This window comes from Micromonospora haikouensis (assembly GCF_000876225.1).
Classification (GTDB): domain Bacteria; phylum Actinomycetota; class Actinomycetes; order Mycobacteriales; family Micromonosporaceae; genus Micromonospora; species Micromonospora haikouensis.
The window spans coordinates 3333142-3390812 of the sequence record NZ_JXSX01000001.1 but is presented as its reverse complement, the minus strand read 5'-3'; the positions used below and the strand labels follow the sequence as shown (position 1 = coordinate 3390812).

At 73.4% G+C, this 57671-nt stretch carries 46 protein-coding genes (2 of these 46 only partly in view); 16 read left to right on the top strand and 30 right to left on the bottom strand.

From position 1 onward, the window contains the following. The 3 genes in view from TK50_RS13905 to TK50_RS13895 are tightly spaced (at most 31 nt apart) and all read left to right on the top strand, a layout consistent with a single transcriptional unit that may run on beyond the window. Positions 1 to 458, top strand: partial view of a winged helix-turn-helix domain-containing protein gene (locus TK50_RS13905; protein ID WP_052503840.1) — the 3' portion only. 85 nt of this gene lie to the left of the window's left edge; 458 of the gene's 543 nt are visible here — the last part of the coding sequence; its start codon lies off the left edge, out of view; the stop codon is at positions 456 to 458. 31 nt (positions 459 to 489) lie between these two features. After that, the gene (locus tag TK50_RS13900; protein WP_043963129.1) at positions 490 to 3147 is read left to right on the top strand and encodes a helix-turn-helix transcriptional regulator; all 2658 of its coding nucleotides are present in this window, start codon (positions 490 to 492) and stop codon (positions 3145 to 3147) included. Between the two features lie 29 nt (positions 3148 to 3176). Further along, positions 3177 to 4130 carry an AfsR/SARP family transcriptional regulator gene (locus TK50_RS13895; RefSeq protein ID WP_043963127.1) on the top strand — a complete coding sequence of 318 codons (954 nt, stop codon included), beginning with the start codon at positions 3177 to 3179 and terminating at the stop codon, positions 4128 to 4130. On the opposite strand, the gene TK50_RS13890 is transcribed toward TK50_RS13895, so the two are convergent. Continuing rightward, a complete protein-coding gene (locus TK50_RS13890; RefSeq protein WP_043963126.1) occupies positions 4052 to 5332 on the bottom strand; it encodes a S1 family peptidase in 1281 nt (426 codons plus the stop codon). The genes TK50_RS13895 and TK50_RS13890 overlap by 79 nt on opposite strands. A 108-nt stretch (positions 5333 to 5440) precedes the next feature. Next, positions 5441 to 6079, bottom strand: coding sequence for a M23 family metallopeptidase (locus TK50_RS13885; RefSeq protein ID WP_043964505.1), 639 nt, complete (start codon positions 6077 to 6079; stop codon positions 5441 to 5443). 498 nt (positions 6080 to 6577) lie between these two features. Between TK50_RS13885 and TK50_RS13880 the strand changes: the two genes are divergently transcribed. Both TK50_RS13880 and TK50_RS13875 read left to right on the top strand, forming a co-directional pair. Further along, positions 6578 to 8272, top strand: a complete 1695-nt coding sequence (locus tag TK50_RS13880) for a family 43 glycosylhydrolase (protein ID WP_241774030.1) — start codon at positions 6578 to 6580, stop codon at positions 8270 to 8272. A gap of 40 nt (positions 8273 to 8312) precedes the next feature. Continuing rightward, a complete protein-coding gene (locus tag TK50_RS13875; protein WP_043963125.1) occupies positions 8313 to 9635 on the top strand; it encodes a CE1 family esterase in 1323 nt (440 codons plus the stop codon). 47 nt (positions 9636 to 9682) lie between these two features. Here the strand turns inward: TK50_RS13875 and TK50_RS13870 are convergent, their stop codons facing one another. The 4 genes from TK50_RS13870 to TK50_RS13855 all read right to left on the bottom strand — a co-directional run bounded on the left by TK50_RS13870 (position 9683) and on the right by TK50_RS13855 (position 13941). Further along, the gene (locus TK50_RS13870; RefSeq protein WP_228986508.1) at positions 9683 to 10672 is read right to left on the bottom strand and encodes a LacI family DNA-binding transcriptional regulator; all 990 of its coding nucleotides are present in this window, start codon (positions 10670 to 10672) and stop codon (positions 9683 to 9685) included. 98 nt (positions 10673 to 10770) lie between these two features. After that, a complete protein-coding gene (locus TK50_RS13865; RefSeq protein ID WP_043963122.1) occupies positions 10771 to 11610 on the bottom strand; it encodes a carbohydrate ABC transporter permease in 840 nt (279 codons plus the stop codon). Continuing rightward, the gene (locus tag TK50_RS13860; protein WP_043963120.1) at positions 11607 to 12599 is read right to left on the bottom strand and encodes a carbohydrate ABC transporter permease; all 993 of its coding nucleotides are present in this window, start codon (positions 12597 to 12599) and stop codon (positions 11607 to 11609) included. The genes TK50_RS13865 and TK50_RS13860 overlap by 4 nt, the downstream gene beginning before the upstream one ends. 46 nt (positions 12600 to 12645) lie before the next feature. Continuing rightward, positions 12646 to 13941, bottom strand: a complete 1296-nt coding sequence (locus tag TK50_RS13855) for an extracellular solute-binding protein (protein WP_043963119.1) — start codon at positions 13939 to 13941, stop codon at positions 12646 to 12648. Between the two features lie 246 nt (positions 13942 to 14187). Between TK50_RS13855 and TK50_RS13850 the strand changes: the two genes are divergently transcribed. Together TK50_RS13850 and TK50_RS13845 are read left to right on the top strand one after the other, a co-directional pair. Next, positions 14188 to 15813 (top strand): glycoside hydrolase family 43 protein, encoded by a 1626-nt coding sequence (locus TK50_RS13850; RefSeq protein WP_043963118.1) that lies wholly within the window; start codon positions 14188 to 14190, stop codon positions 15811 to 15813. 8 nt (positions 15814 to 15821) lie between these two features. Next, positions 15822 to 16460 carry a polysaccharide deacetylase family protein gene (locus TK50_RS13845; protein ID WP_043963117.1) on the top strand — a complete coding sequence of 213 codons (639 nt, stop codon included), beginning with the start codon at positions 15822 to 15824 and terminating at the stop codon, positions 16458 to 16460. Between the two features lie 36 nt (positions 16461 to 16496). Here the strand turns inward: TK50_RS13845 and TK50_RS13840 are convergent, their stop codons facing one another. After that, on the bottom strand, positions 16497 to 17492 hold the full coding sequence (locus tag TK50_RS13840; protein ID WP_241773989.1) for a zinc-binding alcohol dehydrogenase family protein: 996 nt from the start codon (positions 17490 to 17492) through the stop codon (positions 16497 to 16499). Positions 17493 to 17566: 74 nt separating this feature from the next. Between TK50_RS13840 and TK50_RS13835 the strand changes: the two genes are divergently transcribed. Further along, positions 17567 to 17941 (top strand): winged helix-turn-helix transcriptional regulator, encoded by a 375-nt coding sequence (locus tag TK50_RS13835; protein ID WP_043963116.1) that lies wholly within the window; start codon positions 17567 to 17569, stop codon positions 17939 to 17941. Here the strand turns inward: TK50_RS13835 and TK50_RS13830 are convergent. Next, positions 17935 to 18357, bottom strand: coding sequence for a DUF5709 domain-containing protein (locus tag TK50_RS13830; protein ID WP_043963115.1), 423 nt, complete (start codon positions 18355 to 18357; stop codon positions 17935 to 17937). The genes TK50_RS13835 and TK50_RS13830 overlap by 7 nt on opposite strands. A gap of 255 nt (positions 18358 to 18612) precedes the next feature. Then, the gene (locus TK50_RS32925) at positions 18613 to 20070 is read right to left on the bottom strand and encodes a glycoside hydrolase family 62 protein (RefSeq protein WP_241773988.1); all 1458 of its coding nucleotides are present in this window, start codon (positions 20068 to 20070) and stop codon (positions 18613 to 18615) included. 604 nt (positions 20071 to 20674) lie between these two features. Between TK50_RS32925 and TK50_RS13820 the strand changes: the two genes are divergently transcribed. Continuing rightward, entirely contained in the window at positions 20675 to 21727 is a 1053-nt protein-coding gene (locus TK50_RS13820; protein ID WP_043963113.1) for a S1 family peptidase, read from the top strand. A gap of 948 nt (positions 21728 to 22675) precedes the next feature. Continuing rightward, positions 22676 to 23980, top strand: a complete 1305-nt coding sequence (locus TK50_RS34150; RefSeq protein WP_052503753.1) for a hypothetical protein — start codon at positions 22676 to 22678, stop codon at positions 23978 to 23980. 428 nt (positions 23981 to 24408) lie between these two features. Here TK50_RS34150 and TK50_RS13800 read toward each other — a convergent pair whose 3' ends face one another. After that, positions 24409 to 25470, bottom strand: coding sequence for an ornithine cyclodeaminase family protein (locus TK50_RS13800; protein WP_043963109.1), 1062 nt, complete (start codon positions 25468 to 25470; stop codon positions 24409 to 24411). A gap of 558 nt (positions 25471 to 26028) precedes the next feature. Between TK50_RS13800 and TK50_RS13795 the strand changes: the two genes are divergently transcribed. From TK50_RS13795 to TK50_RS13780, 4 genes are all read left to right on the top strand, one after another. After that, on the top strand, positions 26029 to 27432 hold the full coding sequence (locus TK50_RS13795; protein WP_241774029.1) for a cellulase family glycosylhydrolase: 1404 nt from the start codon (positions 26029 to 26031) through the stop codon (positions 27430 to 27432). 412 nt (positions 27433 to 27844) lie between these two features. Then, on the top strand, positions 27845 to 29236 hold the full coding sequence (locus TK50_RS13790; RefSeq protein WP_082106300.1) for a nucleotide sugar dehydrogenase: 1392 nt from the start codon (positions 27845 to 27847) through the stop codon (positions 29234 to 29236). Between the two features lies 1 nt (position 29237). Beyond that, entirely contained in the window at positions 29238 to 30731 is a 1494-nt protein-coding gene (locus TK50_RS13785; protein WP_082106299.1) for a glycosyltransferase family 2 protein, read from the top strand. A 112-nt stretch (positions 30732 to 30843) separates the two neighbouring features. Continuing rightward, a complete protein-coding gene (locus TK50_RS13780; protein ID WP_052503752.1) occupies positions 30844 to 32376 on the top strand; it encodes a polysaccharide deacetylase family protein in 1533 nt (510 codons plus the stop codon). A gap of 75 nt (positions 32377 to 32451) precedes the next feature. On the opposite strand, the gene TK50_RS13775 is transcribed toward TK50_RS13780, so the two are convergent. The 5 genes from TK50_RS13775 to TK50_RS13755 all read right to left on the bottom strand — a co-directional run bounded on the left by TK50_RS13775 (position 32452) and on the right by TK50_RS13755 (position 39595). Further along, on the bottom strand, positions 32452 to 33708 hold the full coding sequence (locus TK50_RS13775) for an MFS transporter (RefSeq protein ID WP_043963107.1): 1257 nt from the start codon (positions 33706 to 33708) through the stop codon (positions 32452 to 32454). After that, positions 33701 to 34906, bottom strand: coding sequence for a cytochrome P450 family protein (locus tag TK50_RS13770; RefSeq protein WP_043963106.1), 1206 nt, complete (start codon positions 34904 to 34906; stop codon positions 33701 to 33703). Before TK50_RS13770 ends, TK50_RS13775 begins: the two co-directional genes overlap by 8 nt. Before the next feature lie 31 nt (positions 34907 to 34937). Beyond that, on the bottom strand, positions 34938 to 35597 hold the full coding sequence (locus TK50_RS13765) for a DUF5825 family protein (RefSeq protein ID WP_043963103.1): 660 nt from the start codon (positions 35595 to 35597) through the stop codon (positions 34938 to 34940). Further along, positions 35578 to 37560, bottom strand: coding sequence for a RiPP maturation radical SAM C-methyltransferase (locus TK50_RS13760; RefSeq protein ID WP_043963102.1), 1983 nt, complete (start codon positions 37558 to 37560; stop codon positions 35578 to 35580). The genes TK50_RS13765 and TK50_RS13760 overlap by 20 nt, the downstream gene beginning before the upstream one ends. A gap of 151 nt (positions 37561 to 37711) precedes the next feature. Then, the gene (locus TK50_RS13755) at positions 37712 to 39595 is read right to left on the bottom strand and encodes a S9 family peptidase (protein WP_052503751.1); all 1884 of its coding nucleotides are present in this window, start codon (positions 39593 to 39595) and stop codon (positions 37712 to 37714) included. Between the two features lie 304 nt (positions 39596 to 39899). On the opposite strand from TK50_RS13755, the gene TK50_RS13750 reads away from it, so the two are divergent. After that, positions 39900 to 40682: an ABC transporter ATP-binding protein gene (locus tag TK50_RS13750; protein WP_241773987.1), complete on the top strand. Its 783-nt coding sequence runs from the start codon at positions 39900 to 39902 to the stop codon at positions 40680 to 40682. Positions 40683 to 40698: 16 nt separating this feature from the next. On the opposite strand, the gene npdG is transcribed toward TK50_RS13750, so the two are convergent. From npdG to TK50_RS13695, 11 genes are all read right to left on the bottom strand, one after another. After that, on the bottom strand, positions 40699 to 41361 hold the full coding sequence (gene npdG / locus TK50_RS13745; protein WP_043963100.1) for an NADPH-dependent F420 reductase: 663 nt from the start codon (positions 41359 to 41361) through the stop codon (positions 40699 to 40701). Next, a complete protein-coding gene (locus TK50_RS13740) occupies positions 41358 to 41696 on the bottom strand; it encodes a VOC family protein (RefSeq protein ID WP_043963099.1) in 339 nt (112 codons plus the stop codon). The genes npdG and TK50_RS13740 overlap by 4 nt, the downstream gene beginning before the upstream one ends. Beyond that, entirely contained in the window at positions 41693 to 42676 is a 984-nt protein-coding gene (locus TK50_RS13735; RefSeq protein WP_043963098.1) for an LLM class flavin-dependent oxidoreductase, read from the bottom strand. The genes TK50_RS13740 and TK50_RS13735 overlap by 4 nt, the downstream gene beginning before the upstream one ends. 9 nt (positions 42677 to 42685) lie before the next feature. Next, on the bottom strand, positions 42686 to 43657 hold the full coding sequence (locus TK50_RS13730) for an enoyl-CoA hydratase/isomerase family protein (protein WP_043963097.1): 972 nt from the start codon (positions 43655 to 43657) through the stop codon (positions 42686 to 42688). A 9-nt stretch (positions 43658 to 43666) separates the two neighbouring features. Further along, entirely contained in the window at positions 43667 to 44665 is a 999-nt protein-coding gene (locus tag TK50_RS13725) for an LLM class flavin-dependent oxidoreductase (protein WP_052503750.1), read from the bottom strand. Then, the gene (locus TK50_RS13720) at positions 44665 to 46221 is read right to left on the bottom strand and encodes a class I adenylate-forming enzyme family protein (RefSeq protein WP_052503749.1); all 1557 of its coding nucleotides are present in this window, start codon (positions 46219 to 46221) and stop codon (positions 44665 to 44667) included. The genes TK50_RS13725 and TK50_RS13720 overlap by 1 nt, the downstream gene beginning before the upstream one ends. Further along, positions 46218 to 47225 carry an LLM class flavin-dependent oxidoreductase gene (locus TK50_RS32210; protein WP_052503748.1) on the bottom strand — a complete coding sequence of 336 codons (1008 nt, stop codon included), beginning with the start codon at positions 47223 to 47225 and terminating at the stop codon, positions 46218 to 46220. The genes TK50_RS13720 and TK50_RS32210 overlap by 4 nt, the downstream gene beginning before the upstream one ends. Continuing rightward, positions 47222 to 48307, bottom strand: coding sequence for an LLM class flavin-dependent oxidoreductase (locus TK50_RS13710; protein ID WP_277814342.1), 1086 nt, complete (start codon positions 48305 to 48307; stop codon positions 47222 to 47224). Before TK50_RS13710 ends, TK50_RS32210 begins: the two co-directional genes overlap by 4 nt. Positions 48308 to 48394: 87 nt before the next feature. Beyond that, complete coding sequence (locus TK50_RS32205; RefSeq protein WP_052503747.1) at positions 48395 to 49441, bottom strand: acyl-CoA dehydrogenase family protein; 1047 nt, start codon at positions 49439 to 49441, stop codon at positions 48395 to 48397. Between the two features lie 13 nt (positions 49442 to 49454). Beyond that, positions 49455 to 50606, bottom strand: coding sequence for an acyl-CoA dehydrogenase family protein (locus tag TK50_RS13700; protein WP_043963094.1), 1152 nt, complete (start codon positions 50604 to 50606; stop codon positions 49455 to 49457). Between the two features lie 33 nt (positions 50607 to 50639). Beyond that, a complete protein-coding gene (locus TK50_RS13695) occupies positions 50640 to 52187 on the bottom strand; it encodes an AMP-binding protein (protein WP_043963093.1) in 1548 nt (515 codons plus the stop codon). A gap of 80 nt (positions 52188 to 52267) precedes the next feature. Between TK50_RS13695 and TK50_RS13690 the strand changes: the two genes are divergently transcribed. Further along, complete coding sequence (locus TK50_RS13690; RefSeq protein WP_043963092.1) at positions 52268 to 53239, top strand: MBL fold metallo-hydrolase; 972 nt, start codon at positions 52268 to 52270, stop codon at positions 53237 to 53239. 18 nt (positions 53240 to 53257) lie between these two features. On the opposite strand, the gene TK50_RS13685 is transcribed toward TK50_RS13690, so the two are convergent. The 4 genes in view from TK50_RS13685 to TK50_RS13670 are tightly spaced (at most 38 nt apart) and all read right to left on the bottom strand, a layout consistent with a single transcriptional unit that may run on beyond the window. Further along, positions 53258 to 54859, bottom strand: coding sequence for a class I adenylate-forming enzyme family protein (locus TK50_RS13685; RefSeq protein WP_052503746.1), 1602 nt, complete (start codon positions 54857 to 54859; stop codon positions 53258 to 53260). After that, positions 54856 to 56382 carry a class I adenylate-forming enzyme family protein gene (locus TK50_RS13680; RefSeq protein ID WP_052503745.1) on the bottom strand — a complete coding sequence of 509 codons (1527 nt, stop codon included), beginning with the start codon at positions 56380 to 56382 and terminating at the stop codon, positions 54856 to 54858. The genes TK50_RS13685 and TK50_RS13680 overlap by 4 nt, the downstream gene beginning before the upstream one ends. After that, complete coding sequence (locus TK50_RS13675) at positions 56382 to 56879, bottom strand: VOC family protein (RefSeq protein WP_043963091.1); 498 nt, start codon at positions 56877 to 56879, stop codon at positions 56382 to 56384. The genes TK50_RS13680 and TK50_RS13675 overlap by 1 nt, the downstream gene beginning before the upstream one ends. Before the next feature lie 38 nt (positions 56880 to 56917). Next, on the bottom strand, positions 56918 to 57671 hold the 3' portion of the coding sequence (locus TK50_RS13670) for an SDR family NAD(P)-dependent oxidoreductase (protein WP_043963090.1). The gene runs 164 nt beyond the window's last position; 754 of the gene's 918 nt are visible here — the last part of the coding sequence; its start codon lies off the right edge, out of view; it ends in the stop codon at positions 56918 to 56920.

The window sequence follows — 57671 nt, the reverse complement described above, 5'->3', positions numbered from 1 at the left end:
CGCCGGCCGAGCGGATCCGGCTCGCCGAACGCCTCGACGGCATCGCGCCCCTGCTGCTGGTGGCCGACCTCGACGAGTTGCGCCGGATCATCGCGGTGCCGCAGGGGCCGCCCGCAGCGGGGCGGCCGACCCCCGAGGCGGGCCCGGACGACCTGCTGCGGATCGACCCGGCCCGGTCCACGGCCCGCTACGGCGAGCGCGAGGTCTTCCTCACCCGGCTCGAACGCGACCTGCTGACCCGCCTGACCAGCGAACCGGTCCGGGTCTGGAGCTACGCCGAGCTGCACCGGACGGTCTGGCACGACGAGGGGCGGCAGCGCCCGGCCGGCGTGCAGTCCCTGGTGAAGCGGCTGCGCCGCAAGCTCGACCAGCTCGGCACCGGCGTCACCGTCGTGGCGGTGCGGGGGGTCGGGTTCCGGCTGACCGACCACCGGCGGCCCCGGGTCGACGGCGGGTGAGGCCACGGCCGTGGCGTTGCAGGATGGGGGCATGGCCGGGCTTGTCGGGCGGGACGACCAGATCAGCCTGCTCGGGGATCTGCTCACCCACGCCACCGAGGGGCGGGGCGGCGCGCTGGTGTTGCGCGGCGAGGCGGGGATCGGCAAGTCGGCCCTGCTGGAGCACGTGGTCCGCGCCGGGCGCGGGCGCGGGGTGCGCGTACTGGGCGTGACCGGCGTGCAGGCCGAGGGGCAGATCCCGTACGCCGGGCTCGACCACCTGCTCCGCCCGCTGCGTGCCGCCGCGCTGACGGCGGACTCGCCGTACCGCCGGGCCGTCGAGGTGCTGCACCTGCTCGGCGAACCGGAGCAGCCCACGCTGCTCGCGGTCGAGGACGCGCACTGGCTGGACGCCGCGACCTGGGAGACCCTGACGTTCCTCTGTCGGCGGGTCGGGTCGGACCCGGTCGCCGTGGTCATGGCGGTACGCGACGGCGAAGACGTCGACCGGCGGCTCACCCGGGCCGGACTGCCCGAGCTGCGGCTGGAGCCCCTGCACCCGGCCGACGCCGGGACGTTGCTGGACCGGACCGCGCCCCGGTTGACCCGGCGGCTGCGGGACCGGGTGCTGGACGAGGCCGCCGGGAACCCGCTGGGCATCGTGGAGCTCGGCACCTCGGTCGCCCGGCTCGGCGACGGGGCGCTGTCGTCGTCGGCGCTGCCGCTGAGCACGCGGATGGAGCGGACCTTCGGCGGGCTGGTCGCCGACCTGCCGCCGCCGACCCGGACCCTGCTGCTGATCGCGGCGCTGAACGACGGGACCGGCCTGGACGAGATCCTGGCGGCCGCCGCGGTCCTGGTCGGCGCCGACGTGCCCGCCGAGGCGATCCAGCCGGCGGTGACCGCCCGCCTGGTCGCCGTCGACGAACGGTACGAGCTGCGGTTCCGGCACCCGCTGCTGCGCTCGGCGCTGCGTCAGCAGGCCGCGCCCGCGGACCGTCGCCGCGTGCACGCGGCGCTGGCCGAGGTGCTGTCCGCCAGCCCACAGCGCCAGCTCTGGCACCGGGCGTCGGCCGCGTCGGGCCCGGACGAGGCGCTGGCCCGGGAGCTCACCGACGTGGCGATCGCCGCCGCCTCGCGGCAGGCGCCGCTCGCGCTGGCCGCGCTCACCCGGGCCGTCCAGCTCAGCCGGGACCCGGCCGCGCGCGGCCACCGGCAGGTGTCGAGCTGTCTCGTGGCGCACGAGCAGGGCGACCCGCACGCCGTGCGGCGGCTGCTCGGCGAGATCGACGAGAGCGCCCTGCGGCGGGCCGACCGCGCCCGGCTGACCTGGCTGCGCGAGACGTACCTCCCGGTGGCCTGGTCCGGGCCGGAACGGCTGCTGGCCTACGCCGACCTGATCGACATGATGCGCCGCGACGGCGACCCCGAGCGCGCCCTCCAGGCGATGAGCGACCTGGCGCTCCGCGTCTACTACTCGAACGTGCCGGCGCCCGTCCGCGACCGGTTCACCGAGGTCACGCTCGCGCTCGGATCGATCGACGACGACCCGCGCGTGCCCGGGATCATGCTGCTGGTCGCACCGGTCGAGCACGGTGCCGCCGCGCTGCGGCGGCTGGAGCGGCTGGTGCACCGGATGGACCTGCCACCGGCCCTGCGCAGCGACCTGTCGATCGCCGCCTGGGCCGTCGGCGCGTTCGACCTGGCGGGGACGTTCGCGCTGTCCGCCGCGGCCGAGCTGCGCGCACAGGGCCGGATCGGCGTCCTCTCCCAGGCGCTCAACGCGGCCGCGTCGGCGTACGCGGCGCTGGGCGACACCCGGGCCGCCGTGCCGCTGGCCGCCGAGTGCATCAGCCTGGCGGAGGAGACCGGGCTGCCGATGTGGGCGCTGGGCGGCAGCCTCACCATGGGCCTGGCCGAGGCGCTGCGGGGCGACGTCGCCGCCGCCCACCGCCGGGCCGAGGCCGCCGAGCAGGTGCTCTCCGCCGGCCGGCGGCTGCCGATGCTGGCCCTCGTGCAGCGCATCCGGGGCGTCGCCGCGCTCGCCGAGGGCCACCCGGACGACGCGTTCCGGCAGCTCATGCGGATCTTCGACCCGGCGGACAGCGCCTACTTCCCGGGCCACCAGTTGCTCGTGCTCGGGCACCTGGCCGAGGCGGCCCTGCTCGGTGGCTTCCAGGACGAGCTGCGCTCGGTGGTCCGCGACCTGGAGCCGGTCGCCGTGCGAACCGGGTCGCCGTCGCTGCGGGTCGGCCTCGGCTACGCCCGCGCGGTGCTCGGCGGGGACTACCGGGCCGCGCTGGCCGAGGACCTGACCGGCTGGCCGTTCGACCGGGCTCGTCTCCAGCTCGCGTACGGCACGGCGCTGCGGCGGGCGCAGCGGGTCACGGAGAGCCGGCCGCCGCTGCGGGCCGCCGCGGCCACCTTCGACGCGCTCGGCGTCACCCCGTGGGCCGACCGGGCCCGGGCGGAGCTGCGGGCCACGGGCGAGAGCCGCCGTCGGCCGACGGACGCGCTGACCGCCCTCACCCCGCAGGAGCAGCAGATCGCCCGGCTGGCCGCGGAGGGGCTGAGCAACCGGGAGATCGGCGCGCACCTGTTCCTGTCCCCCCGGACGGTCAGCACCCACCTGTACCGCATCTACCCGAAGGTGCACGTCAAGTCGCGGGCGGAGCTGGCCCGCGTCATTACGTCATCCGACGTACGCTGAGCATCCACGCCGCTACCTATCGTCATGCCATGCCTGTTTCGCACAGTGTCGATCCGCGCCGCCCGGCGACGCACCTGCGGATCCTCGGCCCGCTACGGGTCCGGCGCGGCGACGCCGAGGTGGACGCCGGGCCGCCGCAGCAACGCTGCCTGCTGGCGCTCCTGCTCGCCCGCACCGGTCACCCCGTCGGCACGCCCGAGCTGGTCGACCTGCTCTGGGGGCCGGGCGCGCCGCCGAGCGCGGTGAACACCATCCACAAGTACGTCGGCGGGCTCCGCCGCCTGCTCGAACCCGGCCTGCCGCCGCGCGCCCCGGGCGCGTACCTGACCCGGCACGGCAACGGGTACCGCTTCACGGCCGGGCCGGAGGCGCTCGACCTCGTGCTGTTCCGGCGGACCGTCGCCGAGGCGAAGGCGTACGCGCGGAGTGGCAACCCCGACGCGGCACTCGACCGGTACGGCGCGGCGCTGCGACTCGGCCACGGCCCCGCCGGCGACGGCCTGGCCGGCACCCCGGGGGCCCGGGCCACGTTCGCGCGCCTCGACGGCGAGTTCACCGACGCCGTCCTCGACGCCGCCGGGGTCGCGGTCCGGCTGCGCCGCCCGGCGCCGGTGCTGGCGCCGCTGCGCCGCGCGGCCGAGTGGGACCCGCTCGACGAGCGCGTCCAGGCGGGCCTGGTGACGACGCTCGCCGCCGCGGGCCGCCAGGCCGAGGCCCTGGCGGCGTACCGGTCGATCCGCGAGCGGCTCGCCGACGAGCTGGGCATCGACCCGGGGCCGGACCTGCGGGAGGCGCACCGGCGGGTGCTGACCCAGGCCGGGCCGCTGCCCCGGCGCACGAGCAGGGCCGTAGCCAGGCGGCGGCGCTGGCTACGGCCCTCCCGCCGGTCGGCGGGGCCGGTCGGTCAGGCGGCCGAGTTCACGTTGAACGTGATCCCGGAGTACGAGCGCGCGGAGTCGAAGACCTTCGACAGCGGCGAGTAGTACGACCGCGTGGTGCAGTTGCCGACCTTGTCGGTGCCGCCGTGCAGGATGCCGTAGGCCATGTGGTCGGCCTCGCTGAAGAGCGGGCCGCCGCTGTCCCCGTTCTGCGTGCAGATGTCCGTCTTGATTCCGCCGTCCTTCGTGAGGACCGTGCCGCACCTGGTGTTGTTGGACGTCTGACCGGTGTGGCAGGCCACCCAGCCGACCCCGATCTGGGCGTAGCTGTACATCCCGTAGATCGGGAACTGCGCGCTCCCCCGCGAGTTGAACACCGTGTTGCGTGGATTCACCACCCAGTACGTGACGTACTCGAAGCCGTTCATCACCACGTACGGCATGATGACCCCGTCGTAGGGGTAGATCTGGCTGACGTAGGTCGGATAGTTGTAGCGGCCGACCCACAGGCCCGCGTGTTTGGAGTAGTAGGCCGTCCCGGCTTCGCTGCAGTGCCCGGCCGTGAGCGTGTACTGCCAGCCGTCCGAGCCGTGCACGTTGAATCCGTTGGTGCAGCTCCACTGGTAGTTCTTGTTGAAGTCGTACATCTCCAGCCGCAGTCCGCCGCGTATCGGCGCCTCACAGTTCTGGATCGTGCAGGCCTGCGGGGTGGGGGTCGGCGAGTCGACCACGGTGACGCCCAGGTCGTCGGCCAGCGCTCGCCGGCTGGCCGAGCCGCGCACGGCGTCCGCCGCGCCATGGTGCAGTTCCACCCGGTTACGCTGCGGGTTGATCACCGGCTCCTGCTGGGGCGTGAGCCCCAGCCGGGCGCTGACCTCTCTGGCCCTGGCCGCGAGTTCCCGGAGGGAGTGCCGCGCCCCGACGACGCGGATGTGCCGCCGGTCCGGGATCGCGCCCAGCGCGGGGGCCAGTTTTTCGGCGGCGGTGCTGGCGACGTAGAGCACGCCCCCGTTCTCCTGGTCGATCCAGGAGCCCGCGAAGGTGTCGCCGTGGTCGCGGGCCAGCACGTCCTGCAACGCGCCCGCGGTCCGCTGCAACTCCAGCCGGCGCACCGCCTCCCGCACGCTGACGCCGTAGGTCCTGGTGAGATAGTCGACCGAGCCGGCGACCTCGGCCGGTTGCACGGGGGCCGCCGGAGCCAGCCGGATGACGGGGGCGGCCGCCGCCGGCCCGGAAACCGTGAGGGATCCGGCGGCGACGACCAGGCTGAGCGCCGCGGCCAGCCTCCAGTTCGTTCCTTTTCGCACCTGAGTCGCGTCCCTTCGCCACGTGACGCCCTTCGCGTCTGTGGCGTAGACGCTGCCAGCCGGCTGTGGAAGCGATCTGGACGGTGACTGGAAGGCGGGCGCGGCCGGCTACGGCCGCGCGGCGGCGCAGTTGTTGCTCTTGCGGGTGACCGTGTATTCGACGTCGTCGTGGGTGATCCCCGACGGCTCGCCGTCGAACCAGGTCTCGACCTTCTCCCAGCCCCGGCGCTGCTCGTAGTGCAGGTGGGGCGCGCCGGAGTTGCCCGTGCTGCCGACCCGCCCGATCTGCTCGCCCTGGGCGACCCGCTGGCCCTCGCGGACCAGCGGCGGTTCGAGCAGGTGCAGGTACTGCGTCTCCCACCGGCCGCCGTGGTCGATCTTCACCCAGTACCCGCCTCCCCGGCCGCGCGGGCCGTCCGGGTTGTCGGGGGTACGGCCACCCAGCGACCCGTTGATCCCCGCCACGGTCACCGTTCCGGCGTACGAGGCGAGCACCGGCCGCCCCCACGCCTCGCCCCGCTTGGGGAACAGGTCGACGTCGTAGTCGTCGTGCCCGGGATAGGTGCCGAGCTGCCACGTCTCGCCGCAGGCGACGGGGAGCTGGAACAGCGGGCGCGGGCCCGGTGGCCGCAGGAACTGCCAGGCGACCCCGGCGACGGCGACGAGGGCGGCGACCGCCCCGAGCGCGAGGACGACGAGGGCGGCCCGGCGGCGCGGGCGGCGTGAAGTGGGGCGGCCGGTCGTCATCGTGCCGAGCATGGCAGACCCCGGCAACGCCCCGGGTGCCGGGTGGCCGGGCCGAGGGGTCGGCCCGGGTCGGCCCCGGGTGCCGGCGGGCGGCCCGCGCGGGGCGGCACCGCCACGACATCGATCCCCGTCTTGTCCGTGTTAACGGTAACAAGTATCCTGCCTCTCAGGAGCGAAGGGCACGCTCCGCCGCCGCCACCGAGATCGCCGATCCGGGGCGGCAGAGCCGGAGCAACAGCCGGGAGCTGAGCACGTCCGGCGTCCGCGTGGACGTCAGGGCCCGCTCCGACCCGTGATGTCGCAGCCCCTACCAGGGCCGACCGCGCCGCCGCACCCCCGGGCGGGTGCCGGTCGACCACCCACGCACTCACCCACCCCGGGCAGACACCTGTGCCAGGTGCGCTGCCCACGCCTCGGGAGGTACCTGTGAAGACCCTGACCGGCACGAGACTCAGGCGCGGCGTCGCCTGGGTCGCGACCCTGCTCTGCGTCGGGACGCTGTTCGCCGCCCCGGCGCGGGCGGACAACCCGATCGTGCAGACGATCTACACCGCGGACCCGGCGCCGTTGGTGCACAACGGTCGGGTGTATCTGTACACCGGTCATGACGAGGACGGGTCGACGTACTTCACGATGAAGGACTGGCGGGTGTTCTCGTCGGCGGACATGGTGAACTGGACTGATCATGGTTCGCCGATGAGTCTGGCGACGTTCTCGTGGGCGGAGTCGGATGCGTGGGCGGGTCATGTGGTGGCTCGGAACAACAAGTTCTACTGGTATGTGCCGGTGAAGCAGCGTGGCGGCGGCATGGTGATCGGCGTCGGGGTGGCCGACAGCCCGACCGGTCCGTTCCGCGACGCGATCGGTCGTCCCCTGGTCGGTAACGGTGAGATCGATCCGAACGTGATGATCGACGACGACGGGCAGGCGTACCTGTACTGGGGTAACCCGAACCTGTGGTACGTGAAGCTGAACCAGGACATGGTCTCCTACTCGGGCAGCCCGACGAAGATCCCGTTGACCACGGCCGGGTTCGGCACCCGTACCGGTAACGCGAGCCGTCCCACCTTGTATGAGGAGGGGCCGTGGGTGTACAAGCGCAACGGTCTGTACTACAACGTGTTCGCGGCGGAGTGTTGTGGTGAGTTCATCGCCTATTCGACGGCGCCGGGTCCGACGGGGCCGTGGACGTACCGGGGGACGGTGATGCCTCGGCAGGGCAGCAGTTTCACCAACCACCCGGGGATCGTCGACTTCAACGGTGGGTCGTACTTCTTCTACCACAACGGGGCGCTGCCCGGTGGTGGTGGTTTCACCCGGTCGGTGGCGGTGGAGAAGTTCACCTACAACAGCGACGGCACGATCCCGACCATGAACATGACCACGACCGGGGCGCCGCAGGTGGGCACGCTGAACCCGTACGTGCGGCAGGAGGCCGAGACCATCGCCTGGTCCGTCGGCGTCGAGACGGAGCCGGCGAGTGAGGGCGGCATGAACGCCAGCTTCCTCAGCAACGGTGACTACATCAAGGTCAAGGGGGTGGCGTTCGGGGCGGGCGCGTCGTCGTTCAGCGCGCGGGTGGCCTCGGCGGGCAGCGGCGGCACGATCGAGGTCCGGCTGGGCAGCCCCACGGGCACCCGGGTCGGCGCGTGCACGGTGCCGGTCACCGGCGGCTGGCAGACCTGGCAGACGGTGTCCTGCCCGGTGACCGGCGCGACCGGCACCCAGGACCTCTACCTCCGCTTCGTCGGCGGCAGCGGCAACCTGTTCAACCTCAACTGGTGGCAGTTCGGCACCGGCAGCAACCCGACGCCGACGCCCACCACCCCCGCTCCCACCACGCCCGCCCCCACCACGCCCGCCCCCACCGCCACGCCGCCGGCCGGGCAGGCGTGCGGCGTCACGTACACGCAGGTCGGGTCCTGGTCCGGCGGCTACGAGGGCAGGCTGACCATCACCAACACCGGGAGCGCCGCCATCAGCGGCTGGCGGGTGACCTTCTCGCTGCCCAGCGGGCAGTCCCTGTCCCAGGGCTGGAACGCGACCTTCGGCCAGCAGGGCAGCCAGGTCACCGTGACCAACGCCGCCTACAACGGACAGTTGACCGCCGGCGGCTCGACCACGGCCGGCTTCATCGCCTCCAGCACCGGCAGTGCCCAGGCGCCCACCAGCCTCACCTGCACGTCCTCCTGACCCACGACCCCACGTCCACCACCGATAGAGGAGTCAACAGATGACCAAGCACAGATCCTGGCTCGCGCCCGTCGCGGGCGCCGCCCTGCTCGCGCTGGCCCTGGTCGGCTCGACGCTCAGCGGCGGCCTCGGTGCCACGGCGTCGGCCGCCGAGATCGGCGCCGCCGCGGCGACCGCCGGGTGCGGCAAGGCCCCGACGCTGCGCAGCGGCACCCAGACGATCACCAGCAACGGCAAGAACCGCAGCTTCATCCTGCGCATCCCGGACAACTACAACAACAACAACCCGTACCGCCTGATCTTCGGGTTCCACTGGGTGGGCGGCACCGCCGTCGACGTGGACACCGGCCAGACCGTGCAGCGCGACGTCTGGTCCTACTACGGGCTCAAGCAGCTGGCGAACAACAGCGCCATCTTCGTCGCCCCACAGGGCATCAACAACGGCTGGGGCAACGCCGGCGGCGAGGACGTCACCTTCGTCGACGACATCATCCGCCGGATCGAGGCCGACCTGTGCGTCGACACGGCGCAGCGCTTCTCGGTGGGCTTCAGCTACGGCGGCGCCATGACGTACGCCCTCGCGTGCGCCCGGCCGAACGTCTTCCGGGCGGTGGCGGTCTACTCCGCCGGGGCGATCAGCGGGTGCAGCGGCGGCACGTCGCCGATCGCGTACCTCGGGGTGCACGGCATCCGGGACGGGGTGTTCCCCATCTCCACCGGGCGGTCGCTGCGCGACCGGTTCGTCCGCAACAACGGCTGCACCGCCCAGAACCCGGCCGAGCCCACCCAGGGCAGCCTGCGGCACATCACCACGAACTACTCGGGGTGCCAGGCCGGCTACCCGGTCACCTGGATCGCGTTCGACGAGGGGCACATCGCCGCCCCGCAGGACGGCGCGACCGGTGACAGCGGTTCGCGCACCTGGCTGCCCGGCGAGACCTGGCGGTTCTTCACCCAGTTCGGCGGCACCACGCCGACCCCGAACCCGACCACGCCGACCCCCGGGCCGACCACCCCCGGGCCGACCACCCCGCCGCCGGGCAACGCGGCCTGCCGCGTCACCGCGACCGTCAACGCCTGGAGCAACGGCCTGACCGAGGACCTCACCGTCACCAACACCGGCAGCAGCACCATCAACGGCTGGTCCCTGGTCTTCACGCTGCCCGGCGGCCAGAGCATCACCGGCGGCTGGAACGCCACCTACTCCCCCACCTCCGGGCAGGTGACCGCCAGGAACGTCTCCTACAACGGCACCATCGCCCCCAACGCCTCGGTGAGCATCGGCTTCCAGGCCAACCACACCGGCAACACCGCCAAGCCCAGTTCCTTCACCCTCAACGGCGCGACCTGCACGATCGCCTGACCGTCGGCGACGGTGACCGGGGGTGGGCCGACCAGGCCCGCCCCCGGTCAACGCGTGCGGGACGGGGGCGCGGTGCTGTCGCGGACGACGAGTTCGGTGGCGAGCTCGATCCGCGGGCTCTCGATCTTCTCGCCCCGGGCGAGCCGCAGCACGGTACGCGCCGCCAGCATGCCCATCTCCACGAGCGGCTGCCGGACGGTGGTCAGCGGCGGGGAGCACCACCGCACCTCGGGCAGGTCGTCGAAGCCGACCACGCTGACATCGTCGGGCACCCGCAGGCCGCGCTTGCGGACCGCCTCGTAGACGCCGAGCGCCATCTGGTCGCTGGAGGCGAAGATCGCGGTCGGCGGGTCGGGCAGGGCCAGCAGCTGGGTGCCGGCGGCGTAGCCCGACTCGTGGTAGAAGTTGCCCGGCCGGATGAGGGCGTCGTCGACGGCGACGCCGGCGGCGTCGAGCGCCGCCCGGTAGCCGTCCAGCCGGGCCCGGCTGCACATCAGCTGCGGCGGCCCGGCGATGAAGCCGACGCGGCGGTGGCCCAGGCCGAGCAGGTACTGGTTGGCCTCCAGGCTGCCCGCCCAGTTGGTGGCGCCGATGGTGGGCGCCTCCTGCGGGGCCACGCCGGCCGGGTCGACGATGACCACCGGCAGGTTGAGCCGGCGCAGCTCGGCCTGCAACGGCGGCGCCACCATCGAGGTCACGAAGATGACCCCCTCCGTGGACCGGCCACGCATGTTGTCGAGCCACTGCTTGGCCGAGGAGGTGCGCTGGTGGATGGCCGAGACGACGGTGCCCGCGCCGCTGCTGTGCGCGACGTCCTCCACCCCCCGGATGATCTCCACGGCCCAGGGGCTGTCCAGGTCGTTGAAGACCAGGTCGATCAGGGCCGAGCTGGTACGCCTGCTCGGCAGCCGGCGACGGTAGCCGTGCCGGGTCAGCAGCTCCTCGACGCGTTCCCGGGTCTGGGGGGCGACATCGGAGCGGCCGTTGATGACCCGGGAGACCGTGGGCACGGAAACGCCGGCCAGACGCGCGATCATCGCGATGGTGACGTTTCGGCTGCTGTCGGAACCCACGGCCCGCCCTTTCGTCTCACCTGGTGCCTACGGTCGCAGAAGGCTATCGCAGCGGTCGCCGGTCACCCCTTGACGCTGCCCGAGAGACCGCTGATGAGCTGGCGTTCGGCCACGGCGTAGAAGCCGAGCGCCGGCACCATGGACAGCACCACGTAGGCGAGCACCCGTGCGGTGTCGTCGGAGTACTGACCCTGGAACGCCTGGACCCCGACGGGCAGGGTCCACCAGCTCTGGTCAGTGAACACGACCAGCGGGAGCATGAAGTTGTTCCAGCTGGTCACGAGGGCCAGCACGGAGACGGTGGCCAGAGCGGGGCGGGCCATCGGCAGCAGGATCCGCCAGAAGAACCCGAACGGGCTGCACCCGTCGAGGATCGCGGCCTCCTCGACCTCGCCGGGGATGGTGCGGAAGAACTGCCGCAGGATGATGACGGTGATGGGCAGGCCGAACGCGGCCTGGGGCAGGATCACCCCGAGCGGGTTGTCCAGCAGGCCCAGGCCACGCAGCAGCACGAACAGCGGCAGGATGGCCACCGCGAACGGGAACATCAGCCCCACGCCGAACAGGGTGAACAGCAGCTCCCGCCCCCGGAACGCGAAGCGCGCGAAGACGAACGCGGCCATCGCCGCCGCGGCGACCATGATGAACGTGCCGGTCACCGCGATGAGGACGCTGTTGCCCAACTGCCGCCAGAACACCTCGGAGGCGAGGATGTCGGTGTAGTTGCTCGGCGCCCACGGGTCGGGCAAGCCGAGGGGATTGGTGGACAGCTGCCCGTTGTCCTTGAACCCGCCGAGCACCCCGAACAAGACCGGCACGACGATGACCGCGCCGACGGCGATGCAGACGAGGTGCAACACGAGGCGGCGGGCCCGCAGGGCGGGGTTCGCCGTGCTGGTCATCGGTTGTCTCCCTGGTTGGTGATCGCGCCCTCGGTGTCGCGGCGCAGCACGACGCGCTGGTAGACGAGGGCGAACACGAAGCTCAGCAGGAACATGACGATGCTGATCGCGCTGGCGTAGCCGACCTCGAAGCGGCGGAAGCCGTACTGGAACATCGTCACGGCCATGGTCTCGGAGGCGTGGATGGGGCCGCCGCCGGTGAGCACCCAGACCATGTCGAACAGCTGGATGGTGCCGATGACCGACAGGAAGACGCTGATCCGGATCGTCGGCCCGAGCAGGGGCAGGGTGACGTGCCGGAAGGCCTGCCAGGGGCCGGCGCCGTCGGTGGTGGCGGCCTCGTTCAGCTCCTTGGGGATGCCCTGCCGGGCGGCCAGGAAGAGCATCATGTAGAGCCCGAAGTACTTCCAGGACACGATCATGAAGACGGCGTACAGCACGGTGTCCGGGTCGGCGAAGATCGTGCCGGCGTCGGAGCCCAGCCACCGCGCGATCGAGTCGCCCAGCCCCCGGTTCGGCGAGAACACCAGGTTGAACAGGACGGCGGTGGTGACCTCGGAGAGCACGTACGGGGCGAAGAAGATCAGCCGGTAGACGCTGCGGCCCCGCAGGGGCTGGTTGAGCAGCATGGCCAGGCCCAGCGCGGCGGGCAGCTGGACGGTCAGCGACAGCACGATCAGCACGAGGGCGTGCCACAGGTCGCCGCGGAACGTCGGGTCGCCGAAGGCGCGCGTGTAGTTGTCCAGCCCGACGAAGTTCTCCGGCAGGCCGAAGCCGTTCCACTTGTAGAGGCTGGCGTAGCTGGCCACCACGATGGGGGCGATGACCAGCAGCAGGAACAGTGCCAGGGCCGGGGTCAGGAAGGCGGCGAGGACGCGGCGGCGGCCCGGCCGGGGCCGGGCGCCGCGCCGTCGCGCGGTGCCCGGCCCCGGCGGGTCGGTCGCCGGGCCGCCGCGCCTGGTGTCCGGCACGGTCGATGGCCTGGTCATACGTGTTCCACTCGATTCTCTCAGCGGGCCACGGGGCGGGCCACGGCTACTGGCTCTTCGCGACCGCGGTGATGTCCTTGAGGATCTGCGCGGACGTCTTGTTGCCGGCGATCAGTTCGGCGACGCTGTCGTTGACCTGCTGGCCGACGGCGGGCGGGTACGCCTGGTCGAGGTAGAGCTGGAAGCCGGTCGCGCTGGCCAGGGCCTGCGCGACGGTCTTGTTGTTGGGGTCGGAGATCGCGTCGGTCGCCTCCTTGACCGTCGGCAGCACCGCGCCGGTCTTGGCGGACTTGCGCTGGCTGTCGACGCTGAGCAGGGCCTTGAGGAAGTCGAGGGTCGCCGCGGGGGCGTCCTTGCCGACGGCGAAGCCGTTGCCGCCGCCGAACACCTCCGTGGCGGAGCCCTTGCCGCCGTCGACGGCCGGGAACGGGAAGAAGCCGAGCTTGTCGCCGATGCCCTTCTTGCTGGTGGAGCTGGACGCCTGCACGGACGGGGCCCACTGCCCCATCAGCTCCAGGGCGGCGCCGCCGTTGCCCATGGTGGCGGCCTGGCCGTCCGGGGAGCCGTACTCGGCGCCGAGGAAGCCCTTCTGGAACGGCTGCAGGTCGACCAGCTCCTTGAGCCGGTCGCCGGCGGCCACGAAGTCGGGGGTGTCGAAGTTCTTGTCCTTGGCGGCCTGCTGGAGGGCGCCGAGCCCACCGATGCGCATGGACAGGTAGGCCCAGTAGAAGTGGGCGGGCCACTTCTCCTTGCCGGCCAGCGCGATCGGGACGATGCCGGCGGCCTTGAGCTTGCGGACCGTGTCGAGCAGCGCGGCCCAGGTGGTCGGCGGCTCGGTGATCTGGGCCTTCGCGAAGAGGTCCTTGTTGTACCAGAAGCCGACCATGCCGATGTCGAACGGCACGCCGTAGATCTTGCCGTCGATGGTGTAGGGCTCCAGGGACAGGGGCAGCAGGCTCCCGATCCACGGCTTCACGTCGTCGGTGATGTCCTTGACCAGGCCGGCCTCCGCCTGCTGCCGGAGCACCCCGCCGCCCCACGACTGGAAGAGGTCGGGCGGGGATCCGGCCTGGGTGGCGGTGGTCAGCTTCGCCTTGAACGCCTCGTTCTCCAGCGGCTGAATCTCGATCTTGACGTTCGAGTGCGCCGTCTTGTACTCCTCGGCCGCCGCCGCCCACACCGGCAGCATCGGCTCGGTGTTCTGGATGTGCCACCAGTCGATGGTCTGCGGGGCGTTCGGGTCGCCGGATTCGTCGTCGCCGCTACAGCCGCTGAGCAGGTAGGCGCCGGCGCCGGCGCCGACGAGGCCGAGCAGCGTTCTGCGGGAGAGGTGCGCTGACATGGTCCATCCCTTCGGGGACTCACGAGGTGCTCGGATGCTGATCGAGCCGGCAGGACTCGACGTTATCTTCGGAAGTTCCAATGCTTCGCCGGTATTACCGATCGATGGCGGGCACGCTACGACGAAGCGTATGTCCGGGTCAAGGGGTCTGTCCTAAGGCGACGTCAACGGCTACCGTGGTCGGCACCTACCGATAATCCGGGCCGAGCGTCCGGAAGTTCCGAAAGCCGCACCAGAGGAGCCGACGTGTCGACCGAGACCGCTGACGTGGCGACCGCTGCCCGGTCGATCCGCAACCCCGTCCTTCCCGGGTTCCACCCGGACCCGTCGATCCTGCGGGTCGACGACGACTACTACCTGGCCACCTCCACGTTCGAGTGGTACCCGGGCGTCCGCGTGCACCACTCCCGCGACCTCGTGCACTGGCGCCCGCTCGGCGGGATCGTCACCGAGCGCCGCCTGCTCGACCTGCGCGGCTGCGGCGACTCCAACGGGGTGTGGGCACCGGACCTGACCTGGCACGACGGGCAGTTCTTCCTCGTCTACAGCGACGTGGCCAGCTTCGCCAGCGGCTACTGGGACCCGCAGAACTACCTCATCACCGCGCCCGACATCACCGGCCCCTGGTCGGATCCGGTGCAGCTGCACGGGCGCGGCTTCGACGCGTCGCTGTTCCACGACGACGACGGCAGCACCTGGATGCTGAGCATGCGCGCGGACTGGCGACCCGGGCGCGACCGCTTCGCCGGCATCGAGATCCAGCGCTACGACCGCGCCCAGCGCCGCCTCGTGGGCCGCCCCCAACTGCTGTTCACCGGCACCTCGGTCGGGCTCACCGAGGGCCCGCACATCTACCGTCACGACGGCTGGTACTGGCTGATCACCGCCGAGGGGGGCACCAGCTGGGAACACCAGGTCACCGTGGCCCGCTCCCGCGAGCTGCTGGGGCCGTACGAGGTGGACCCGGCGGGACCGCTGCTGACCTCGGTGGGCCGGCCCGACCTGCCGCTGCAGAAGGCCGGGCACGGCAGCCTGGTGCACACCCAGCACGGCGACTGGTACCTGGCGCACCTCGTCGGCCGCCCCTACACCCCGCTGGGCAACTGCGTGCTGGGGCGGGAGACCGCCATCCAGCGGGTCGACTGGCCCGCCGGTGGCTGGCCGAGCATCCCCGGCGGGGTGCCGGCGGACGAGGTGGCGGGGCCCGGCCTGCCCGCGCACCCGTGGCCCGACGAGCCCACCACCGACCACTTCGACGCCGGCGAGCTGGGCCCGTCCTGGTCGACGCTGCGCCGGCCCGCCACCGACGACTGGGTCGACCTGCGCAGCCGCCCCTCCCACCTGCGTGTCCACGGCGGACAGTCGCCGGTGGGCAAGCAGGCGCCCAGCCTGGTCGCGCGCCGCGTCGGCGCCACGCACTGCTCCCTGGAGACCGTCGTCGAGTTCGACCCGGTCGACCACTACCAGCTCGCCGGGGTGAGCGCCTACTACAACACCCTCAACTGGCACCACCTCTACCTCACCCGGGCCGACGACGGCCGACGGGTGCTGGAGCTGCTCAGCTCCGACAGCGGGCGACGCACCGCGTACCCCGAACTCACCGTCGACGCGCCCGGCACCGGCCCGGTGGGCCTGCGGGCCGAGTTCGACGGGCCCGTGGTGCGCTTCTGGTACGACCTCGGCGCGGGGTGGCGGCGGATCCCGGTGGAGCTGGACGCGACGATCCTGTCCGACGAGCACGCCGCGCTGATCATCGACGGCGAGCCGGCGGCGTGGGGTTTCACCGGGGCCCTGCTCGGGCTGTGGGTGCAGGACCTCGGCGGCGACGGCGCCCACGCGGACTTCGACCTGGCCACCTACCGGGAACACTGACGGCCCCGATGCGACCTGTCCCCGCGCCCCGCCCCGGGGTGAGCGCCGACATCGTCGACACCACCCGGGGTGGGGGGCGGGTGCTCGGCCTCACCTTCGACGACGGGCCGAACCCCGCCGACACGCCGCGTCTGCTCGACGTGCTGCGCCGGCACGGCATCACGGCCGTGTTCTGCCTGTGGGGCGAGCACGTCGACGCCCACCCCGACGTGGCGCGCCGGATCGTGGCCGACGGGCACACGCTGGGCAACCACAGCATGCGCCACGAGGACATGAGCTCCTGGTCCGCCGAGCGGATCGAGGCGGACCTGCGGGAGGCCGACGCGGCCATCCGCCGTGCCGTGCCGGGGGCGCGGATCCCGTACTTCCGCGCCCCCTACGGCGCCTGGGGCCGGACGCCCGCCGTGGCCGCCGCCATGGGCATGCGGCCACTGGGCTGGCGGTTGGCCCTCGGCGACTGGGACCCGCCGGGCACCGACGAGCTGGTCCGCCGCCTGCGCGACGGGATCACCCCGGGTGCCGTGGTGCTGCTGCACGACGGGGGCGGCGACCGCAGCCAGACCGTCGACGCGGTCGAGCGCGTCGTGCCCGTGCTGGCGGCGGAGGGCTGGCGGTTCGCCCTGCCGCGGCGGCCGGACTGGCCGTGACGCGGGCCCGACCCGTGGGCCCCGGAACCCGGCGAGTCAGAACCCGGCGAGCACGATCTTGCCGATCGTCGCGCCGCTCTCGACCGCGGCGTGCGCCCGGCGCAGGTTGGCCGCGTCGATGCCGTCGATCCGCGTGGTCATCGTGGTCCGCAGCACCCCCTGGTCCACCAGCTCGGCGACCTGCCGCAGGATGTGGTGCTGCGCGAGGCTGGTCGGGTCGTACAGGGGCCGGGTGAACATCAGCTCCCAGTGCCAGGAGATGCTCTTGGCCTTGAGGGGCAGCAGGTCCAGGCCCGGCGGCTCGTCGATGGCGACCACGGCCCCGAACGGGCGCACGATCCGGGCGAAGGTCTCGACCATCCCGGCGGAGAACGGGCTGAAGACGTGGTCGACGCCGCCGGGCAGCGCCTCGACGAGGTCCTCGTGGTGGTCGACGACCCGGTGCGCGCCCTGGTCGAGGACGAACCGCCGGGACTCGGGGCGCGACGCCGTCCCGACGACCTCGAGGTCGGTCAGGTGCCGGGCGAGCTGGACGAGGATGGAGCCCACCCCGCCGGCCGCGCCCAGGACCAGCAGGGTGCCGGTGCTGGTGGCGGTCAGCCGGAGCCGGTCGAACAGGGACTCCCACGCGGTGAGCGCCGTCAGCGGCAGGGCCGCGGCCTCGGCGAAGTCCAGCGACGCCGGCTTCGGCCCGACGATGCGCTCGTCGACCAGGTGCAGCTCGGAGTTCGTGCCGGGGCGGACCATCGAGCCCGCGTACCAGACCTCGTCGCCGGGGGCGAAGAGGGTGACGGCCGGTCCGACGCGCTCCACCACGCCGGCGGCGTCGTACCCGAGGATCTTCGGCTCGTCGCCCGCCGCGCTGCCGGCGCGGACCTTGACGTCGGCCGGGTTGACGGAGACGGCCTCGACCCGGACGAGAAGGTCGTGGTCCCCGGGGGTCGGGACGGGGAGGGTCAGGTCGAGCAGTGAGGACGGATCGGAGCTGGGCAGGTTCCTGCGGTACCCGACCGCACGCATCAGTTCAGCCATACCCGGGACGCTATTTCGCCGGCCCTAGTTACCGTCAACGGTCATTGGTATCCGAAGGGAACTACGATGGCCGGGTGCTCACCACCGCCTGCGGCCGGGCCCACGACGTCTACGACGCGTCCTGCCCGTGCCGCCACATCCTGGACCTGCTGGCCAACAAGTGGAGCGCGCTGGCGCTGGGGGCGCTGGAGGACGGGCCCCGGCGCTTCGGCGAGCTCCGCGCCCGCCTCGACGGGATCAGCCCGAAGGTGCTCACCGCCACACTGCGTCGCCTGGAGGAACACGGCCTCGTCGACCGCACGGTGTATCCGGCGGTGCCGCTGCACGTGGAATACTCCCTGACCGCCCTCGGCTGGGACGCGTGCGAGCCGTTGGCCCGGCTGCGCCGCTGGGTGGTGGAGAACATCGAGCGTTTCCCGGCCGGGGCGGGCGCGCCGGCCGGTCAGTAGTCCCGGTCGGAGACGACGTGCATCGCGGCCTCCTCGGCGGAGGCCGCCGCGCCGTCGACGCCGATGTCGGTGGCGTACAGGTCGAGGCTGTCGGAGTCGTCGCCGCCGTAGGCCGAGACCAGCCGCCCGGCCCGCCGGTCGCCCACCTCGTCGTCGATCAGCTCGCCGTCAGTGTCGCTCGCGTCGCCGAGGCCGTCGCCGGCCCAGTCGTCGCCCTCCGGCAGCTCGCGCCGGAGCCGGCCGGTGAGGCTCTCCCCCTGCTCCTGCTCGCGGGCCGTGGTGCCCCAGTCGTCGACCGCCCACGGCCGCTCCGCGGGCGACCAGCCCTCGTCGAGGACGTCGGCCACCCCCCGGTCGTCCAGGCTGTCCTCCGGCTGCAGCACCCCGGACTCGTCCGGGCCGTCGTAGTCACTCATGGTTTCCTCCCACCGGCGTGCCTGCTCCCGCGGGGCGGGCCGGGGCCCGGTGCACCGTGGGGTCCCCTGGACGGTACAACCCCCCGGCGCACACCACGGGGCCGGTGCGGAGCTCGCCCCCTCCGCACCGGCCCCACCGGCTCGGCCGGCCGGCGCGTCCGCGCCCGCCTGTGGCCGGTGCCCTGCCGGTGGTGATCCCGGTGCCGGCCGTGGGTCCGACCGGCACCGGAGCGTCGACCACGCCGACGTACGCCGTCAGCAGGTGGAGTTGGTCTGGGTGATCAGGCCCAGCCGCCAGGGCAGGCTGTTGTAGTCGCCACCGGCGTTCGGGTCCAGCCCCTGGTAGAGGAAGCGCAGGTTGCAGGGGCTGATCGGCAGGGTCTGGTCGTTGCCGCTGCGGATCAGCTCACCGTGGCTGATGTCCCGCGACCAGGCCGTGCCGCTGAAGATCACGTTGTTGTGGCGGGCGAACGGGTTGTTCTCCTCGGCGGCCAGGGCCTGCCACGGCCCGGCGATGCCGGTGGAGGTCCAGGAGCGGAACCAGCGCCGCCCGTCGCCGCCGATCGCCTCGATCAGCAGCAGGTACCGGTCGCCGACCCGGTAGACGTTGGACGCCTCGAACAGCCGGTTCTTGTTCGCGTCCTGCATCGCGATCACCGGCTGGCTCATCCCGTTGGGGAAGTTCGCCACGCTCGTCTGCGAGCGGTAGAGGTGGCCGTTGTCGTCGGAGGAGAACAGGTGGCAGTTGGCGCTGTCGCAGATGACCCACATGTCGACCCAGTAGCCGTCGCCGATGTTGTCGCGGATGATCTGCGGCATGCCGCTGTAGAAGTGCTTCGGCGCGGTCCACCCGTTCGGGTTGCTGATGTCCGGATTCGTCGAGTACGACGCGTTGCCGGTCTGGTAGACCAGGTACCACAGCCGCTGCGGCGCGAAGTAGAACACCTGCGGGGCCGCCCGGTAGCCGGTCCCGATGGGCGACTGGTCGAGGTAGTGGAACGTCGCCGAGCCCGCCTGTGACCAGTCGGTGAAGGTGAAGTACACCAGGTTGTAGCCCGACGACTGCGCCGTGCTGGCGAACACGTGGTACTTGCCGTCGTGGTAGACCACGGACGGGTCCTTGATCCCCGCGATGCCCCGTCCGTCGTTCTTCGGGCCGACCAGCGCGCCGCTGGAGGACCACCGGAAGCTGGACGGCAGCGTCTGCGTGGGCGGCGTCGTCGGCGGCGGGGTGGTGGGCGGGGGCGCGCTCGTCGGGGGCGGGGCGGTCGTGGGTGGGGGCGTGGTCGGGTTCGTGACGCCGCCCGTGCAGGCGGTGCCGTTGAGGGTGAAGCTCGTCGGGGCGGGGTTGCCGCCGGACCAGGAGCCGTTGAAGCCGAACGACACGCTGGCGTTGGTGCCGATGGTCGCGTTGTAGCCGACGTTGCGGGCCACCACCTGGGCGCCGCTCTGCGTCACCGTCGCGTTCCACGCCTGGGTCACCTGCTGCCCCGCCCCGTAGGACCAGGTCAGCGACCAGCCGTCGACCGGGTCACCGAGGTTCGTGACCGTCACGTTCGCGCCGAAGCCGCCCGTCCACTGCGACGACACGGCGTAGCTGACCGAACAGCCGGCGGCCGCCGCCCGGGCGGGCAGCACGGCGGCGGTACCGGAGGCGGCGAGCCCGGCGACGGCCAGGACCAGGCCGGCTCGGACCCTCGCAGACGTTCGCACTGGCATTCCCAATCTGTGATGGTGTGGCAGACGAGGACACGAGCCGACGGTCGCGCCCGGCCGCCCCGGGACAGGGGCGGGCGGCGCGCAGTGCGCATCGACTGAGGGGGTGCCCGGCGGCCGTTGCCGGGGCGCAGGGGCGGGCGGACCGCCAGTGGCTCCCGCGCGGACGGCGTCGGGTGGAGCGTGCCCTTCGCTCCCGTAGCGGAGGGTATCTTGTGACCGCTCACATCCACAAGGCATCGATGTGCAGCGATCTTGCCGGAAGGGTCGGCGGCGGGACACGGGCGGCGCGCAGCGCCACTTTTCGATCCCGTCCCGCCATCCGGTCACGGGGCAACTAAACAAGCCGCCCGGGGTTCCCGACCGCCGCCGGTCAACCAGCGAAAACTCGCTAAACCGGCGCTAACCATCGGAGTCGTCACTCGTCGGACTGTCGGGACCCAAGGTGTGAGATACGGCCGAGTCCGGCCAAACACCACTCTTGCAATGATTGTTAAACCTATGAATACTTCGACGCCTCCGATCGGGTGGGCCTCACCAGCCGATCGGCTGCCAGGGGCGGCCCGAAAGGCTGCCTGTGCTCAGCTCCAGGAGGTACCACATGCGACTCTCCGGGTCCCCGCTGCGCCGCGCTACCGCCGCATCGGTAGCCGGCGCGCTGGTCGTCGGCGCGCTGACCGGCGCTCCCGCCCAGGCCGCACCCGCGACGCCCGCCTCCCCAGACCAGGTCACCGCGCTCGCCGCCGCACTCGGCGACCGCTCCGGCGGGGCGTACGCCCGCCCCGACGGCACCATGGTCGTCACCGTGACCGACGACGCCGCCGCCCGGAAGGTCCGCGCGGCCGGCGCGACCCCGAAGCTCGTCACCCGTGGCGCCGACGACCTCGCCCGCGCCACCGCCGCCCTCGACAGCTCCGCGCGGATCCCCGGCACCGCATGGTGGACCGACCCGGCCACCAACCAGGTCGTCGTCTCCGTCGACAGCAGCGTCACCGGCACGAAGCTCCAGCGCGTCGAGGCCGTCGTCAGCCGCCTCGGCGGCAGCGTCCGCATCGAACGGGAAGCCGGGACGCTCAGCATCCGGGCCGCCGGCGGCGAGGCCATCTGGGCCGAGGGCGGCGGGCGCTGCTCGCTCGGCTTCAACGTCCGCAGCGGCGACACCTACTACTTCCTCACCGCCGGGCACTGCACCGACATCGCCGCCAACTGGTACGCCGACTCCGGGCAGAGCAGCCTGCTCGGCTCCGGCGGCACGGGCAGCTTCCCCGGCGACGACTACGGCATCGTCGCGCACAGCGACGCGGCGGCCGCCGACGGCAGCGTCTCCCGCTACGACGGCACCACCCAGGACATCACCGCGGCCGCCGACGCCTTCGTCGGGCAGAGCGTGCAGCGCTCCGGCAGCACCACCGGCCTGCACGACGGCACGGTCGAGGCGGTCGACGCCACGGTGAACTACGTCGAGGGCTCCGTCACCGGGCTGATCCGCACCACCGTCTGCGCCGAGCCGGGCGACAGCGGCGGCGCGCTGTTCAGCGGGAGCACCGCCCTGGGCCTCACCTCGGGCGGCAACGGCAACTGCTCCTCCGGCGGCACCACCTACTTCCAGCCGGTGACCGAGGCGCTGAGCGTCTACGGGGTCGAGATCGTCTGAGCGACGGGCGGGGCGGGGCGCCGGCTGCGCGGCGGCCCGCCCCGCCCGTCGACCCCCGCCCGTCGACCCCCGCCCGTCGACCCCCGCCCGTCGACCCCCGCCCGTCCGCCCCGCCGGGCCGCGACAGCAGCCCTCTGAACCACCCACCAGGCATTTCGGCGCACGCTTCCACCGCGCCGGGATGCCTGGTGCACGCTTTCCACCCCGCCTGTCCCCGCACCTTTCGTCGCCGTCACACGACCGGCGCCGGCCCCCATGATTCCCCGGGCCACGGGCGCGCCGGCATCGACGGGGCCCGGCAGCCGGGGCGACTTTCCGGCATTGCCGCCCCGCGATGCGCGACATGCCCGCCCACCGTGTCGAGGACCGAGGAACTGGGAATACGACGCGACAAGTCGAATCGCCCACCGCGAGAACACGGGTCTCCCGCGCCGACCGCGCGGGAGGGCACCATGCCGAGAACAGCGTCGGCGGCCCCTGCCACGGGCGCAATCCGCAGGCCACGGGACAGCAGTTCCCGTACCATCCGGACGGCCCGCCGTGGGACGCGGATCGCCTTGCGCCGCAACAGGATCCGGCACCGGCGGGGCGACGACGGCCCACCGGCCGACAGCCGGCTCGAATTCGCCGGGGTGCGCCCTTTCCGTTGAATGAGGCGGATTTCGGCGTATTGAGCGGAACGAACAATCCGCCCTCCGGGCTACCTCTATCAGTGAAGGCACCGAATCGACCTGGCCCGAACGGCGGAAATTGTCCACCGCTGATCCGGGTGTAACCTTGTTGCAATATGAGTGTGGTCAAGTCGATCACATGACGATACCCGTTCCGGGAAAAGCGATTCGGAGTGCGGGCCGGGCACTCCTTTTGACGTCCGGGCTGATTGCACTGGCCCTTCCTCTGACAGCGGCACCTGTCGACGCTCAGGGCCCGGCCGCCACCACCATCGTGATGCCCGAGTGCGCGTGGGCGTCGAAATACGGGGTCACGGGGCTGAATGCCTACTGGCCCGACAGCGCCGCCACCTACTGGTCGACCGTCTACCCCGTGACGGAGGACCTGGAGATCACCATCTCCGGGGTCTTCCCGGACGCCCGCTACGCGTCCTTCACCGTCTACGACGACAAGCCCACCTGGTTCAGTCGTAACGGCGCCAGCTCCAGCCTGCCCGACCACCTCATCGCCCCGGACCCGGGCAGCGCCAACCCGTGGCAGGGCGTGCGAAGGCCGGGCGGCCGGTTCACCATCACGCTCAGCCCGGACGTGGCCCCCGGGCAGCCCAACCGGTTGCCGCTGTCCCGGGAGGACGCCCTCCCCGGGGCAAAGGCCTCCGTGATCTACCGGGTCTACCTGCCCACCGGCGGCGACTCGACGGTGGTGCTGCCGACGGTGACCCTGACCCAGGGAGGCGTGTCGAAGACGCTGCCCACCTGCCCTCCCGCCCCTCCGCCGACCCCGACCCCCACCCCACCCCCGCCCTCTCCGCCGACCAGCCCCTCGCCCCCACCCCCGACCACCACGCCGCCCGCCACCACGCCCGCCGCCGCGCCCGCCGCCGTCCCGGCGGAGGATGTGGCGGCGACCTCCGACTCGACCGACCGGGCGGTCGGCGACGACCCCGAGGTCCCCGGCGAGGCGGATCGCCCCAGCCCTCCCCCGATCACCGGCGAGAAGCTCTTCACCCGCACCTCCGAGGTGGAGAACCTCGCGCCGAACCCGGACAACGCCTACCTCGGCACCTGGCTCCTCCCACCGGGACCGGACCACGTCGTGGTGATCCGGGGCCGGGCACCGCAGGCGGTCTCCGGGAGCCGTCCGGTCTCCTGGCCCCGCCGGCGCGCCGAGGTCCGCTACTGGTCGATGTGCACCAACCTCGGCGGCCAGTACAAGCCCGTCGTGATCAACCGGTTCGCCGACGGGTCGACGAGCTACGGCTGCCGCTACAACGACGAGACCCGGCTCGACCGGCACGGGAACTACGCCTTCGTCCTCGGCACGGAGGGGCAGCGGGCGGCCATCGAGGACGTCAGGAACACCACCTTCGTGCCCTTCTCCGTCTCGTACCCGACGGTCCCGCACATGGTCCTGCTCCGGCACCTGCTTCCGGTGGCGGACTTCCCGTACGCCGTGCAGAACGTGCCGATGAACAGCTCGGCGGAGACCGCCGCGGCGATCATGGGGGCGTACTACCCGCTGGTGACCGTCTGCTCGTTGGCCACGCTCACCACCGAGGGGCCCCACGGCTGCTCCGCCTGAGCGGCGCGGCGCACCCTCCGAGAGCGGGGCGATGATCGGGCTACGGCCCGACCGCCCGCCGCCCGGCCCGCTGGTCCCGCGGGCCGGGCGGACGGCCGGAACGGCCGGGACGAGGCGCGACCGTCGGCACAGCAGCGGCCCCCGCGACCGGGCCGGGGAGCGGGACGGTCAGGCACCTGTCCCATGAGCGGGTGAGGTTGACGGCTGGACCGATCCCGACGTCGGAGGTCGCGTGACCTGCCGCCCTGCGGCGGCCAGCCGTGCCACCCGGCCGGAACCTGCCACGGCCGGCCGACACGTCGCCGGTTCAGGCGTTCACCCCTCGGCCACATTCGGCGCGCGAGGCGGTGACAGTGCGACGCCAGACATCCGCATGCCCCTGAGGCGAGCCGGGTTGAGCGTGCCCGCCGTGACGACCCGCCTGCCGGTCAGCGCACCGACCGCGCCACGGGCACGGCCGCCGCGCCGACGGCGTACGGGTTCAGCACGTCGGTCGGCTCGTCGGAGAAGTCGACCTCCGTGCCGACCCCGAGGTGCGCGGCCCACTCGACGAAGAGGTCCAGGGCGACGTGGTCCTCGAGTGCGATGCCGGTCGAGTCGAAGATCGTCTGGCCGTACCGGGCGTCCGCCACGATGCCCGCGTCGGCGCAGATCTCGCTGAGCGAGGGGCCGAGGCGTCGCGGATCGAGAACCTGGCTCTCGCCCTCCCGTGCCGCCTGCTCCGGGTGGTCGGGACAGACGAGGGCCCGGTCCACCAACGTCCGGGGCAGCTCGACCTTGCCGACGATGTCGGAGCCGACCGCGTTGACGTGCAGGTGCTCCCGCAGTGCGGCATCCGGGAAGACGGGCCCCGCGCCGATGCCCACCGACGTCGCCGTCACCAGGATGTCGGCGGACCTCGCCACCTCGTCGGGGCTGGCCGCCGTCACCGCCAGCCCGGTGAAGCCGGCCCTGCGACCGAAGGACGCCAGGTGGGCGGGGTCGACATCCCAGGCCAGCACCGTGTCGATCGGGAAGACGAGGCTCAGGGCGTGCAGTTGGGTGACCGCCTGGGCGCCGCAGCCGATCAGCCCGACCGTCCGGCTGTCGGGGTGGGCCAGCGCCCGGCTGGCCAGCGCCGACGCGGCACCGGTGCGCAGGGCGGTGAGCGCCGCGCCGTCGGCCACCACCGTCGTACGCCCGGTCCGGTCGTCGAAGCGCGCCACGCAGGCGGTGATCGTCGGCAGGCCGTGGTCGTCGACGTTCGACGGGGTGTACGAGACGACCTTGATGGTGGTGCTGTCGTTCCGCTCCCGGTGCGGCATCCACTCGATCACCCCCGGGGCGGGTCCCTCCCGCTCGAACGCCCCCCGGGCGGGCGACAACTCGGCCACGCCCTTGTGCACCTCGACGAATTTGTCGCCGAGGCGCGAGATCAGCTCCGTCAGCAATGCGTCGACGCCGACCTCGTCCATTATTCGACCGATGTGCCGCTGGGTCAGAATGAGCATCTCGCTGGAACCCTTGTCTGTAGAGCCAGGCTTCGCCGTCGGAAACGCGTTCTGTGCGGAGACGCCAAAAGGCCGGATCGGGCCGGAACGCCACAACCCAACAGGTCAATCGAAGCCAATCACCATCCATCGGCACGCGACAACTCCGAATAGTAGTTGACCCCACACCGGACGGCAATGGCCGACGTTCCCGTCACGGCCAGGGCACCCCGTTTCACCTCGATTCACATCGTTTTCTCATCCAAGATTCACCTCATTCTCACTGCGAATCAAAAGCACACCGGAGCGAATCACCACACATCGACGCGAGCCACTTCCGCTCCCACTGGGCGGCGCCGGGGCGCCCCGCCGGCAACCCCCGCCGACAACCCACGCCGACAACCCTCGCGGGCGGCGGCACGGAGCCACCGGGAGGCCGACGCCGGACAGGAAGGGGCGAGACGCCACCCGGATCGACGAGCGCCGTTGCCACAACACTTAACTTTCTTTATAGTGCGATGACATAGATCACCTTCCCAGTCCCCGGAGGCACCCGTGCGACCTCGCGGCAGAACACTCCTGACCGCCGGCCTCGCCGCGGTCCTCGCGCTGGCCCCGCTCGCCCTGACCGGCACCGCCGGTGCGGCGGCGGCACCGACCGCGAGCTTCACCAAGGTGAACGACTGGGGCTCCGGGTGGGAGGGCAGCTACCGGATCACCAACTCCGGCAGCACCACCATCAGCTCCTGGCGGCTGGAGTTCGACCTGCCCGCCGGCACCACCGTCGGCTCGTACTGGGACGCGCTGCTGACCAGCAACGGCCAGCACCACACCTTCACCAACCGGTCCTGGAACGGCACGGTCGCCCCGGGCGCATCGGTGACCTTCGGCTTCGTCGCCAGCGGCACCGGCGCCCCGACCGGCTGCACCCTCAACGGCCAGCCCTGCGCCGGCGGCACCACCCCGACCACCGCCCCGCCGCCGACCACCACGCCACCGGCCACCGCCCCGCCCACCACCGCGCCGCCCACGACGACGCCGCCGACCGGCCTCTCGCCGGTCGCCGCCAACGGCCAGCTCCGCGTCTGCGGCCGCCAGCTCTGCAACCGCGACGGCCGGGCGATCCAGTTGCGCGGCATGAGCACGCACGGCATCCAGTGGTACGCGAACTGCGCCACCCCGGCCTCACTGGACGTGCTCGCCCGCGAGTGGAACGCCGACGTGCTGCGCATCTCGATGTACGTCCAGGAGGACGGGTACGAGACCGACCCACGCCGCTTCACCGACCTGGTGCACAACTACATCGAGCTGGCCACCGCCCGGGGCATGTACGCCATCGTCGACTGGCACATGCTCAGCCCCGGCGACCCGAACTTCAACCTGACCCGGGCGCGCACCTTCTTCGCCGAGATCGCCGACCGGCACAAGGACAAGGTCAACGTGCTCTACGAGATCGCCAACGAGCCCAACGGCGTGCCGTGGAGCGCCATCAAGAGCTACGCCGAACAGGTCGTCCCGGTCATCCGCAGCCGCGACCCGGAGGCCGTGGTGCTGGTCGGCACCCCCGACTGGTCGTCCCTCGGCGTCTCCGGCAGCGGCGGCGGGGTGGACACGATCGCAGCGAACCCGGTCACGGGCGGCAACCTCATGTACGTGTTCCACTTCTACGCCGCCTCGCACGGCGACGCGTACTACGACACCTTCGCCCGCGCCGCCGACCGGCTGCCGCTGTTCGTCACCGAGTTCGGCACCCAGGACTACTCCGGCGACGGCCCGAACGACTTCGCCATGGCCCAGCGCTACCTCGACCTGATGGCCAGCAAGAAGATCAGCTGGACGAACTGGAACTTCTCTGACGACTTCCGCTCCGGCGCGGTCTTCACCACCGGCACCTGCGGCAGCGGCCAGTTCGGCGGCACGGCCCGCCTCAAGCCGGCCGGCACCTGGATCCGCGACCGCATCCGCACCCCCGACACCTTCTAACAACCCAGCCACCCCCACCCCCACCCCACCCACCCAGCCCCCACCCCCGCCCAGCCCCGGTGATCAAGAGGAAAGTGTCATTCCCGAGATCAACTTTGACGCTTTTCTCTTGATCACCGGGCGGGGCGGGGGCGGGGCGGGGGCAACCGGGGTGGTTACTGCTAGTGATGCTTCTTACTTTGGGTGGGGCGGTGGGGGTGGTGGGGGGTGCGTGTCTGGTGGGGCTGACGGGGGTGGCGGTTTGCGTCTCCCACGGAGGCTCTGAGTTGTTGTGAACAGGGAAAACTGACCGATCGGACAGGGGGTGGTCGCAGATTTCGGTCGCCGGTCGGCTGTTCGTGGGAGCGCCTTCGGGGCGGTGGGCTCGGCACTCTTGAGTCGTTCCCGTTCACCGTGCGTAAGGGCCCCGACCATGTCGCAGCTCCTGCCCGCCGCCGACCGGCCCCTCCCGCCGGCCGTCGCCCCGGTCACCCCGCCCATCCCGGCCGCCCCGTCGTCGCCGGCCGTCGACCCGGCCGTCGCCGTCGCCGCTCCCGTCGCCCCCGGGGCCCGTACCGCCGTGGTCGGCCTCGGCTACGTCGGCCTGCCGACCAGCCTGGCCCTGGTCGGCAGCGGCGCGCGGGTGATCGGCGTCGACATCGACCCGGCCCGGCTCGACGACATCCGCGCCGACCGCGCCGACCTGCTCGACGTCGACCGCGAGCGGCTCCGCGACACGTTGCGGGCGACCGACCCGGCCCTGCGGCTCACCACGTCGATCGCCGAGATCGCCGACGCCGACACGGTGCTGATCTGCGTGCCCACGCCGGTGGACCGCCACCTCGACCCGGACCTCACCGCGCTGCGGGCCGCCTGCGCCGCGGTGGTCGCCCACGCCCGCGCCGGCCAGACCATCGTGCTCACCTCGACCAGCTACGTCGGCACCACCCGCGACCTGTTGGTCGAGCCGCTGGCCGCCCGGGGCCTGCGGGTCGGCCAGGAGGTGTGGGTGGCGTTCGCCCCGGAACGGGTAGACCCCGGCAACGACGGGCACCGCCAGGAGCTGACCCCCCGGGTCGTCGGCGGGGTCACCCCGGACTGCACCGCGCGGGCCGCCGCGGCGCTGTCCCGGATCACCCCCCGGGTGCACCGGCTCGGCTCGCCCGAGGCCGCCGAGATGACCAAGCTGCTGGAGAACACGTTCCGGGCCGTCAACATCGCCCTGGCCAACGAGTTCGCCGACGTCTGCCGGGACCTGCACCTGGACGTCACCGAGGTGATCGACGGGGCGGCCACCAAGCCGTACGGTTTCATGGCCTTCCAGCCCGGCCCGGGGGTGGGCGGGCACTGCATCCCCTGCGACCCGCACTACCTGCTGTGGCAGCTGCGCGGGCAGCGCCGCGAGGCGCCGCTGATCGAGACCGCGATGCGCGGCATCTCCGCCCGCCCACGCCGCGTCGTCGAGCGGGTCCGGGACCTGCTCGCCGGGTCCGGTCGTACGCTGCTCGGGGCCCGCGTCCTGCTGGTCGGGGTGACCTACAAGCCCGGCGTCGCGGACGTCCGCGAGTCGCCGGCGCTGGAGATCATCGGCGAGCTGGTCCGGGCCGGCGCGGACGTCGGCTTCGTCGACGACCTCGTCGCGTCGGTGCGCACCCCCGACGGCGCGGCCCTGCAGCGGCTGACCGACCACACCGAGCGGGAGTGGGACCTGGTGGTCGTGCACACCGCCCAGTCCGACCTGGACGAGGCGTGGCTGCGCGGCCAGCCGATGGTGCTCGACGCCACCTACCGGATGACCGGGCTGCCGCGCCGCGAGGTCGTCTGACATGCCGGTGCCCCACGAGGTCCGGCGCGGGTCGGCGCAGACGCCGGTGCGCCACGAGGTCCGGCGCGAGGCGGCCGAGTTGCCGGTGCCCCACCAGGTCCGGCACGAGGCGGCCGAGGCGCCGGTGCTCCACCCGGTGCGGCGCGGCGTGCGACGGCTGCTCGCCGCGCTCTGCCTGCTCCCGCTGATCGCCCTGCTGGCCCGGCAGCTGCCCCAGTTGCCGTACGCGCCGCTGGCGGCGTACTACGGCTTCGCCGTGCTCACCGCCACCGTCGCCGTGTTCTACCTGGCCTACGCCCGCTACGAGGACCCCAGCGAGGCCCCGCCGCACCCCCGGCACGCGGCCACGTTCCCGCCGCTGCCCCCGGCCCCCCGGGTCAGCCTGCTGGTGGCGGTCAAGGACGAGGTCGACGGGATCGAGGCGTGCGTACGGTCGATGACCGGCAGCGACCACCGGCCGTTGCAGGTGATCGTGGTCGACGACGGCTCCACCGACGGCACCGCCGAGGTGCTGGACCGGCTCGCCGCCGAACTCCCCGTCACCGTGCTGCACCTGCCCCGCAACGTCGGCAAGAAGCGGGCGCTGGTGCACGGCGCCCGGCACGCCACCGGCGACGTGCTCGCCTTCACCGACTCCGACTGCGTCCTGGCCCCGGACGCGCTGCGCCGCTGCGTCGAGGCCCTGCTGCGCCAGCCGGACCTGGGCGCGGTCAGCGGGCACGCCCGCGCGCTCAACCCCGACGAGTCGCTGCTCACCCGGGTGCAGGACGTCTGGTACGAGGGCCAGTTCCGGGTGGCCAAGGCCGCCGAGGCGTCGTTCGGGGCGGTGACCTGCGTCTCCGGCCCGCTGGCGGTGTTCCGGCGGGAGGCCGTGATCAACTACCTGCCGGCCTGGGCGGCGGACCGGTTCCTCGGCGGCGAGTTCCGCTTCGCCACCGACCGGCAGCTCACCGGCTACGTCCTCGGGCAGCGCTGGATCGGCGTACGCCTCAAGCGGCGCTTCGCCGACTCGCCGTTCGTCCGCGACGAGGACCACCCGCCCCGGGCCTGGCGGGTCGGGTACGTCCGCTCCGCGCGGGTCTGGACGACGGTGCCGGCGCGACCGCGCCCGTTCCTGCGCCAGCAGACCCGCTGGAAGAAGAGCTACGTGCGCAACCTCTTCTTCACCGGCACGTTCATGTGGCGGCGCGGGCCCGGCCCGGCGGCGCTCTACTACGGGCACGCGCTGTGGGTCGCGGTCGCCCCGGTGATGGCCTTCGCCCACCTGGTGTGGGCCCCGCTGCGCGGCTGGTGGGCGGTGCCGCTGCTCTACCTGTGCGGGGTGCTGCTCAAGGGCACCTTCTGGGGGCTGGCCTACCGGCTGGACAACCCGGGCGACCCGCGCTGGGCGTACCGGCCGCTGATGAGCGTGCTCTCCGCCACGGTGCTGTCCTGGCTGCTGCCCTACTCGGTGGGCACGATCCGGCGCGGCGTCTGGTCGCGGAGCGCGGTGTGAACGCGGGCCGGCGGCTGCTCGCCAGGCTGGCCCGGGTGGCGCTCACCCTCGCCGGTGCCGCGGCGCTGGTGGCGCTCTACGTCGTGGTGTTCACCCGTGGGGAGGTGCTGCGGTGACGCGCTGGTGGCCGCGCCCGCTGGGGGCGCTGCTCTCGCTGGTCACCCTGCTGGTGGTGGCGACGCCGTTCGGGGTCTCCTGGTACCTGGCCGACCTGCGGCGGCACGTCGGCGCGCAGCGGGACACCGCCGTGACCCGGCTCGACCCGGCCGACCTGCGCCGGTTCACGGAGCTGGCCGGTCGGCTGCCGCAGCGGGCCGCGCCGGTGGTGGTGGCCTACCACGACATCCGGCCGCACGGCGACGACCCGGCCGCGACCGAGCCGGGCGGCCGGGAGCACTACGTGGTCAGCCCGGAGGAGTTCGACGCGCAGCTCACCGCCCTGCAGGCGGCCGGCTACCGGTCGATCTCCTCGGCGCAGTACGTCGACTACCTGCGCGGCGGCGCGGTGCCGGAACGCTCGGTCTACCTGACCTTCGACGACGGCACCCGGGGCCTGTGGGCGTACGCCGACCGGATCCTCGCCCGGCACGACATGGTGGCCGCCTCCTACCTGATCACCGGGCAGGTGGGCGAGCACCGGCCGTACTACCTGAGCTGGGCGGAGATCGCCCGGATGGCCCGTTCCGGCCGGTGGGACTTCCAGGCGCACACCCACGACCTGCACACCCGGGTGCAGACCGGGCCGGGTCGACTGGGCTCGCCGCTGACCCACCGGCGGTGGGACCCGGCCGCGGAGGCGCAGGAGAGCCTGGCCGCCTACCGGCAGCGGCTCACCGCCGACCTCGACGCGATGTTCGCCGCGTTCGCCGCCCACGACCTGCCCCGGCCGCAGTTGTTCGCGTACCCGTTCTCCGAGGTCGGCGACGCCGTGACCGACCCGGCGGCGGCCGATTTCAGCCGCGAGCTGGTCGCCGGGCGGTTCGCCGGCGCGCTGACCAACAAGTCGCGGGGGCCCGAGCCGAGCAGCCGCCGGTCCGCGGCCGGCGGCCAGGTCGAGCGGGCCGAGGTGTACGCCACGACGAGCGCCGCCGAGCTGGTCAGCGCGGTGGTCGAGCGGACGGCCGTGCCCGCGCGGGTGAGCGCCCCGTTCACGAACCCCTGGGACTGGCGCGACCAGCAGGGCGAGCCGATGACGGACCTGTCGTCGTTGACCGCCGGCCGGTTCACCGCCGCCAGCCCGCGCCGCGCCTACGGCACGCTGCTCGCCTACGCCAGCGCGGACTGGACCGACTACACCGCCGACGCGGCGCTGCGCGGCCTGCGGGCCGACGGCGGCACCGTCACCCTGACGGTCCGGGTGGACAGCGACGACCCGGTCTCGGTGCGCGTCGGGCACGGCCGGGTGGCGCTGCTGCGCGGCGACCGGGTGGTCGCCGAGGCGGCCCTGGACCCGGCCGCCACCCACCGGGTGGCGGTGACGGTGCGCGACGGCGAGACCGTCGCCCGGGTCGACGGCGGCCCCGCCCTGCGGGTGGCGACGCCGGCCGGGCCGCGGTCCACGGGTGGGCTCGCCGTGGCGATCGACGACGACGCGGGTGTCGCCCACCCGTCGGTCGCCGCCCTCGACGTGCGCGCCGCGGGCTGACGGCCGCGACGGCCGGGCCGGGCAACCGCCCCGGCCCGGCCCCGTCGCGGGGACCGGGCCGGGCGCGGGGACGCCTCAGCCGTCGCGCAGCACCCGGCGGGACAGGCCGAAGCCGAAGGCGGCCCCCAACGTCGCGGCCGTGGCCAGGAACAGCACCGGGCTGCCGTACGCGTCCACGACCAGCCCCGCTGCCGCGCCGGAGAGCGGGAACAGCCCCAGCGCGGCGAGGAGGATGGCGCTCATCACCCGGCCGAGCAGGTGGGGGGCGGTGTGCTGCTGGACGACGGTGATCACCAGGACGTTGGTCACGGTGCTGGCGACCCCGGCCACGGCCAGCGCGACGAGGGCACCGGCATACCCGGTGAACGGCACGAGGGCCACCGCCCCGGCCAGCACCAGGCCGGCGAGCATGGCCGTGGCGCCGCGCCGGCGGATCCCGGTCAGCCCGGCGGTGAAGAACCCGCCGGCCAGCGAGCCGCCGGTGAACGCGGCCAGCAGGCCGCCGAAGCCCTCGGCCCCGGCGGACAGGTCGGCGCTGGCCAGCGAGGGCAGGCCCACCCGGACCATCCCGCCGACGGTCAGGTTGGCCGCGGCGGTCACCACCAGCACGGTACGCAGCAGCGGCGACCCGCGCAGCAGCTGCCAGAACGTCAGCCGGGGCGGCGACGCCGCGCCACCGGCGGGCGGGGCGGCGGCCGGCGCGGCCCGCCGGTGGTGCGCCCCGATGACGGCGAGGCAGGCCGCCGACACCGCGAAGGTCAGCGCGTCGACGCCGAACGCGACGCCCGGCGAGAGCAGCACGACGACGAGCCCGGCCACCCCGGGCCCGACCAGCCCGGCGGCGAAGCCGGCGGTGCTGTGCAGCGCGTTGCCGGCCTGCAACTGCTCGGCCGGCAGCAACCGGGGCGTGATGGCGTAGGCGGCCGGCTGGAACAGGCCGGCCCCCAGGCCGGCGACGGCGACCAGCACCCCGATCAGGACGAGGCCCGGGTCACCGGCGACGGCGGCCACCGCGATCGGGGCCGTGGCCGCCAGCCGGAGCAGGTCGGAGACCAGCATCACCTGCCAGGGGCCGACCCGGTCGGCGAGGATCCCGCCCAGCGGGGTGGTCGCGAGCCGGCACAGGCCGTAGCCGGCGACCAGCAGCCCGAGTTCACGGGCACCCCCGCCGACCTGGTAGACGAGGAAGGGCAGCGCGACGGCGTGGAAGGCGTCGCCGAAGACCGACACCGACTCGGCGACGAAGAGCAGCCGGTAGTCGCGGGACCGCAGCGGCGCCAGGCTCAGCCGCGGCCGGCGGCGGGGGGTCCGGGTGGCGGTGGTGTCAGCCACGGGGCGCCACCGGCAGCGACTCCAGCCCCCGCAGCATGATCGTGTTGCGCCAGCGCAGGTCCGTCTCCGTGCCGGCCAGGGCCAGCGCAGGGAAGTGGTCCAGCAGCCCGGCCAGCGCCACCTCGCCCTCCAGCTTGCCGAGGAACGCGCCGAGGCAGCGGTGCGTCCCGTGGCCGAAGGCGAGGTGCCCGGCGTCGCCCCGGTCGAGCAGCAGCCGGTCGGCGTCGGGGAACCGGTCGGGGTCGCGGTTCGCCCCGCCGAGGGACACCAGCACCAGCTCCCCGGCGGGGATCTCGACCCCGTCGACGTCCACCGGCGCGGTGGTGAACCGCAGGGTCGCCATGCTCACCGGCGACTCGTACCGGAGGAACTCGTCGACCGCCGCGGGCAGCGCGGCCCGGTTGCGCCGCAGCCAGGCGTGCTGGTCGGGGTGGCGCAGCAGCGCCAGGGTGGCCGTGCCGAGCAGGTTGACGGTCGTCTCGTGGCCCCCGATGAGCAGCAGGAACACCATGCCCACGATCTCGTCGTCGGTGAGCTGCCCCTGGTCGCGGGCGGCGAGCAGGAGGGTCAGCAGGTCGTCGCGCGGGTCGGTGCGCCGCCGCCGCAGCACGACGGCGATGTGCTCGGTCAGCTCCCGCAGCGCCCGGCCGAACGCCGCCGGGTCGTCGCCGTGGGTCAGGATCGCCGTCGACCAGCTCCGGTAGGCGGCCCGTTCCTCGGGCGGGAAGCCGATCAGCTCGCAGATGACCAGCATGGGCAGCGGGAACGCGAAGTCCGCCACCAGGTCGACGGTGTCGCGGTCGGCCAGTTCGTCGAGCAGGGCGGTGGTGATCCGCTGCACCAGCGGACGCATGGCCGCCACCCGGCGGGCGGTGAAGAACCCGTGGATCAGCCGGCGCAGCCGGGTGTGGTCGGGCGGGTCGCTGTTGAGCATGTGGACCATGTCGCCGCCGAGCGTCACCCCCGCCACCCGGCGGTCGGCCAGTTCCTGCGCCCGCCGGGCGTCCTGGCCGAACCTCGGGTCGGCCAGCGCCGCGCGCACGTCGCGGTAGCGGGCGACGACCCACATGGGCAGCCCCTCGTCGCTGTGCAGGATCGACACCGGGCCGTTGGCCCGGATCCGGGCCAGCGTCGGGTACGGGTCGACGACGAACGGGGCCTGTCGTGGCGGCGTCGGCCCGTCCTCGGCGGCGGTCATGGGTCTCCTCTTCGGTGGCGCTCGGGCGGTGCTAGACGATCAGGGCGGGGAAGGGCCAGCGGTGGGCGCGGGTCGGCAGCCACCACAGGTGGCCGGCCTGCTCGGCGACCAGGTGCGCTCCGACGAGGTCCCGGCGCACGTCGGCCGGCACCGCCGTCGCCGCGACGCCCTCGGCCAGCGTCGCGATCGCCGCCAGGTGGCCCGGCTCGTCGATCGTCACCACCTCCAGGGCGCCGGAGCGCCGGTCGCGGACCTCCACGAAGCCGGGGCCGCGCCGGTAGACGCAGCGGCCGAGGAAGAACGCCGCCCGCCAGCGGGCCGCGACCGTGCCGGTGGCGTCCCCGTCGAGGCGGGACGGTGGGCACAGGTGGGTGAACAGGTCGCCGCCGTGACAGCCGTCCCGGCAGCGCGCCGTCCAGTCCACCGCGATCCCCCGGGCGGTCAGCTCCCGGATCAGCAGGAGGGACCGCGCCGCGCGGGCGTCGGCGTCGGCGCACAGGTCCACCGGGTGGGCCAGCCGCGCGTGCCGCGCGCCGGCGGCGTACCAGCCGGCCACCGTCCCCCCGCACGGCCCGGCCAGCCGGTGCGTGCCGAGCGCCATCCCGGGCAGCCGCGCGGCGGCCGGGTCGTAGTCGCGGGACAGCTCGACCTCGACCACGGTCGCGCCGAAGTCAACCTGCGGCGACGACATGGCGGTCCTGTCCGGCGCGCGCGGCGGCGTCCGCGGCGGCCCGCTGGTGGTCGACCCGGGCCAGCACCTGGTTGTGCGACTCGACGGCGGTGTGCACCCAGCAGCCTCCCTCGTGGAACACGATGCCCAGCTCCGACCACCGGTCGAGCAGCGGCCGGACCGTCGCCGCCCCGCCGGGGACGCGGGCCGCCAGGGTGGCGTCCGTGCGGGGCTGCGCCAGCAGCCGGAACAGCGCCACCTCGGCCGGTGTGGCCAGCTCGCGCACCGACCAGTCGTACGCGGCGCGGCGGCTGACCAGCACGACCCGGTCGTCGATCTCCTGGTAGGTGAGCCGGCTGACCGGGTACTCGGTCCGCCACCGGTCGATCGCCGCGTCCAGGGCCGCCGCCTCGGCCCGGCCGATGCCCCGGGCCACGGTGGTGAAGATGTACGCCAGGTCGGCCAGCTCGGCAGCGGGCAGGTCGTAGATCTCCCGGTACTGCGGGGCGGGCTCCAGCACCGGGAAGCCCAGCTCCGGCTGGTTGAAGTAGGGGCTGAACCGCTCGATGGCGATGCGCGCCGCGCCCATCGGCGGGTCGAGGTGGTGCAGCGCCGGCAGCTGTGCGACGACGTCGGTGTAGTCCTCGGCGGTCTCGCCGGGGAAGCCGTAGAGGTAGTTCCAGCTCGTCGTCACCCCGGCGCTCTGGGCCTCGCGCAGCGCGCGGACGTTCTGGCAGCCGGTCACGCCCTTGTCCATCAGCCGCAGTACGTGGGTGCTGAGGTTCTCCACCCCGGGCTGGACCTGCACCGCCCCGGCCTCGGCGAGCCGTTGGAAGTGCTGCCGGCGCAGGTTGGCCTTGACCTCGAAGTGCAGGCGGACGTCGTAGTCGGATTCGGCCAGCCGCAGCAGCACCGAGTCGAAGTACGCCATGTCCAGGATGTTGTCGACCACGATGAAGTCGAGCAGCTGGTGCCGGCGGGCCAGGTCCAGCACCTCGTCGAGGAAGCGCCCCGGGCTCTTGCTGCGGAACTGCATCGACGAGCCGTTGAGGCCGCAGAAGGTGCAGTGGTGCTTCTCGCCCCACCAGCAGCCCCGGGAGCCCTCGACGACGAGCTTCGGGGCCACCCACTCGGCCGCCGCCGAGGCGTCGAGGCGTTCGACGAAGCCCGTGTAGTCGGGGGCGACGATCCGGCCCGGCGGCAGCGGTCGCGCCGACATGGGGTTGGCCCGCGCGACGCCCGTGGGGTCCCGCCAGCACAGCCCGGGGACGTCCGCGAGACCGCCGGCAGGGCCACCGCCGGGACGCGGGTCGCCGCCACCGGGACGCGGGTCGCCGCCACCGGGACGCGGGTCGCCGCCGCCGGTGACCGGTGCGGCGTCGAGCGCGTCGAGCAGCGCGGGGAAGGCCGCCTCCCCCTCGCCGCGCACGACGAAGTCGAGGAACGGGAAGTTGCGGTGCAGCGCCGCGCCCTGCGCCCCGTCGCAGTTGGCCCCGCCGAGGACGGTCCGCACGGCGGGCCTGCGCTGCTTGAGCAGCCGGGCGGCGGCCAGGCTGGCGGTGTTCTGCTGGAAGGTGCTGGTGAACCCGACGACGTCGGGCGCGGCGGCGTCCAGCTCGGCGACCAGGGTCGCCACGAACTCCGGCACCAGCTCGTGCAGCGCGGCGGTCATGGCGACCTCGGCCCGGCTCGCCCCCGCGTCGGCCAGCAGCCGGTGCAACGGCCCGAAGTCGCGCCGCCGCCCGTAGAGGGCACCGGCGAACACCCAGTCCCCGGCGCCCTGGAAGTAGGAGGTCTCGGAGAAGTACTGGTAGTCGGCCAGGCCGAAGGTGAGCCGGTCCACCGCCCAGTCGACGAAGTCGAGGTTCGCGTGGCGGACCCGCACGTCGTGGCCGGCGGCGCCGGCGGCGGTACGCAGGATGCCCAGGGCGAGCGACGGGACGTCGAGCGATCCCCACGGCATGTGCACCAGGACGACCTTCATCGCCGGTCTCCTCTCGGGCGGGCTGGGCATCGTTCCGGGGCCTCGCGGCGGCGCCCCGGAACGACGTCGTGGACGTGCGTCACCGCGGCCGGGTCACTTGCCGGCCGGCGGCGCCTCGGTCACCTGGGGTCGCGCGGCCGGGACCGCCCGGTCAAGATCGAGGAGCATCTTGACGATGACGGCGCCACGGTCCCGCTCGCCCGTGCTGATCGGGTCGTGCCGCACAGTGCGTCGCTTCATTGCATTCACCTCCCTCCGGTCGGTCGGGGTTCGGACCCCGCCGGTCGCGGTGGTCCTGACTGGGGGCCGCCGGGGGCGGCCCGTACGGGGGGAGCACCGCGGTGGCGTAGCGGAGCAGGGCGGCGAAGACGGCCGACTGTCCGGCGGCGTCGCCGTGGTGGCCGCCGGTGGTCCAGAGCACCTCGTGCGGCACCGCGCGGTCGCGCAGCGCGGCCACGTACCGGCCGACGGCTTCCGCCGGGCACCGCTCGTCGTCGGTGGCGGCGGCGACGAACAGCGGCCCGCGCACCCGGTCCAGGTACGTCATCGGGTCGGCGGCCCGGTACCGGTCGGGGACCTCGGCGGGGGTGCCGCCGAAGAGTTCCTCGTCCGCCTCGCGCACGGCGGGCAGCGTGGCGCGGTGCGCGGTCGCGTAGTCGGCCACCGGGGAGACCGCCAGCCCGACCGCCCAGTCGTCGGGGGCGACGCCCAGCGCGAGCAGCACCAGGTAGCCGCCCCAGGAGTAGCCGCACAGCCCGATCCGCCCCGGCTGCGCCACGCCGAGGTCGACCAGGTGCCGGCGTACGGCGTCGAGGTCCTCCAGCTGGGCCAGGCCGACCCGGTGGCCGAAGTCGTGCCGCCAGCGCGGGCCGTAGCCGGTGGATCCCCGGTAGTTGGTGCGCACGACGGCGTAGCCGGCCCCGGTGAGCAGTTCCACCCGGGGGTCGTAGCTGTCCCGGTCGTGCAGGAACGGCCCGCCGTGCAGCAGGTGGATCGTCGGCCACGGGCCTGGGCCGGGCGGGGTGGCCAGGAAGCTGTGGATCCGGCCGTACGGCTGGGGTGTCCACACCTCGCGGCGGCCCGGCGCGGCGGGCGGGCCGGGCGTCGGACGGGGGTCGGCGGCCGGGTCGACGACGAGCCGGCGCGGCGGCGTCGCCTCCCGGCTCCACACGTAGTGGATCGTGCCCTCGGGGGCGCAGGTCAGCTCCAGGATGGTCCCCGGCGGGGTGGGCAGGACGGCCGGCTCGCCGCCGTCGAGGTCGGCCAGGAGCAGCCGGCTGCGTCCCGCCCGGTCCTGTTGGACCAGCACCCGTCGGCCGTCGACGTGCCAGTGCGCGGTGATCTCCGTGTCGAACGCCAACCGCTCGTGCAGCCGGACGTCCCGGCCCGGCCGCCAGGTGCCGACGGTGTAGTGCCCGCCCGCCTCCACGACCAGCAGCAGCTCCGCGTCGCCGGCCGGGTCGGGGCGGAACTCCAGGGCCCACACCCGGCGGTGCGGGCCGCCGGCGAGGGCCTCGGTGTGGCCGTCGGTGCGGCGGACCACCGTGACGGCGGCCGGCCCGTCCGGTCGGCCGGCGAGGGCGAGCAGGGTGCCGTCGGGGCTCAGGTCCACCAGCGGCGCGTAGCCGGCCACGGTCGCCAGCGGGCGGGCCGGTCCGCCGGGCGTGCCGAGGTGGTACCGGGACTCCGCGTCGCCCCCGACGCAGACGACCGCCAGCGTGCCGGCGTGGTCGAAGGCGATGCCGTATGGCCGGCCGCGGGGCAGCCCGGTCAGCGCGGGCGCGGCCGGTCCACCGTCGAACGGCTGGCGGTGCCAGGCTCCGACGCCGTCCGGGTCGGCGTCGAACCACCAGACGTGGCCGCCGTCCGGCTCCAGGTCGCAGGCGTCCACCCCGTGCCGCGCCCGGGTCAGCACCCGACGCTGCCCGGTGGCGCGGTCCCACGCGACGACCTGGGGGCGGCCCGCGACGTCGTCGAGCTCGACGGCCCGCAGCGGGGCGGCGGCGGCGAATGCCGGTGCGCGCGGTGCAATCACGACGACCCCGTTCCACCGGACGGCCGGAGCACCGATCGTAATAGACGAATGACGATGCGTACATGCCGTCGGCCGCGGTTGCCCACCGCCCCGCAACTGTCACTTCACGGGCGCTTCCCGGTGAGTCGTCATGACGCGCCGCAAAAAGGTCCGTCCGCATCCCGGCGACGGCGGTCACCGTGGACGTCGGTGCCGGCCGCCCTGCGCGGCTGGGTTACCGTACCCGGGTGCCGCCGCACGAACCTCGTCAGCTCGGCCGCCGCCGCGGGCGGGCCTCCTCGTGACCGCGCCCCCGGTGCTGCGCGTGACGGACGCGACCGTCGTCCGCGACGGCAGACCGATCCTGTACGACGTGTCGCTGACGGTGCGGGCCGGCGAGCACTGGGCGCTGCTCGGCCCCAACGGGGCGGGCAAGAGCACGCTGCTCAGTCTTCTCGGTGCCGTCACGCACCCCACCCGGGGCACCGTCGAGGTGCTGGGCCACCGGCTGGGGCGGGTCGACATGCGCGAGTTGCGGTCCCACGTCGGCCACGTCGACCCGCGGCACGACCTGCGCTCGCCCCTCACGGTGCACGACGTCGTGCTGACCGGGCTGACCAACACCGTCGAGCGCGTTCCCCGCTGGGCGCCGACACCCGAGCAGGCCACGCAGGCCGACCGGCTGATCGGACTGCTCGGCCTCGGCGAACGCCACGGCGCGCGGTGGCCGACCCTGTCGCAGGGGGAACGGGGCCGCGCGCTCATCGCCCGCGCGCTGATGCCCAGTCCGCGGCTCCTGCTGCTCGACGAGCCCGCGACCGGTCTCGACGTCGCCGGCCGGGAACAGCTCATCGAGCGGCTCGACGAGCTGCAACACGCCTACCCGCGGCTCGCGTCCGTCCTGGTCACCCACCACCTGGAGGAGCTTCCTCCCGGGACGACCCACGTGCTGCTGCTGCGGGACGGGCGCTGCCTGGCGGCGGGGCCCGCCGACGAGGTCCTCACCAGCGACCAGGTCAGCAAGTGCTTCGACCATCCCGTCCGGCTCACCCGCGTCGAGGGACGGTGGAGCGTGCGGGCGAACCGCCCGGCGAGGCCGGCCGGCTGAGCCGGTGCCCGCAGGCTCACACGTCGGTGACGCGCAGGCCGGCGTGCGCCCGGTAGCGGCGGTTGACCGAGATGAGGTTGGCGGTGAACGCCTCCACCTGGTGCGCGTTGCGCAGCCGCCCCCCGTAGACGCCGCGCACGCCGGGGATGACGGCCGCGAGGTCCTGGACGAGGTCGGTGGCCTCGCGGTCGTCGCCGAGCACGAGCACGTCGGTGTCGACGGTGTCGAGGTCGGGATCCTCCAGCAGCACGGCGGAGACGTGGTGGAACGCGCCGACGACGGTCGATCCGGTGAGGATGGCCGCCGCCTGCTGGGCCGCCGAGCCCTCGGCGACGGGGAGGGCGAAGGCGCCCTGCCGGTCGAAGCCCAGCGGGTTGACGCAGTCGACCACGACCTTGCCGGCCAGCGCCGGGGCCAGCTCGGTGAGCAGCTCGGCGTGGCCGTCCCACGGGACGGCGACCACGACGATGTCGCCGGCCGCCGCCGCGTCGGCGTTCGCCGCGCCCCGGACCCGGCCGGGCAGCGCCGCGGCGGTGCTCTCCGCGCGTGCGGCGTCCCGCGAGCCGAGCACCACGTCGAGCCCGGCCGCGGCGAAGCGGCGGGCGAGGCCGCGCCCCTGCGGGCCGGTGCCGCCGAGCACGGCGACGGTACGGCCGCGAAGCGCGTCGCTGACGGTCATGCCGGGTTCCTTTCGTAGACGACGAGCGGGTTGCCGCAGGGGTCGACGACCACCGCCCGCCGCTCGTGCGGGCCGGTCTGGGGGGCCCCGGCCGTGGCGCCGGCCGCCACCAGCCCGGCCAGGCAGGCGTCCAGGTCGTCGACCTGCACGCTGAGCAGGGTCCGCCCGGCGACGGGCTGCTGGGTGGCGTCGGCGAGGCCGAGGGTGACGGTGCCGTCGGTGAGGGCGGCGTACCGGTCGCCGTCGCGGAACCGCACCGTCAGCCCGAGGGTGGTGTAGAAGGCGAGCTGGGCGTCCAGGTCCCCGGCGGGGACGATCACGTGCCCGATCCTCATGGGCGGAACCTCGGCATGACCTCGCGGGCGAACCGCTCGACGATCTCGATGGACCGCTCGATGGGCAGGCCGAGCCACTGGGCGCGGAAGACGAAGTGGTTGTAGCCGGCGTCGGCGAAGTCGCGGATCTTCGCGGCGATGTCGTCGGGCGAGCCGAAGAACAACGCCTTCTCCTTGATCGCGTCCCACTGCGACTCGAAGAAGTCCATGCCGTACTGGACGTACTCGCCGTAGGAGCGGCGCACCGCGTCGCCGGCCACCGCGAAGGCCGCCTCGGCCGAGTCCGCGACGCACAGGTCGCGGTGGATCGGGAACACCGCGCCGTCCTCGTCGAAGCCGGCCGCCCGGCGCTGCTCGCGGTAGTCGGCCAGGTTGCCGACGGCCCAGTTGCGGCGCACGTTCGACGGGGCCAGCCACGGCAGGCCCTGCCGGGCGATCCGGGCGATGCCCGTCGGGCCGTTCGCACCGACCCACACCGGCGGGTGCGGGCGCTGCACGGGCAGGACGCTGCAGCGTACGCCGTCGAGGGCGAAGTGCTTGCCCTCGTGGTGGACCGTCTCCCCCGTCCACAGCCGCTGCATCACCGCGAGGGCCTCGTTCATCCGCGACACGCGGGTGCGCCGGTCGATGCCGAACGACGCGAACTCGACGTCGCGGTAGCCGGAGCCGATGCCCAGCACGAACCGGCCGCCGGACATCTGGTCGATGGTCGCGATCTCCTCGGCCCAGTGCACCGGGTGGCCCAGCGGCAGGATGAGGATGCCGGTGCCGAGCTGCATGGTCCCGGAGTGGTCGACGAGCCGGCTCAGCAGCGGCAGCGGCTGCGGCGTGCTCAGCGACGACAGGTAGTGGTGGATGCCGAACACCGAGTGGTAGCCCAGGTCGCGGACGTGCTGGACGTACTCGACGGTCTCGCCGATGCGCCGGCCCAGGTCGTCGCCGGGGGCGTACTGGTGGTCGAGGAGGATGCCGAACTTCACGCCGCGCGCCTACTCTTCCCGGGACCGGGTGTCGCTGAGCCGGAAGTAGGGCGCGACCAGCCGGTCCCGGTCGGCCAGCGCCTGGGCGATGCCCTTTTCGCGGCGCTCCTTGAGGAAGTTCCAGTCGCCCTCGTCGAAGCTGACGTTGGTGGCCCAACCGTGCCCGACCCAGCCGGTCATCGCGCCCAGGCCCTTGCCCCGGGCCTCCATGACCACCTGCATCATCGACTTGCCCATCATCAGCGAGTCCAGCGGCATGACCGCGATCGCGTCGGCGTAGTCGTCGACCCACTTCTGCAGCTCGTCGCGCTCGACGACCTTGGTGACCAGGCCCTTGCGCTCGCCCTCCTCGGCGCCGATGGCCCGCATGGTCAGCATGACGTCCTTCATCGTCGTCAGGCCGACCTTCTCGATCCAGTGGTACATGTCCTGCGGGGCGGGGCCGAGGTAGCGGAACGCGGGGTGGGTGAACCGGGCGTCCGGGGAGGCGATGACGATGTCGGCCGACAGCGCGATCTGGAAGTGGCCGCCGTAGCAGTAGCCCTGCACCTGGCAGATGGTCGCCTTCAGCGACTCGATGATCGGGCGGGTGAAGCCGGAGCTGAGCACGTTGCGATCGGGCAGGATGCGCTGCCGCTGCGCCGGCCGCCGCCGCGACGCCTTGTCGGTGCCGGTGCGGTAGCCGATGTAGTGGCCCAGCTCGGCGGCGTCCGCGCCGGTGCCGAAGTGCTCGCCCTCGCCCTTGAACACGATGACCTTGACCCGGTCGTCGGTCTCGGCCTCCCGCACCAGGTCGCCGACCCGCTCGAACGCGGCGACGGGGATGGCGTTGAGCCGCTCGGGACGGTCGAAGGTGATGGTCGCGACGGACCGTTCCTCGTCGACGTCGTAGCGGACGTACTTCGCGAGGACCTCGGGGTCGACCTCCATGTTCTCGACGTCCCACTGGTGTTCCAGAAGCTCGGCTTCGGTCTTCTTCACGGCGGCTCCTCAGGTGGCGGGGGTGCGGAAGGCGGGGATCACTTCGGTGGCGAACAGCCGCAGCGAGGCGCGCAGCTTCTCGGTGGGCATGCCCAGCCACCCGGGACGGAAGATCAGGTGGTCGAAGCCCAGGTCACGCAGGGCGGAGATCCGTTCGACGAGGAACTCCGGGGAGCCCAGCAGCAGGGTGTTGCGCACCAGCTCGTCGAACCGGTCCCGCTGCCAGCGCAGCGCCGGGTACTCGGCGTACGTCGAGTACTCGACGCGGGCGTGGGGCAGCGCCTCCTCGACGGCCCGCTCGGTGGTCGGCGCGCAGTACAGCTCGACGCCGACGGGCCGCTGCACGGTCGCCGGGTCGCGGCCGTACTCGGCCAGGGCCTCGTTGTAGACGGCCAGGTGCTCGGGCAGGAAGCGGCGGCTCGGGGAGTTGCCCGGCGCGTACCAGGCGTCGCCGAGGCGGGCCGCCCGGCGGACGGCCTTCTTGCCGCCCGCGCCGATCCAGATCGGCGGGCCGCCCGGGGTGAGGGGACGCACCCCGATCGTGGCGTCGGTCTGCGGGTAGAACTCGCCCTCGTGGGTGACCGGCTGCCCGGTCCACAGGGCCCGGATGAGCCGCAGGCTCTCGTCGAAGCGGCGGAACCGGGTCTCCGGGTCGATGCCGAACGCGGCGAACTCGTTGTCGCGGTAGCCGGCGCCGACGCCGAGGACCACCCGCCCGCCGGAGAGGTGGTCGAGGGTGGCGAACTCCTCGGCGACGTGCACCGGGTGGAACATCGGCAGCAGCAGGATGCCGGTGCCGAGCAGCATGTCGCCGGAGCGGGGGATGAGGCTGGCCAGCATCGAGATCGGCTGGGGCGTGGCCAGGTTGGACTGGAAGTGGTTGATCGTCCACACCGAGTCGTAGCCCAGCTCGGCGGCCAGCTCGACGGTGCCGAACAGGTCGTCCAGGTGTCTGCGCAGGTCGTCGCCGTGCGGGTACTGGTGCGACGCCATGATGCCGAACCTCATCAGCTTCCCCCTCCCTGCGACACGGGTGCCGCCGCGCGGCTGGTCTTGCCGGTGGTGCTGCGTTCCAGGGCGGGCACGAACTCGACCCGCCGGGGGGTCTTGAAGTGGGCGAGGCGGTCCCGGGCGTACGCGACGACGGCGTCGGCGAGGCCGGCGTCGGTGACCGCGTCGTCGGCCTCCCGCACGACGAGCGCCACGGGGATCTCGCCCAGCCGGTCGTCGGGGCGGCCGAGCACCCGCACGTCGCGCACGAGCGGGTGCTCGCGCAGCACGTCCTCGATCTCCTCGGGCCACACCTGGAAACCGCCGCACTTGATCATGTCGCGCTTGCGGCCGACGAGGAACAGGACGCCGTCGGCGTCGACGTAGCCGATGTCGCCGGTGTGCACCCAGCCGTCGCGGACCAGGTCACGGGACGCCTCGGCGTCGTCGACGTACCCCCGGGTCAGCGCGGACCGAACGACCACCTCGCCCGACGAGCCGGTGGGCAGGGCCTCGCCCGCGTCGTCGCGGATCTCCAGCTCCACGCCCGGGTAGACCCGGCCGGCCGAACCGGGCTTCCACCGGCCGGCCTTCATGTCCCGGCCGGTCCAGCCGGCGATGTGCCCGGCCTCGGTCGAGCCGTAGTTGACCAGGATCGGCACCCGGTAGCGCTCCTCGAAGGCGCGCCGCACCGGCCAGGAGATCGCCTGCCCGGCCACGAGGACGGACTTGACCCCGTGGAACGGCAGGTCCCGCTCGGCGTGCACGATGTCGAAGACCATCGTGGGCAGCAGGAAGAGGTTGTCGAACGCGAACCGGTCCATCAGGTCGGCGAGCCGGTCGACGCCGAAGCGTTCCCAGACCACGGCGGCCCGCCCGACGAAGTACGCGAACAGCAGCGAGTGCTGGCCGCCGCTGTGGAACAGCGGCAGGGCGATGAGGTTGGGGGCGGCGTCGGGTGCGGCGGTGCCCTCGGCGTCGGTGCCGGTGCTGACCCGGGCCAGCCGCCCGAGCGACTCGCGGGTGCCGCCGTGGGTGACGCTGACGGCCTTCGGCCGCCCGGTGGTGGTGCCCCCGGTGAACAGGATGCACGCCTCGGCCTCGGGCGCGACGTCGACCGTCGGCACCCGCGCCTCGTGCCGCCACGGCAGCGCCGCCGCGCCGGCGAGCGGCTCCGCGACGCTACGCACCGGCGGCGCGTCCCCGGCGGCGGCGAGGAACTCGGCGACCACGTCCGGGCGGCGGTCGTCGACGAGCAGCAGGCGCGGGTCGGTCTTCGCGACCGACTCGGCCAGTTCGGCGGCGTTGTAGAGGCTGCTCACGGTGACCGGGACCGCGCCGATCTTCCACGCGCCGAAGAGGAAGAAGACGATCTCCGGGCCGTTGGTCAGGTAGCAGGCGACGCGGTCGCCGGGGCCGACGCCCTCGGCGCGCAGCGCGGCGGCGACCCCGCCGGCGAGCAGGTCGATCTGGTCGAACGTCCACGACCGGCCGTCCTCGCCGTACAGACCCGGGACGTCGGGGCGGTCGGCGCAGCGCCGGTCGAGGATGCGGGCGAGGTTGCCGGCGCTCATCGGGACGCCTCCCGTCCGGTCGGTGCGGTGTCGACGCGCGCGATGACCTCCGCGCCGAAGCGGGCGAGCTGCTCCATCGCCTCGTCCTGGCCGGCGCCGACGAACTGGTGGCGCAGGGAGACCTCCGTGATGCCGAGGTCGGTCTCCCAGCGGCGCAGCTTGTCGACGATCTCGTCGGCCGACCCGACGAGGCAGTCCTCGGCGAGGTAGCGGTCGAGGTCGAGGGACTGGGCGTCGTCCCACGACTTGTAGCCCGCGTACTGGCGCTGCAGGTGGGGGCGGACGGCGGCGACGGCGCCGGCGTAGCTGTCGCCGAGGAACGCCTCGCGGGTCATCGGGTACTCCCGGTCGAGGGCGAAGCCGCGCTCGGCGAGGTCGGCGCGGTAGATGCCGAGCAGCCGGGCCAGTTCGGCGTCGTTGCCCTTGGGGCCGATGAGCCACGGGGCGTCCAGCCGGGCGGCCCGGCGGATCGCGGGCTCGGCGAACGCGCCGATCCACAGCGGCGGGCCGCCGGGCTGCACCGGGCGCAGCGCCAGGGACGCGCCGGGGACCTCTCCCCAGCTGCCGGCGAGGTCGACGGTCTCGCCGTTCCACAGCGACCGCAGCGTCGGCACGTACTCGCGCAGGCGGCGCAGCCGGTCGTCCCAGGCGACGCCGAAGGCGGCGGTCTCCCGCTTGCGGTAGCCGGCACCGATGCCGACGGTCAGCCGGCCGCGCGAGAGCACGTCGAGGGACGCGAGGTCCTCGGCGAGCGCGACCGGGTTCAGCAGCGGCGCGAGCAGCACCCCGAAGCCGATGCGGACCCGCGAGGTGGCGCGGGCGAGATACCCGGCGAGCGGGATCGGCTGGACGAACGCCGACCGGGCCAGGTAGTGGTGGCCGAGGTAGACGGCGTGGAAGCCGGCCGCCTCGGCGGCGGCGGCCTGGGCGAGCACGCCGTCGATGCCGTCGACGGCGGAGGCCGACGGGTCGAACTGGGCGCTGAGGAAGCAGCTGATCCTCACCCGACGACCGCCTCGGTGACGGGCGGGGCGACCGGGGCGGCGTCGGCCTTCTCCTGGGCGCGGAAGTGCGGGATGACCTTCTCGGCGAACTCCTCCATCGACCGCAGTGCGGCCCGGCGGTCCAGCGACGGGATCCGCAGCCAGCCGATGTAGTGGTTGATGCCGAGCTGTTCGCGCAGCATCTCGATGGTCTCGATGACCCGCTGGGCCGAGCCGAAGTTGCCGCCGTGGGTCAGCGTCTGCTCCAGGGTCAACAGCTCGATGTTCTTCGCGACGGCCGCGTAGTAGGAGCGTTCCTGCTCGATGGCCTCCTCCGAGCCGGGGATGACCTTGCCGACCGACTTGTAGTAGTTCATCGCGGCCAGGGCGGCCTCCCGCAGGCCCTCCTCGCCCTCGCCGCACCAGACCTGCTGCATGAACGGCAGTTCGTAGTCGGCGATGTCGAACCCGTTCTCCCGCATGCTCTGCCGGTAGAGGCCGAAGTTCTTCTGCATGATGCCCAACGGCGTGAAGTTCGGGGAGGTGATGATCGACTCGCCGACCGCGCCGCGCTCGCGGAAGCTGTCCGGGGAGACGGTGCCCTGCAGGATCGGCGGGCCGCCGGGGGTGTGCGGGCGCGGGTAGGTCGTGACGTTGTCGTAGTGGAAGATCTGGCCGTGGTAGGAGAAGTTCTCCTGCGACAGCGCCAGCCGCAGGACCTCCAGGGTCTCCTGGTAGCGCTGCTTGGACTCCTCGAGGGGGATGCCGAAGCCGGCGAACTCGGCGGGCTGGTAGCCGCGGCCGACGCCGATGCGGACCCGGCCGCCGCTGAGCACGTCGAGGGCGGCGATGTCCTCGGCCAGGCGCAGCGGGTGGTGCAGCGGCAGCACGAGGACGGCGGTGCCGATGGTGATCCGCCGGGTCCGCTCGGCGACGGCCATGCCGAAGTTCACCGGGCTGCCGAGGATGCCGTACTTGGAGAAGTGGTGCTCGGCCAGCCAGATCGAGTCGAAGCCGAGCTCGTCGGCCAGCTGGATCTCGTCGAGGGTCTCCCGCAGCACCTGGTGGTCCGATGTGCCATCGCTCACCGGAAACAGGTTCATGATTCCGAACTTCACGGCCTCTCCTCGTTTATTCCGACCAGCCGGTATGTTACTGCCGTGGTAGATGGCCTGCAAGGGTTGCGCAGGTCAGGCCGCTGCGGTGGGCACGGGCGGCTCGCCGGCGCGCGCGCCGACCCGCAGCTCGCCGGCGCGGCGGCGGTGCCACGAGCCGCGCCCGAACCGGGCGTCGAGCACGAGCGCCCGGCGCAGGAACAGGTGCGGGTCCGCCTCCATCGTGATGCCCATCCCGCCGTGCACCTGGATGCACCGCTCGGCGGCGAAGACCGCCGCCCGCCCGGCCGCGGCCTTCGCCGCGTGCACCTGGATCCCGGCGTCGGGGCGGCCGGTGTCGACCGCCCACGCGGCGTACAGGGTCAGGTCCCACGCGGCCTTGCGCGCCGTGGCGGCCTCCGCGAGCTGGAACGCGACCCCCTGGAACGAGCCGATCACCCGCCCGAACTGCCGGCGGGTGCGGGCCTGCTCGGCGGCCAGGTCGATCGCGCCCTGCGCGACCCCGCACAGCTCGGCGGCCACCACCAGCGCGGCGCGCCGCACACCCGCACCGGCGGGCGTCACCCGCCCCGGCGCGGCCACGGTGACGTCCGACAGCGGCACCGACGGGTCGACGGAATCGCGTGCGGCGACCCCGGCCGCCTCGGCGGTCCAGACCCCGTCGGGGCCCAGGACGGCGAGGCCGTCGGCCTGCGCCGCGTACGGCACCAGGGTCCGCACCAGCGGATCGGGCGACACCGCGTCCGCCCAGCCGGAGCCGCCCGGCACGTCGACGGCACAGGTGAGCACCCGGCCGCCGGCGAGCACCTCGTCGGGCAGCGGGTCGGGGCGGTCGCCGCCGCAGAGCAGCTGGACGGCCGCCGCGTGGGCCGGGAACCGGCTCGGCACGAGCCGCTCGCCGAGCGCCTCGACGGCGACCAGCAGGTCGATCAGGTGCGACCCGACGCCGCCGGCGGCCTCGGGCACCCCGAGGAGGCCGAAGTCACGCAGCAGCGGGCCGTCGCAGGCCGGGGCCTGCCACGGGCCCGTCAGGGCGTCGCGCGCCCGGACGCTCTCCCCCGCCGCGAGGGCCGCGACGGTGTCGCCGATCTCCCGCTGCTCCGGGGTGAAGGTTGCTCGCATGTGGCCACTCCGCTCAGCGCGAGCGGGGCAGGTTCAGCACCCGCTCCGCGAGGATCGACTTCTGGACTTCCTCCGTGCCGCCCTCGATGGTGTGGGCGCGGGCACGCAGGTAGCGGCGCATCCGGGCGGCGGCCCCGTCGCCGTCGAGCAGCACGCCGCCGGCCTCGTCGAGCTGCACCGCGAGGCGGTTGGCGTTCTGCACGACCTGCGCCCACAGGCTCTTGAGCGCCGACGTCTCCGGGCCCGGCACGCCGCCGGCCCGGCTCTCGCCGAGCATCCGCATCGACCCGATCCGGACCGCCTCGGCGTCGCAGTGCAGCGCGCCCACGGTGTCGAGGAACGCGCCGTCGTCGGTCATCCCGCGCGCGACCGCGAGGTCGACGACGCGGTCCACGGCCTGGCGGGCCCACACCCACAGGTTCAGCGCCATGCTGCCGCGCTCGAAAGCGAGGGTGGTGAGCGCGACGGTCCAGCCGTTGCCGACGCCGCCGAGGACGTCGGAGTCGGGCACGAAGACGTCGTCGAGGAACATCTCGTTGAACTCGGTGTCCCCGTTGATCATCTCCAGCGACCGGACGGTGAAGGCGTCCATCGGGGCGAGGAAGTAGGTGATGCCCCGGTGCTTCGGCGCGTCGGGGTCGGTGCGCGCCAGCAGCAGGCACTTCGACGCGTTGTGCGCGTTGGACGTCCAGATCTTCGCGCCGTTGACGCGCCACCCGCCGTCGACCCTGGTCGCGGCCGTACGCAGGCTCGCCAGGTCGGAGCCGGAGCCGGGCTCGCTGAAGCCCTGGCACCAGTACGTCTCGCCGCGCAGGATCCCGGGCAGGTGCCGCGCCTGCTGCTCGTCGGTGCCGTGGGCGATGATCGTGGGCCCGGCCAGCATCATGCCGACCCCGTTGAGCGGGTACGGCGCGCCGCGCACGGCGGCCTCCTCGTTGAAGATGGCCTGCGCCAGCGAGTCCATGCCCCGGCCGCCGTGCGCGGTCGGCCACGACAGGCCGGCCCAGCCGCCGGCGCACAGCCGGTCCTGCCACACCCGCGACCAGTGCTCGCGCTCGTCCTGCGACAGCTCCTCCTGGTCGGGCACGTCGGCCAGCGCCTTGTCGAGCCAGTCGCCGACCTCGCGCCGGAACGCCAGGTCGGTGCCGCTGTCAGCGAAGTCCATGCCCACCTCCCAGCGGGTCGTCGTCGATGCCGCTCACGCCGAGAGCTCCTCGGAGCGCGTGAGCCGGGCCTTGTAGAGCTTGCCGTTCGGGTCGCGCGGCAGGGCGTCGCGCACGACGTACGACACCGGGCGCTTCGGCTTGGCCAGCCGCTGCGCGAGGTGGTCGCGCAACGCCGCCACGGCCGCGTCGGCGTCGGGCGCGGTGTCGGCCAGCACGACGTGCGCCTGCGGCACCTCGCCGAACTCCTCGTCGGGCACGCCGACCACGCCGGCGTCGACGACCCAGTCGTGTTCGAGCAGCGCGGCCTCGATCTCGGCCGGGTAGACGTTGACGCCGCCGACGAGGATCAGCTCGGCCGCGCGGCCGGTGACGTAGAGGAAGCCGTCGGCGTCGACGTGGCCGACGTCCCAGACGGTCATCAGGCCGTCGCGGCGTGCGCCGTCGGTCTTGCCGGGGTCGTTGTGGTATTCGACCCGGTCGTCGCCCTGGCGCATGTAGACGATGCCGGTCTGCCCGACGGGCACCTCGTTGCCCAGCTCGTCGAGGATCTTCAGCGTGGAGATCGAGGCCGGGCGGCCGACCGTGCCGGGGTGGGCGAGCCACTCGTGGGGGCGCGCGATGGTGGTGCCGACCTCGGTCGAGCCGTAGTACTCGTAGACGACGGGGCCGAACCAGTCGAGGATGCGCTGCTTGACCTCGCGGGGGCAGGGCGCCGCACCGTGCAGCACGTAGCGCAGCGTGGAGACGTCGTAGGCGTCGCGCACGTCGGCGGGCAGTTGCAGCAGCCGGTAGAAGTGCGTCGGCACCATGCTGGTGCCGGTGACCCGCTGGTCCTGGACCCGCCGCAGGAAGCCCTCCGGCGTCCAGCCGTCCATCAGGACCAGGGTGCCGCCGGCGTGCAGCGCGCCCATGGCCGGGGTGATGTTGGCCGAGTGGTACATCGGCGCGGAAACCAGCCAGGACGCGAACGCGGGGCGTTCCATCCCGAACTCCTTGAACAGCCAGACGTACGTCAGCGCCCCGGTGTCGGCGTCGACGCCGCTGAGCGGCCGTTTGACGCCCTTCGGGCGGCCGGTGGTGCCCGAGGTGTACATCATCAGGGAGCCGGCCGGCGTGTCCTGCGGGCTCGTGTCGGGCATGCCCTCGGTGAGCGCCGACAGTGGCCGGGCCCGGCCCGTGCGGGGCGTGCCGTCGACGAACACGTCGATGTCGGGGGTGGCCCCGGCGGCGGCGACCACCACGTCCTCGACGCGGGCGGAGCCGACGACCACCTTCGCGCCGCTGTCGGCGAGGATGTAGCCGACCTCGGGCGCGGTGAGGTGGTAGTTGAGCGTCACGAGGTAGAGCCCCGACTGCATCGCCGCGAGATACAGCGCCACCATGCCGGCGCTGTTCGTCATGACCGCCGCGACCGTGTCGCCGGCCTGGAGGCCCGCCCGGGTGCGCAGGCCGTGCGAGATCCGGTTCACCTCGGCGAACAGCTCGCCGTAGGAGATCCGCCGATCGTCGGCGGTCACGATCGCGCACAGGTCCGGTTCGGCGACGGCCCACAGCCGAAACCCCGTCCGCTCCTCGCTCATCGGACTCCTTGAATTAAATTCCGACCATCCGGTATGTTGTTGTCACACAGTAAGGGAGCCGTCCGACGATGTCCATACCCGTGAGCGACGCACACGCCGCCAGCTACCGCGCCCGCCAGGTGCCGGCCCCCGTCCAGGTCGCCGACGGCGTCTGGGGCATCCCGATCCCCCTGCACGGCAGCGCCCTGCGCTACGTCACCGTCTACCTGGTCGACACCGGCGACGGCCCGGTCCTCGTCGACGCCGGCTACGACCACCCGACCTGCTGGGCGTCGTTCCAACGGTCGGTCGAGTCGCTCGGCCACCGGGTCGAGGCCATCACGACCGTCCTCCTCACCCACAACCACCCCGACCACGTCGGCTTCGCCGCCCGCCTGCGGGAGGTCTCCGGGGCGCGGATCGTCATGGGACGCGCCGACGACTTCGCCACCGCGCACCGCACCCGCGGCACCTTCCTCGCCCAGCTCCGCGCCGCCCTCGACCTCACCGGCGCGCCGGCCGACGTCGTCGACGGCATGTACGCCGACGCCGTCGCGGTCGCCGAGCACCACGAGACGCTGCGGCTCGACGTCGCCCTCGACGCCGACACGGAGTTCCGCTTCGGCGACGTGACCATCCACGCCGTGCCCGCCCCCGGGCACACCTACGGGCACACGGTCTACGTCGACGCCCGCGGCCTGGTCTTCACCGGCGACACGATGATGGCCGAGGGGCCGACCCAGCTCGCGATCGTGAGCCGGCCCGACGACGACCCGGCCGGCGACCTGCTCCGTTCCCTGGCGCGCATCCGCGACCTCGGCGCGGCCATCGCCTGCCCCGCCCACCAGTTCCCCTACCGGGACGTGGCGGCGCGCGCCGACGAGCTGTCGGCCTTCCACCGGGGCGAGGTCGACCGGGTCCGGGACCTGGCCGGCGACGGCGCCGACGCGTGGACGCTCGCGCCGCGTATGCCGTGGCGCAAGCCGTGGGACGACCTCGGCCGGGGCACCCGGCGCTTCTCCCTGATGCACACCCTCGCCCTGCTGCGGCACGTGACCGGTGCCGCCCGCTAGGCGTCGGCGACCGGCGCGTCAGCCGCGCCCGGACTCGGCGTACGCCCAGTCGGGGCGCAGGTCGGCGCGCAGCTGGCGCAGGGTCCGCTTGAGCACCTTCCCCGACGGGTTCGTCGGCAGCTCCGCCACCAGGTAGACCTCCTTCGGCACCTTGAACCGGCCGAGCCGCTGCCGGGCGTACGCGATGAGGTCCTCGGCCTGAAGCCCCGGCCGGCCGACCACGAACGCCACCGGCACCTCCACCCACACGGGGTGCGGCGCGCCCACCACCGACGCGGCCAGCACGAGCGGGTGCCCGGCGAGCACGTTCTCGATCTCGGCGCTGGCGATGTTCTCCCCGCCGCTGCGGATCATGTCCTTGAGCCGGTCGCGGATGTAGAGGTAGCCGTCGGCGTCGAGGCACCCGACGTCGCCGGTGTGGAACCAGCCGTCGCGGAACGCGGCCCGCGTCGCCTCCGGGTCGTCGAGGTAGCCGGGGCTGACCTTCGGCCCCCGCGCCACCACCTCGCCGTCCTCGCCGGCCGGCACGTCGCGGCCGTCCGGGTCGACCACCCGCACCTGGACCCACGGCACCGGCAGGCCGACCGAGCCCTGCTTGGCCTCCTGGTGGGCGGCGTCGAGGTAGGTCAGCCCGCTGCACGTCTCGGTGAGGCCGTAGCCCTCGATCAGGCGCGCGTTGGGGAACAGCCCCCGCGCCACGGCGAACAGCGCCGAGGTCACCTGCGAGTAGATGACCCAGCGCACCGAGGACAGGTCGGCCGCGACGCCCGTCGCGCGGCGGAGCATGTCGAGCATCGTCGCCGCCATCACCATCCCGGTGATCCGTTCCGCCTCGATCGCCCGCAGCACGGCCGCCGGCTCGAAGCGCCGCAGCAGCACCATCGTGCCGCCGACGTGCCAGATGCCGTAGCCGGGCAGGTCGGTGCCGCCGACGTGGTAGAGCGGGGCGAAGTTGAGGATCCGGTCGCCGGGGCGCAGCCCCAGCTCCACGATCTGGGCGTGCATGTTCATGTTCACGTTGCCGTGGGTGAGCAGGACGCCCTTGGGCAGGCTGGTCGTGCCGGAGGTGTAGACGATCCGCTGCAGGGCGGCGTCGTCCAGGTCGGCGTCGGCGACCCGGGCCCCCCGGTGGGCGTCGATCAGCGCCCGCAGGTCGAGCCAGCCGTCGCCGATCGGTTCGAGGGCGAAGCGGCGCACGCCCGCGAGGCCGGCTTCGGCCAGCGCGGCCTCGGTCGGCCCGGCTTCCGTCAACGCGGCTTCGGTCAGGGCGGCCTCCGTCAACGCCGCGAACTCCGGGACGGTCGCGACCGCCTGGACCCGCGCGTGCGCGAGCAGCCGCGCCAGCTCCCCCGCCGTCAGCCGGTAGTTCAACGGCACGAAGACCGCGCCGAGCTTCGCCAGCGCCAGGGACAGGAGGAGGAACTCCGGCACGTTGTTCGCCACGATCGCCACCCGGCTGTCCCGGCGTACCCCCTCGGCCGACAGGCCCGCGGCCAGGGCGTTGACGTCGGCGTCGAGCTGCCGGTGCGTCCACCGGCGGCCCTCGAAGACGAGCGCGTCGGCGTCGGCGAAGCGCCGGGCGTTGCCGGCCAGCATCGCGGCGATGTTGGCGGTGCTCACCCGGCCACCCCCGGGCCCTGGCGCAGCAGCGTCTTGAGGACCTTGCCGGAGTCGTTGCGCGGCAGCGCGGCGACGATCTCGACGTATTTCGGCACCTTGTACCGGGCCAGTTCGGCCCGGCAGTGCCCGCGCAGGTCCTCGGCGGCGGTGGCCGCGCCGTCGCGCAGGACGACGAACGCCTTCGGCACCTCGTCCCACTGCGGGTCGGGGACGCCGACGACGGCGACCTCGGCGACGTCGGGGTGCCGGGCGAGGACGCGTTCGATCTCGGCGCTGGCGATGTTCTCCCCGCCGGACTTGATCAGGTCGGCGCGGCGGTCGACGAACCACAGGTAGCCGTCGGCGTCGATCCGCCCGACGTCGCCGGTGAGGAACCAGCCGTCGCGGCGGGTCCGCCGGTTGGCCTCGTCGTCGTTCCAGTAGCCGGGCGAGACCTTCTCGCCGCGCACGACGATCTCCCCCGCCACGCCGGGGGCGACGGGCCGGAAGTGCTCGTCGACGATCCGGATCTGCACGCCGGGGAACGGCGCGCCGAGCGCGCCCAGCTTCGCCTCCTCGTGGGCGGCGTCCAGGTAGCAGACGCCGTTGCACAGCTCGGTCATGCCGAACGTGTCGACGAGGCGCACGTGGGGCAGGCGGCGCTTCACCTCCCGGCGCACGCTCGGCGCGACCCCGGCGAAGAGCAGGTAACGCAGCGCGGCGAGGTCCGGCGGGTCGGGCAGGTCCAGCACTCCGAAGAGGATCTGCGCGGCGAGCACCATGCCGGTGATGCGTTCCTCGGCGGCGATGCGGGCGATGTCCGCCGCCTTGAACGTCGGGGTGAGCACCATCGTCGCGCCCGCCACGAACGTCGCCAGCCCCGGCGCCTCCAGGCCGCTGACGTGGAACAGCGGCGCGGAGACCAGGATCCGGTCGGCGTCGGTCAGCTCCAGTTCGAGGACCTGTGCGAGGTGGTTCGCGGCGAGGTTGCCGTAGGTGTGCACGACCCCCTTGGGCCGGGCCGTGGTGCCCGAGGTGTAGAGCAGCCGGTGCACGTCGGCGGGGCCCTTCTCGGCGTCGGCGACCCGCACGCCGGCCGGCTGCCCGGCGAGCAGGTCGGCCAGCCGCCGCGCGCCGCCGACGACCCGTTCGCCGTTGGCCACCAGGGTCCGCAGCCCGGTCGCGGTCGCCAGCCGGGCGGCGTCGTCGGCGAAGTCGTCGTCGTAGAGCAGGCCGGTGACGCCGGCCTGGTCGAGGACGTACGCCTGCTCGTTGACGTGCAGCCGCCAGTTCAGGGGCACCGAGATCGCGCCGATGCGGCTGAGCGCGAGCAGCTCGATGACGTAGGTGGCGGTGTTGCGGCCGAGCACGCCGACCAGGTCGTCGGCGGTGATGCCGGCGGCCAGCAGCGCCGCCGCGTGCCGGTCGACGTCGGCGTCGAGCGCGGCGTACGTGAACCGGCGGTCGCCGTCGACGAGGGCCTCCCGGTCGGCGCGGCGCAGCGCCTGCCGGCGCAGGTGCCCGGTGACGTTGCTGGCGGCCATCAGTTGCCGCCGCCGTCGCGCCGCCGGGCCAGGATCTCCTCCCGGGACGGCAGCGACACGAACTCCAGCAGGTTGCCGTCGAGGTCGCGGGCCGCGAACGCGGTGATGTGGCCGTAGTTCTCCAGCAGCACCCGGTTGGGGGTGGTCAGGCAGTCGGCGCCCAGGTCGACCAGCCGCTGGTGCAGCTCGTGGATCTCGTCGAGCGGCACCTCGAAGCTGAGCAGGAAGGGGCCCAGCTCCAGGTGGCCGCCGGTCGCCGTCCGGGTCGTCGCGCCGTTCCACTCGATGAGTTCGAGCTGGCCGACGCGGCTGGGCCCCTGCAGGTACTGGACCTTCCCGGTGGTGCCGGCGGGCAGGCCCAGCGACACCTCGATCCCGGGGCCGCCGACGTCGGTGCGCAGCGTCCTGCGGTAGCCGAGAGCCCGCTCGTAGAAGTCCGCGGCCCGGTCGACGTCGGAGACGGTGATGGCCACGTGGTGCACTTCGCTGACCGGCATGGTGACTCGCTTTCTGTGTGATCCTGGTCCGCGCCGGCTCAGGCCGGTCCGGCCGGCCCGGCCAGGACCCGCTGGATCAGCGTGACCTCGTCGGCGCCGCTGTCGGGCACGACGAAGTCGTCGAGCCGGCAGATGTCGTCGATGGACCCGTCGATGTCGTCGGGGGTGGCCGGCTCGGGCCCGCCGTACCAGCCGGGGGTGACGCCGAGGAAGATCCGGCCGACCCGGCCGCCGCCGACGGTGAGGATGTGCCGGTTGATCCGGCACCGCTCGGAGGCGAGGTACGTCGCCACGGCCGCGACGTGGCGCGGGTCGAACCGGTCGGCCAGGTCGCCGAGGAGGTTCTCGGTCATCCGGGTCGCCGCAGTGGGCGCGATCGCGTTGACCAGGATGCCGTGCCGGGCGCCCTCCAGCGCGAGGACGTTCATCAGGCCGATCAGTCCGGCCTTCGCCGCGCCGTAGTTGGCCTGGCCGAAGTTGCCGAACAGCCCGGACGACGAGCTGGTCAGCACGATGCGGCCGTAGCCGCCCTCGACCAGGTGCGGCCAGGCGGGACGCAGCACGTGGAACGCCCCGGCGAGGTGCACGTCGAGCACGGCGGTGACGTCGTCGTCGCCCATCTTGGCCAGCGTCCGGTCACGCAGGATGCCGGCGTTGTGGATGACGGCGTCGAGGCGGCCGTACGCGTCCACGGCGCGGCGCACGAGGCTCGCGCCGCCCTCGGCGGTCGCCACCGAGTCGGTCGAGGCGACGGCGGTGCCGCCGGCCGCGCGGATCTCGGCGACGACCTGC

Excerpts from the sequence above, each read along its gene's own strand:
- TK50_RS13900 (WP_043963129.1), top strand. The coding sequence starts at position 490 with ATGGCCGGGCTTGTCGGGCGGGACGACCAGATCAGCCTGCTCGGGGAT.
- TK50_RS13895 (WP_043963127.1), top strand. The coding sequence starts at position 3,177 with ATGCCTGTTTCGCACAGTGTCGATCCGCGCCGCCCGGCGACGCACCTG.
- TK50_RS13885 (WP_043964505.1), bottom strand. The coding sequence starts at position 6,079 with ATGACGACCGGCCGCCCCACTTCACGCCGCCCGCGCCGCCGGGCCGCC.
- TK50_RS13875 (WP_043963125.1), top strand. The coding sequence starts at position 8,313 with ATGACCAAGCACAGATCCTGGCTCGCGCCCGTCGCGGGCGCCGCCCTG.
- TK50_RS13870 (WP_228986508.1), bottom strand. The coding sequence starts at position 10,672 with ATGATCGCGCGTCTGGCCGGCGTTTCCGTGCCCACGGTCTCCCGGGTC.
- TK50_RS13865 (WP_043963122.1), bottom strand. The coding sequence starts at position 11,610 with ATGACCAGCACGGCGAACCCCGCCCTGCGGGCCCGCCGCCTCGTGTTG.
- TK50_RS13860 (WP_043963120.1), bottom strand. The coding sequence starts at position 12,599 with ATGACCAGGCCATCGACCGTGCCGGACACCAGGCGCGGCGGCCCGGCG.
- TK50_RS13855 (WP_043963119.1), bottom strand. The coding sequence starts at position 13,941 with ATGTCAGCGCACCTCTCCCGCAGAACGCTGCTCGGCCTCGTCGGCGCC.
- TK50_RS13845 (WP_043963117.1), top strand. The coding sequence starts at position 15,822 with ATGCGACCTGTCCCCGCGCCCCGCCCCGGGGTGAGCGCCGACATCGTC.
- TK50_RS13840 (WP_241773989.1), bottom strand. The coding sequence starts at position 17,492 with ATGGCTGAACTGATGCGTGCGGTCGGGTACCGCAGGAACCTGCCCAGC.
- TK50_RS13830 (WP_043963115.1), bottom strand. The coding sequence starts at position 18,357 with ATGAGTGACTACGACGGCCCGGACGAGTCCGGGGTGCTGCAGCCGGAG.
- TK50_RS13820 (WP_043963113.1), top strand. The coding sequence starts at position 20,675 with ATGCGACTCTCCGGGTCCCCGCTGCGCCGCGCTACCGCCGCATCGGTA.
- TK50_RS34150 (WP_052503753.1), top strand. The coding sequence starts at position 22,676 with ATGCCCGAGTGCGCGTGGGCGTCGAAATACGGGGTCACGGGGCTGAAT.
- TK50_RS13800 (WP_043963109.1), bottom strand. The coding sequence starts at position 25,470 with ATGCTCATTCTGACCCAGCGGCACATCGGTCGAATAATGGACGAGGTC.
- TK50_RS13790 (WP_082106300.1), top strand. The coding sequence starts at position 27,845 with ATGTCGCAGCTCCTGCCCGCCGCCGACCGGCCCCTCCCGCCGGCCGTC.
- TK50_RS13785 (WP_082106299.1), top strand. The coding sequence starts at position 29,238 with ATGCCGGTGCCCCACGAGGTCCGGCGCGGGTCGGCGCAGACGCCGGTG.
- TK50_RS13770 (WP_043963106.1), bottom strand. The coding sequence starts at position 34,906 with ATGACCGCCGCCGAGGACGGGCCGACGCCGCCACGACAGGCCCCGTTC.
- TK50_RS13765 (WP_043963103.1), bottom strand. The coding sequence starts at position 35,597 with ATGTCGTCGCCGCAGGTTGACTTCGGCGCGACCGTGGTCGAGGTCGAG.
- TK50_RS13760 (WP_043963102.1), bottom strand. The coding sequence starts at position 37,560 with ATGAAGGTCGTCCTGGTGCACATGCCGTGGGGATCGCTCGACGTCCCG.
- npdG (WP_043963100.1), bottom strand. The coding sequence starts at position 41,361 with ATGACCGTCAGCGACGCGCTTCGCGGCCGTACCGTCGCCGTGCTCGGC.
- TK50_RS13740 (WP_043963099.1), bottom strand. The coding sequence starts at position 41,696 with ATGAGGATCGGGCACGTGATCGTCCCCGCCGGGGACCTGGACGCCCAG.
- TK50_RS13725 (WP_052503750.1), bottom strand. The coding sequence starts at position 44,665 with ATGAGGTTCGGCATCATGGCGTCGCACCAGTACCCGCACGGCGACGAC.
- TK50_RS13720 (WP_052503749.1), bottom strand. The coding sequence starts at position 46,221 with ATGAGCGCCGGCAACCTCGCCCGCATCCTCGACCGGCGCTGCGCCGAC.
- TK50_RS13710 (WP_277814342.1), bottom strand. The coding sequence starts at position 48,307 with ATGAACCTGTTTCCGGTGAGCGATGGCACATCGGACCACCAGGTGCTG.
- TK50_RS32205 (WP_052503747.1), bottom strand. The coding sequence starts at position 49,441 with ATGCGAGCAACCTTCACCCCGGAGCAGCGGGAGATCGGCGACACCGTC.
- TK50_RS13700 (WP_043963094.1), bottom strand. The coding sequence starts at position 50,606 with ATGGACTTCGCTGACAGCGGCACCGACCTGGCGTTCCGGCGCGAGGTC.
- TK50_RS13695 (WP_043963093.1), bottom strand. The coding sequence starts at position 52,187 with ATGAGCGAGGAGCGGACGGGGTTTCGGCTGTGGGCCGTCGCCGAACCG.
- TK50_RS13680 (WP_052503745.1), bottom strand. The coding sequence starts at position 56,382 with ATGGCCGCCAGCAACGTCACCGGGCACCTGCGCCGGCAGGCGCTGCGC.
- TK50_RS13675 (WP_043963091.1), bottom strand. The coding sequence starts at position 56,879 with ATGCCGGTCAGCGAAGTGCACCACGTGGCCATCACCGTCTCCGACGTC.